Annotated in this window: 47 protein-coding genes and 1 pseudogene (1 of these 48 running past the window's edge); 21 read left to right on the top strand and 27 right to left on the bottom strand. The window is 65.3% G+C overall.

Features of this window, described 5'->3' with window-relative positions; all coding sequences use genetic code 11:
* From AB3X89_RS08305 to AB3X89_RS08275, 7 genes are all read left to right on the top strand, one after another.
* Positions 1-737, top strand: the 3' portion of a protein-coding gene (locus AB3X89_RS08305; protein WP_368582727.1) for a TetR/AcrR family transcriptional regulator. Its footprint begins 55 nt before the window's first position; the window shows 737 of its 792 coding nt (coding positions 56-792); its start codon lies off the left edge, out of view; it ends in the stop codon at positions 735-737.
* 126 nt (positions 738-863) lie between these two features.
* Positions 864-3,362, top strand: coding sequence for an acyl-CoA dehydrogenase (locus AB3X89_RS08300; protein WP_368582726.1), 2,499 nt, complete (start codon positions 864-866; stop codon positions 3,360-3,362).
* Between the two features lie 146 nt (positions 3,363-3,508).
* The gene (locus AB3X89_RS08295; protein WP_368582725.1) at positions 3,509-4,909 is read left to right on the top strand and encodes a 3-oxoacyl-ACP reductase; all 1,401 of its coding nucleotides are present in this window, start codon (positions 3,509-3,511) and stop codon (positions 4,907-4,909) included.
* Between the two features lie 14 nt (positions 4,910-4,923).
* The gene (locus AB3X89_RS08290; protein WP_368582724.1) at positions 4,924-5,859 is read left to right on the top strand and encodes a MaoC family dehydratase; all 936 of its coding nucleotides are present in this window, start codon (positions 4,924-4,926) and stop codon (positions 5,857-5,859) included.
* Positions 5,860-5,945: 86 nt separating this feature from the next.
* Positions 5,946-7,247 (top strand): acetyl-CoA C-acetyltransferase, encoded by a 1,302-nt coding sequence (locus tag AB3X89_RS08285; protein ID WP_368582723.1) that lies wholly within the window; start codon positions 5,946-5,948, stop codon positions 7,245-7,247.
* Between the two features lie 36 nt (positions 7,248-7,283).
* Positions 7,284-9,083, top strand: a complete 1,800-nt coding sequence (locus AB3X89_RS08280; RefSeq protein ID WP_368582722.1) for an AMP-binding protein — start codon at positions 7,284-7,286, stop codon at positions 9,081-9,083.
* Positions 9,084-9,201: 118 nt separating this feature from the next.
* The gene (locus AB3X89_RS08275) at positions 9,202-10,155 is read left to right on the top strand and encodes a DUF1571 domain-containing protein (protein WP_368582721.1); all 954 of its coding nucleotides are present in this window, start codon (positions 9,202-9,204) and stop codon (positions 10,153-10,155) included.
* An 18-nt stretch (positions 10,156-10,173) separates the two neighbouring features.
* Here AB3X89_RS08275 and AB3X89_RS08270 read toward each other — a convergent pair whose 3' ends face one another.
* The 5 genes from AB3X89_RS08270 to AB3X89_RS08250 form a co-directional block, all read right to left on the bottom strand.
* Positions 10,174-10,605, bottom strand: a complete 432-nt coding sequence (locus tag AB3X89_RS08270) for a hypothetical protein (RefSeq protein ID WP_368582720.1) — start codon at positions 10,603-10,605, stop codon at positions 10,174-10,176.
* 76 nt (positions 10,606-10,681) lie between these two features.
* Positions 10,682-12,259 carry an FAD-binding protein gene (locus AB3X89_RS08265; protein WP_368582719.1) on the bottom strand — a complete coding sequence of 526 codons (1,578 nt, stop codon included), beginning with the start codon at positions 12,257-12,259 and terminating at the stop codon, positions 10,682-10,684.
* Positions 12,260-12,359: 100 nt separating this feature from the next.
* Positions 12,360-13,265 (bottom strand): anti-sigma factor, encoded by a 906-nt coding sequence (locus AB3X89_RS08260; RefSeq protein ID WP_368582718.1) that lies wholly within the window; start codon positions 13,263-13,265, stop codon positions 12,360-12,362.
* Entirely contained in the window at positions 13,265-13,825 is a 561-nt protein-coding gene (locus tag AB3X89_RS08255) for a sigma-70 family RNA polymerase sigma factor (protein ID WP_368582717.1), read from the bottom strand. The genes AB3X89_RS08260 and AB3X89_RS08255 overlap by 1 nt, the downstream gene beginning before the upstream one ends.
* Before the next feature lie 26 nt (positions 13,826-13,851).
* A complete protein-coding gene (locus AB3X89_RS08250) occupies positions 13,852-13,989 on the bottom strand; it encodes a hypothetical protein (RefSeq protein ID WP_176108899.1) in 138 nt (45 codons plus the stop codon).
* 466 nt (positions 13,990-14,455) lie between these two features.
* Here AB3X89_RS08250 and hfq point away from each other — a divergent pair, with 466 nt between their 5' ends.
* Positions 14,456-14,929 (top strand): RNA chaperone Hfq, encoded by a 474-nt coding sequence (gene hfq, locus AB3X89_RS08245; RefSeq protein ID WP_368582716.1) that lies wholly within the window; start codon positions 14,456-14,458, stop codon positions 14,927-14,929.
* Between the two features lie 30 nt (positions 14,930-14,959).
* On the opposite strand, the pseudogene AB3X89_RS08240 reads toward hfq, so the two are convergent.
* A pseudogene (locus AB3X89_RS08240) lies at positions 14,960-15,186 on the bottom strand (hypothetical protein).
* A gap of 204 nt (positions 15,187-15,390) precedes the next feature.
* Between AB3X89_RS08240 and AB3X89_RS08235 the strand changes: the two are divergent.
* Positions 15,391-15,582, top strand: coding sequence for a hypothetical protein (locus AB3X89_RS08235; RefSeq protein ID WP_368582715.1), 192 nt, complete (start codon positions 15,391-15,393; stop codon positions 15,580-15,582).
* Between the two features lie 228 nt (positions 15,583-15,810).
* Here the strand turns inward: AB3X89_RS08235 and AB3X89_RS08230 are convergent, their stop codons facing one another.
* A complete protein-coding gene (locus AB3X89_RS08230) occupies positions 15,811-16,527 on the bottom strand; it encodes a DUF2968 domain-containing protein (protein ID WP_368582714.1) in 717 nt (238 codons plus the stop codon).
* A gap of 413 nt (positions 16,528-16,940) precedes the next feature.
* Between AB3X89_RS08230 and AB3X89_RS08225 the strand changes: the two genes are divergently transcribed.
* Positions 16,941-17,426, top strand: coding sequence for a DUF2147 domain-containing protein (locus AB3X89_RS08225; protein WP_368582713.1), 486 nt, complete (start codon positions 16,941-16,943; stop codon positions 17,424-17,426).
* 159 nt (positions 17,427-17,585) lie between these two features.
* On the opposite strand, the gene AB3X89_RS08220 is transcribed toward AB3X89_RS08225, so the two are convergent.
* The 6 genes from AB3X89_RS08220 to typA form a co-directional block, all read right to left on the bottom strand.
* Positions 17,586-18,044 (bottom strand): transposase, encoded by a 459-nt coding sequence (locus AB3X89_RS08220; protein WP_368582712.1) that lies wholly within the window; start codon positions 18,042-18,044, stop codon positions 17,586-17,588.
* Positions 18,045-18,141: 97 nt separating this feature from the next.
* Positions 18,142-19,239: a cell division protein ZapE gene (gene zapE, locus AB3X89_RS08215; RefSeq protein WP_368582711.1), complete on the bottom strand. Its 1,098-nt coding sequence runs from the start codon at positions 19,237-19,239 to the stop codon at positions 18,142-18,144.
* 89 nt (positions 19,240-19,328) lie between these two features.
* On the bottom strand, positions 19,329-20,759 hold the full coding sequence (gene lpdA / locus AB3X89_RS08210; protein WP_368582710.1) for a dihydrolipoyl dehydrogenase: 1,431 nt from the start codon (positions 20,757-20,759) through the stop codon (positions 19,329-19,331).
* A 139-nt stretch (positions 20,760-20,898) separates the two neighbouring features.
* Complete coding sequence (gene odhB / locus AB3X89_RS08205; RefSeq protein WP_368582709.1) at positions 20,899-22,167, bottom strand: 2-oxoglutarate dehydrogenase complex dihydrolipoyllysine-residue succinyltransferase; 1,269 nt, start codon at positions 22,165-22,167, stop codon at positions 20,899-20,901.
* A gap of 140 nt (positions 22,168-22,307) precedes the next feature.
* Positions 22,308-25,169, bottom strand: coding sequence for a 2-oxoglutarate dehydrogenase E1 component (locus AB3X89_RS08200; RefSeq protein ID WP_368582708.1), 2,862 nt, complete (start codon positions 25,167-25,169; stop codon positions 22,308-22,310).
* A 406-nt stretch (positions 25,170-25,575) separates the two neighbouring features.
* Positions 25,576-27,405 (bottom strand): translational GTPase TypA, encoded by a 1,830-nt coding sequence (gene typA, locus AB3X89_RS08195; RefSeq protein ID WP_176108910.1) that lies wholly within the window; start codon positions 27,403-27,405, stop codon positions 25,576-25,578.
* A gap of 326 nt (positions 27,406-27,731) precedes the next feature.
* Here typA and AB3X89_RS08190 point away from each other — a divergent pair, with 326 nt between their 5' ends.
* The 4 genes from AB3X89_RS08190 (at position 27,732) to AB3X89_RS08175 (ending at position 32,741) form a co-directional block, all read left to right on the top strand.
* Positions 27,732-28,247, top strand: a complete 516-nt coding sequence (locus AB3X89_RS08190) for a MarR family winged helix-turn-helix transcriptional regulator (protein WP_368582707.1) — start codon at positions 27,732-27,734, stop codon at positions 28,245-28,247.
* Between the two features lie 52 nt (positions 28,248-28,299).
* Entirely contained in the window at positions 28,300-29,820 is a 1,521-nt protein-coding gene (locus AB3X89_RS08185) for an efflux transporter outer membrane subunit (protein ID WP_368582706.1), read from the top strand.
* A gap of 82 nt (positions 29,821-29,902) precedes the next feature.
* Positions 29,903-31,144, top strand: a complete 1,242-nt coding sequence (locus AB3X89_RS08180) for an EmrA/EmrK family multidrug efflux transporter periplasmic adaptor subunit (RefSeq protein ID WP_176108913.1) — start codon at positions 29,903-29,905, stop codon at positions 31,142-31,144.
* A 34-nt stretch (positions 31,145-31,178) separates the two neighbouring features.
* Positions 31,179-32,741, top strand: a complete 1,563-nt coding sequence (locus tag AB3X89_RS08175) for a DHA2 family efflux MFS transporter permease subunit (protein ID WP_368582705.1) — start codon at positions 31,179-31,181, stop codon at positions 32,739-32,741.
* Positions 32,742-32,863: 122 nt separating this feature from the next.
* Here the strand turns inward: AB3X89_RS08175 and truB are convergent, their stop codons facing one another.
* From truB to AB3X89_RS08130, 9 genes are all read right to left on the bottom strand, one after another.
* Complete coding sequence (gene truB / locus AB3X89_RS08170) at positions 32,864-33,799, bottom strand: tRNA pseudouridine(55) synthase TruB (RefSeq protein WP_368582704.1); 936 nt, start codon at positions 33,797-33,799, stop codon at positions 32,864-32,866.
* A gap of 76 nt (positions 33,800-33,875) precedes the next feature.
* Entirely contained in the window at positions 33,876-34,241 is a 366-nt protein-coding gene (gene rbfA, locus AB3X89_RS08165; protein ID WP_008922231.1) for a 30S ribosome-binding factor RbfA, read from the bottom strand.
* Between the two features lie 220 nt (positions 34,242-34,461).
* Positions 34,462-37,389, bottom strand: a complete 2,928-nt coding sequence (gene infB, locus AB3X89_RS08160) for a translation initiation factor IF-2 (protein ID WP_368582703.1) — start codon at positions 37,387-37,389, stop codon at positions 34,462-34,464.
* Positions 37,390-37,483: 94 nt separating this feature from the next.
* Positions 37,484-38,959 carry a transcription termination factor NusA gene (gene nusA, locus AB3X89_RS08155; RefSeq protein WP_018432253.1) on the bottom strand — a complete coding sequence of 492 codons (1,476 nt, stop codon included), beginning with the start codon at positions 38,957-38,959 and terminating at the stop codon, positions 37,484-37,486.
* On the bottom strand, positions 38,956-39,414 hold the full coding sequence (rimP, locus tag AB3X89_RS08150; protein WP_006052964.1) for a ribosome maturation factor RimP: 459 nt from the start codon (positions 39,412-39,414) through the stop codon (positions 38,956-38,958). The genes nusA and rimP overlap by 4 nt, the downstream gene beginning before the upstream one ends.
* 623 nt (positions 39,415-40,037) lie before the next feature.
* The gene (gene rluB / locus AB3X89_RS08145) at positions 40,038-41,822 is read right to left on the bottom strand and encodes a 23S rRNA pseudouridine(2605) synthase RluB (RefSeq protein ID WP_368582702.1); all 1,785 of its coding nucleotides are present in this window, start codon (positions 41,820-41,822) and stop codon (positions 40,038-40,040) included.
* A gap of 64 nt (positions 41,823-41,886) precedes the next feature.
* A complete protein-coding gene (gene scpB, locus AB3X89_RS08140) occupies positions 41,887-42,930 on the bottom strand; it encodes an SMC-Scp complex subunit ScpB (protein WP_368582701.1) in 1,044 nt (347 codons plus the stop codon).
* Positions 42,931-43,306: 376 nt separating this feature from the next.
* Positions 43,307-44,527 (bottom strand): pyridoxal phosphate-dependent aminotransferase, encoded by a 1,221-nt coding sequence (locus AB3X89_RS08135; protein WP_368582700.1) that lies wholly within the window; start codon positions 44,525-44,527, stop codon positions 43,307-43,309.
* Between the two features lie 165 nt (positions 44,528-44,692).
* Positions 44,693-45,595, bottom strand: a complete 903-nt coding sequence (locus AB3X89_RS08130; protein ID WP_013089149.1) for a LysR family transcriptional regulator — start codon at positions 45,593-45,595, stop codon at positions 44,693-44,695.
* 406 nt (positions 45,596-46,001) lie between these two features.
* Here AB3X89_RS08130 and AB3X89_RS08125 point away from each other — a divergent pair, with 406 nt between their 5' ends.
* Entirely contained in the window at positions 46,002-46,403 is a 402-nt protein-coding gene (locus AB3X89_RS08125; RefSeq protein ID WP_368582699.1) for a transposase, read from the top strand.
* A gap of 328 nt (positions 46,404-46,731) precedes the next feature.
* The gene (locus tag AB3X89_RS08120) at positions 46,732-46,983 is read left to right on the top strand and encodes a hypothetical protein (protein ID WP_368582698.1); all 252 of its coding nucleotides are present in this window, start codon (positions 46,732-46,734) and stop codon (positions 46,981-46,983) included.
* Positions 46,984-47,350: 367 nt separating this feature from the next.
* Here AB3X89_RS08120 and AB3X89_RS08115 read toward each other — a convergent pair whose 3' ends face one another.
* Positions 47,351-47,674 (bottom strand): hypothetical protein, encoded by a 324-nt coding sequence (locus tag AB3X89_RS08115; protein ID WP_176378009.1) that lies wholly within the window; start codon positions 47,672-47,674, stop codon positions 47,351-47,353.
* Between the two features lie 346 nt (positions 47,675-48,020).
* Between AB3X89_RS08115 and AB3X89_RS08110 the strand changes: the two genes are divergently transcribed.
* From AB3X89_RS08110 to AB3X89_RS08100, 3 genes are all read left to right on the top strand, one after another.
* Positions 48,021-48,659 (top strand): YdcF family protein, encoded by a 639-nt coding sequence (locus AB3X89_RS08110; protein ID WP_368582906.1) that lies wholly within the window; start codon positions 48,021-48,023, stop codon positions 48,657-48,659.
* A 154-nt stretch (positions 48,660-48,813) separates the two neighbouring features.
* Complete coding sequence (locus tag AB3X89_RS08105) at positions 48,814-49,053, top strand: hypothetical protein (RefSeq protein WP_368582697.1); 240 nt, start codon at positions 48,814-48,816, stop codon at positions 49,051-49,053.
* Between the two features lie 235 nt (positions 49,054-49,288).
* Positions 49,289-49,546, top strand: coding sequence for a hypothetical protein (locus AB3X89_RS08100; protein WP_008923870.1), 258 nt, complete (start codon positions 49,289-49,291; stop codon positions 49,544-49,546).
* Between the two features lie 84 nt (positions 49,547-49,630).
* Here the strand turns inward: AB3X89_RS08100 and AB3X89_RS08095 are convergent, their stop codons facing one another.
* Complete coding sequence (locus AB3X89_RS08095) at positions 49,631-49,921, bottom strand: putative quinol monooxygenase (protein ID WP_368582696.1); 291 nt, start codon at positions 49,919-49,921, stop codon at positions 49,631-49,633.
* A gap of 624 nt (positions 49,922-50,545) precedes the next feature.
* Here AB3X89_RS08095 and AB3X89_RS08090 point away from each other — a divergent pair.
* Positions 50,546-51,841 (top strand): EAL domain-containing protein, encoded by a 1,296-nt coding sequence (locus tag AB3X89_RS08090; protein WP_368582905.1) that lies wholly within the window; start codon positions 50,546-50,548, stop codon positions 51,839-51,841.
* 12 nt (positions 51,842-51,853) lie between these two features.
* Here the strand turns inward: AB3X89_RS08090 and arfB are convergent, their stop codons facing one another.
* Positions 51,854-52,258 (bottom strand): alternative ribosome rescue aminoacyl-tRNA hydrolase ArfB, encoded by a 405-nt coding sequence (gene arfB / locus AB3X89_RS08085; RefSeq protein WP_013089140.1) that lies wholly within the window; start codon positions 52,256-52,258, stop codon positions 51,854-51,856.
* 190 nt (positions 52,259-52,448) lie between these two features.
* On the opposite strand from arfB, the gene AB3X89_RS08080 reads away from it, so the two are divergent.
* On the top strand, positions 52,449-53,090 hold the full coding sequence (locus AB3X89_RS08080; RefSeq protein ID WP_368582695.1) for a VC0807 family protein: 642 nt from the start codon (positions 52,449-52,451) through the stop codon (positions 53,088-53,090).
* Between the two features lie 55 nt (positions 53,091-53,145).
* On the opposite strand, the gene AB3X89_RS08075 is transcribed toward AB3X89_RS08080, so the two are convergent.
* Positions 53,146-55,236, bottom strand: coding sequence for an AAA family ATPase (locus AB3X89_RS08075; protein ID WP_368582694.1), 2,091 nt, complete (start codon positions 55,234-55,236; stop codon positions 53,146-53,148).
* A partial coding sequence (locus AB3X89_RS08070; protein WP_368582693.1) for a 3'-5' exonuclease occupies positions 55,233-57,671 on the bottom strand: 2,439 nt, incomplete at its 5' end. The genes AB3X89_RS08070 and AB3X89_RS08075, both read right to left, overlap by 4 nt.

Raw genomic sequence — 57,671 nt, 5'->3', positions numbered from 1 at the left:
ACGCCGCGGAGACGCTGTTCATCGAATGCGGTTATGAAGCGCTGTCGCTGCGCCAGATCACGTCGCGCGCCGATGTCAATCTCGCGGCGGTCAACTATCACTTCGGCCACAAGGAATCGCTGATTCATTCGATGCTGTCGCGCCGGCTCGATCCGCTGAACGAGGAGCGCGTGAAGCTCATCGACCGCTTCGACGCGATGCTCGGCGCGCGCCTGACCTGCGAGCACGTGCTCGGCGCGATGTTCATTCCGGCTCTGCGTCTGTCGCGCGATCCGCGTGTCGGCGGCAAAGCGTTTCTGCGCCTGCTCGGGCGTGCGTATACCGATCCGTCGTCGTTTGTCCGCGACTTTCTGAACGCGCATTACGAGTCGGTGGCGATGCGCTTCTTCGACGCGTTCCAGCGCGCGCTGCCGCATCTGCCGCGCGAGGAGCTCGGCTGGCGGCTGCACTTCGCGATCGGCGCGCTGTCGGGGGTGCTCGCCGGCACCGATACCGACAGCCTGATTGGCGAGTTCTCGCAAGGCAAGCCGATGAACGATCTGCAACTGATCGCGCGCCTCGCGTCGCTGATCGTCGCCGCGCTGAAGGCGCCGCTGCTCGACGGCACGCAACTGGCCGCATTCGCGGCGGTACTCGGCGATGCGACCGACGACGATGGCGCGGTCGGCACGTTCGCTAATGCGCATCGAGACACCAGCGGCGAAGCGGCTGCGTGCGCCGCGCCATGTGACGCGTAGCGCGGCGCACAGGTGGCCCGGCGATTGCATCACCAGAGAAAAGGCAACCCAAAAAATCAGCAGAGCGCGAGCGGTGCGCGCCCGTGGGCCGCATTCGCACGCAGCAACGACAGAGGAGGAAACATCATGCCGTGGTTCATCCTGGCGCTCGTCATCGCCGCCTTCGCTCTCGTCTACGTGCAGGCGCGCGCCTCGTGGCGGCTCGCGGCGCTGATGGTCTGGGTCGCGGCCGAGCACCTGAGCGGCGCGGCTGGCCCGCTGCTGACGGCCTTGCTCGCAATCGTGTTCGTGCTCCCCGCCCTCGTGCTGACGATCAAGCCGCTGCGCCGCGCATGGCTCGCGAAACCGCTGCTCGACACGTTCCGCAAGATCCTGCCGGAGATGTCGCCGACCGAGCGCGACGCGATCGAAGCCGGCACGGTGTGGTGGGACGCCGAGCTGTTCTCGGGCCGCCCGCACTGGGACACGCTGCTCGGCTACGGCCCGGCCGCGCTCAGCGCCGAAGAGCAGGCATTCCTCGACGTCGAATGCGAGCAGTTGTGCGACCTCGCGAACGACTGGGACACCACGATGGTCTGGCAGGACCTGTCGCCGCAAACGTGGCAGTTCATCAAGCAGCACGGCTTTCTCGGCATGATCATTCCGAAGCAGTACGGCGGCAAACAGTTCTCCGCGTACGCGCATTCGCAGGTGATCATGAAGCTCGCGACGCGCTGCACGGCCGCGGCCGTCTCGGTGATGGTGCCGAACTCGCTCGGCTCCGCCGAGCTGCTGATGCACTACGGCACCGACGCGCAGAAGAACTACTATCTGCCGCGTCTCGCGCGCGGCGAGGAAATCCCCTGCTTCGCGCTGACGAGCCCGTACGCCGGTTCCGACGCCGCCGCGATTCCCGATGTCGGCATCGTCTGCCAGGGCATGCACGAAGGCCGCGAGACGCTCGGCTTTCGCGTCACGTGGGACAAGCGCTACATCACGCTCGGGCCGATCGCGACGGTGCTCGGCCTCGCGTTCCGCGCGCTCGATCCCGACCATCTGCTCGGCGCGAACGACGAACCCGGCATCACCTGCGCGCTGATTCCGACCAACCACCCTGGCGTGAACATCGGCCGCCGTCACTGGCCGTTGAACGCGGTATTCCAGAACGGCCCGAACTCGGGCAAGGACGTGTTCATTCCGCTCGACTGGGTGATCGGCGGACGCGCGCAGGTCGGCAACGGCTGGCGCATGCTGATGGAGTGTCTGGCGGCGGGCCGCGCGATCTCGCTGCCGTCGTCGAACGTCGGGATGGCCAAGGTCGCGGTGCGCGGCACCGGCGCGTATGCCGCGATTCGCCGCCAGTTCCGCACCGCCGTCGGCAAGTTCGAGGGCGTGCAGGAAGCGCTCGGCCGCATGGGCGGCAACCTGTACGTGATGGACGCCGCGCGCCGCCTGTCCGCGCAGGCGGTCGATCTCGGCGAAAAGCCGTCGGTCATTTCGGCGATCGCCAAATATCACATCACCGAGCGCGCGCGCATGGTCATCAACGACGGCATGGACGTCGTCGCCGGCAAGGGCATTTGCATGGGGCCGTCGAATTTTCTGGCGCGCGCGTATCAGCAGATGCCGATCTCGATCACCGTCGAAGGCGCGAACATTCTGACGCGCTGCCTGATCATCTTCGGCCAGGGCGCGATCCGCTGCCACCCGTACGTGCTGAAGGAAATGACCGCGACGCGCGAGCCAGATCGCGCGAAGGCCTTGCGCGAATTCGACGCGGCCTTCTTCGGTCACGTGAATTTCACGCTGTCGACCGTGCTACGCAGCACCGTGTATGGGCTGACCGGCGGCGCGCTGATCGCGAAGCCGCGCCGCGCGTACGCGCCGCTCCATCCGTACTACCGCGCGGCGACGCGTCTGTCGACCGTGTTCGCGCTGCTCGCCGACGTGTCGATGCTGGTGCTCGGCGGCGATCTGAAGCGCCGTGAACGCATCTCGGCACGCCTCGGCGACGTGCTGTCGCAACTGTTCCTGATCTCGGCGACGCTGAAGCGTTTCGAGGACGAAGGCCGTCAGCAGGACGACCTGCCGCTCGTGCGCTGGGGCGTCGAGGATGCACTGTACAAGGCGCAGCACGCGCTCGACGGCGTGCTCGCGAACTATCCGAACCGGCTCGCCGCGACGCTCGTGCAGCTGCTCGCGTTCCCGTTCGGCCTGCCGCATCGCGAGCCGTCGGACCGGCTCGGCAGCGAGATCGCCGAACTGATGCAGACGCCCGGCGCCGCGCGCGAGCGGCTCGTCGCCGACTCGTACGTGCCGCGTCCCGACGTCGACGCGCTCGGCTATGGCGAGCTCGCGTTCGCGCTAAATCCACGGTTCACGCTAATCGAGCACAAGCTGCGCGACGCGGTCGAACAGGGCCTGCTCGAACCGCTGCCGCAAAGCCTGCCGCAGCTCGCCGCGTGGACCGATGCGGCGCAACGTCAGGGCCTCATCGACGCCGACGAGCGGCGGGTGCTCGACGACTACGCGCGCTACGGCGCGCAGGTCGTCAAGGTCGACGATTTCCCGGCCGACTTCGACCTGCTCGCGAGCTTGCAACAGCGCAAGCAGGCGCTCGAAAAGGCGCTGGATCTGGCGGCCTGACGCGCGCGCTCACGCAGAAAAAACTACCGATGCGGCGCGGCAACCCGTACCCGAGTCACGCAACTCAAGGCACACTGACACACGTCCGGCAGCCCTGAAAAATCGCTGGGGCTACCCGCGGCGCGTCCAGCGGAGCAACCGATAACATGAACGACTCCTACCTGAAGTTCGTCAACTCGCCGTTCGGCGGCCGCCTCGCGCGCTCCCTCGGCCTGCCGAAGCCCGAGGTGCTGCGGCGCTACCGGGCGGACCGGCCCGAATTCGACGGTCTGATCGCGATCGGCGCGGGCCGCGAGCCGCGCCTGTTCGACGCGCTCGCGAGTCTGATCGCCAGCATCGGCATGACGAGCGTCGCGCACGAAAGCGCCGGGCTGTGGGTGCCGCTCGCCAATCGACACGGCCTGATGACCGGCCGCTTCGAGCCGGCCGAAGCCGGTGCGCCCGGCAAGCTCGCCGCGCTGCTGTTCGACGCCAGTGGTATCGACGACAGCAGCCATCTCGAACCATTGCACGGCTTTTTCCACGACACGCTGCGCTCGCTCGGCAAGTGTGGGCGCATCGTCGTGCTGGGGCGGCCGCCCGAGGCCTGCGCGAGCCCGCGTCAGTGGACCGCGCAGCGCGCGCTCGAAGGGCTCGTGCGTTCGCTCGGCAAGGAAGCGCGGCGCGGCATCACCGCGAATCTCGTGTACGTCGCGGACGGCTCTGAAAGCGCCATCGACGCGACGCTGCGTTTCTTCCTGTCGCCGCGTTCGGCCTATGTGTCGGGTCAGGTGGTGCGGATCGCGGCCAGCCGCAACGAAGCGCTACCGCCCGGCGCGCCCGCGTTCGACTGGCGCCAGCCGCTCGCCGGGCGGCGTGCGCTCGTCACGGGCGCCGCGCGCGGCATCGGCGCCGCGATTGCGAGCGTGCTTGCGGCCGAGGGCGCGCATGTGATCGGCGTCGGTCATCCTCGAGATGGTCGTCAGCTGAACGGCAGCGCGCTCGCGTTCGACATCGCCGCGCCCGAAGCGCCCGCGCAGATCGCAGCGGCGCTCGATGAGCTCGGCGTCGACATCGTCGTGCACAACGCCGGCATCACGAAGGACAAGACCATCTCGAGGATGACCGACGCCGCGTGGCAAAGCGTGATCGACGTCAATCTGGGCGCGCAGGAGCGCATCGACGACGCGCTGCTCGCGGGCGGCATCCTGCGCGATGGCGGGCGCATCGTCGCGGTGTCGTCGATCAGCGGCATCGCGGGCAATGCCGGCCAGACCAACTATGCGACGTCGAAGGCCGGCGTGATCGGCCGGGTGCAAAGCATGGCGCCGCAACTGCGCGCGCGCGGCATCACGATCAACGCGGTCGCGCCCGGCTTCATCGAAACGCAGATGACCGCGAAAATGCCGCTCGCGCTCCGCGAGGCCGGCCGCCGCATGAACTCGATGAGCCAGGGCGGCCAGCCCGTCGACGTCGCGCAGACCATCGCGTGGCTCGCGCATCCGGGCTCGGCCGGCGTGACGGGCCAGGTCGTGCGCGTGTGCGGTCAAAGCCTGATCGGCGCCTGAACCGGAGCATGGCTATGGACGAACCACGCGATCCGTTCGGCAGCCGTCACCTCGCGCCCGCGCCGGGCGGCGACGGCGCGCGGCCGAAAACCGTCGTCATCGAAACGCTGCCCGCGCCGGCGAAACTTTACGGGCGCGCGCTGACGGGCATCGTCAAGCGAGGCCGCGAATCGCGGCTGCCGCCGTTGCGGCTCGTGCGCCCCGCCGTCGTGCTCGAGCCCGGCCCCGCGTGGCGCTATGCGCGCGTGTGCGGCTTCATTCCCGAGCACGGCGTGCCGCTCACTTACCCGCACCTGCTCGCGTTTCCGCTGCATCTGCTGATGCTGACCGACCCCGCGTTTCCGTGGCCCGCGCTCGGTCTCGTGCATCTGGCCAATCACGTGCGGCTGCGCCGGCCGCTCGCCTACAAGGATCTGTTGCGCATCGAGGTCGAATTTGGCGCGATGCTGCGCCACGACAAGGGCCAGGCATTCGTCGTGCATACGCGCATCTATCGACGCGGCGAGGCGGTGTGGGACGGCGACAGCATCTATCTGAAGCGCGCGGTGCCAGCGCTCGGTCATCCGCTCGAAGCGCTCGCGCTCGGCCCCGACGCGCTGCAACGGATCGCGCGCTGGCAGCTCGCGCCGCAACTGGGCCGCGACTATGCGAGCGTGTCCGGCGACTACAACCCGATCCACCTGAGCGCGCTGTCGGCGAAGGCGTTCGGCTTTCCGCGGGCGATCGCGCATGGCATGTGGACGCTCGCGCGCGCTGCTTCGTCGCTGCAGCCGCCGAAGCCGCTCGCCGAAGCGACGCTCGCCGCCGAGTTCAAGCTGCCGATGCTGCTGCCCGGCGAAGCGTCGCTGTGGAGCGCCTCGCCTTCGCTGATCGAGCGCGATCTCGAGGTGCGCGATATCGCCGGGGTCAAGCCGCATTTGCGCGCGCGCATGCAGTGGCGGCTGCTGTGAGCCGCGAGCGCGCCGTTCGTAGCGTTTGCATCGTTTGCATCGATTGCTTCGACCAATGATCCGGGCACGACCCAAAGGAGCCGAGCATGTCCCACCCGCAACCCGCCGTGCGCCGCGTCGCCGTCATCGGCGGCAACCGGATTCCGTTTGCGCGCTCGAACACCGCGTACGCGAGCGCATCGAATCAGGACATGCTGACCTTCACGCTGCAAGGGCTCGTCGATCGCTACGACCTGCACGGCGTGCGTCTCGGCGAAGTCGCGGCGGGCGCGGTGATCAAGCATTCGCGCGACTTCAACCTGACGCGCGAGTCGGTGCTGTCCACCACGCTCGCGAAGGAAACCCCCGCCTACGACGTGCAGCAGGCCTGCGGCACCGGCCTCGAAGCGGCGATCCTCGTCGCCAACAAGATCGCGCTCGGGCAGATCGACGCGGGCATCGCGGGCGGCGTCGACACCACCTCCGACGCGCCGATCGGCGTCAACGAGCGGATGCGCAAGATTCTGCTCGAAGCGAATCGCGGCAAGAGCACCGGGCAACGGGTTGCCGCGCTCAGCAGGCTGCGGCCCGGCATGTTCTTCAAGCCGCTGTTGCCGCGCAACGTCGAGCCGCGCACCGGGCTGTCGATGGGCGAGCATTGCGAACTGATGGCCAAGCGCTGGAACATTTCGCGCGAGGCGCAGGACGTGCTCGCCTACGAAAGCCATCGCAAGCTCGCCGATGCGTACGCGCGCGGCTTCGTCAACGATCTGATGACGCCGTACAAAGGCCTCGCGCGCGACAACAACCTGCGCGCCGACCTGTCGCTCGAAAAGCTGTCGAATCTGAAGCCGGTGTTCGACCGCGACGCCGGCACGCTGACCGCGGGCAACTCGACGCCGCTGACCGACGGCGCATCCGCGGTACTGCTCGCAAGCGAAGCATGGGCGGCCGAGCGCGGCTTGCCGGTGCTCGCGTATCTGAGCTGGTCGGAAACCGCGGCCGTCGACTTTTTCGACAGGCAGGAAGGCCTGCTGATGGCGCCCGCCTACGCCGTGCCGCGCATGCTCACGCGCGCCGGCCTCGCGTTGCAGGACTTCGATTTCTATGAGATTCACGAAGCGTTCGCGGCCCAGGTGTTGTGCACGCTCGCGGCATGGCAGGATGACGAATATTGCCGTACGCAGCTTGGCCTCGCCGGCGCGCTGGGGTCGATCGATCGCACGAAGCTCAACGTGAACGGCGGTTCGCTCGCGACCGGCCATCCGTTTGCGGCGACGGGCGGACGCATCGTCGCCGCGCTCGCGAAGATGCTCGCGCAACTCGACAAACCGGCTGGTGGCGCACGCGGGCTGATCTCGATCTGCGCGGCGGGCGGCCAGGGGGTCGTCGCGATTCTGGAGCGCTAGCGCGGCAGCGGATACCAACATATCAGGAGGCAACCGATGATCGAGCCCACCCAAGCGCCGCAGCAAGTGCCGGATGCAGGCAGCACTCAGGTGTCAAACCCGGCGCCAAACGCGGCGCCAAACCCCGCACCGAACACCGACGGCATCTGGTACGCGTCCTATCCGGACGACGTGCCGCGCGACATCGACGTCACGCAATACGAATCGATCGACCAGTTCTTCGACGAATGCACCGCGCAGTTCCGCGAGCGCGTCGCGTACGTCAGCGTCGGCGCGAGCCTGACGTACGGCGAGCTGGCCCGCAAGGCGAGCGCGTTCGCGGCCTACCTGCAAAGCATCGGCGTTGAGCCCGGCGAGCGCGTCGCGATCATGCTGCCGAACACGTTCCAGTATCCGGTCGCGCTGTTCGGCACGATCAAGGCGGGCGCCGTGGTCGTCAACGTGAATCCGCTCTATACGGTGCGCGAACTCGCGCACCAGCTAAAGGACAGCGGCGCGCAGACGATCGTCGTGTTCGAAAACTTCGCGAAGACGCTCGAAGACGCGTTGCCCGGCACCCAGGTGCGCAACGTGATCGTGACCGGCCTCGGCGATCTGCTCGCCGACGGCGTGAACCTGAAGGGCCACCTGCTCAATTTCATGCTGCGTCACGTGAAAAAGATGGTGCCCGCCTACCAGCTGCCGCAGGCGGTGCCGCTGCTGAAAGCGCTTTCGATCGGTTACGCGCGGCCGCACACGCCGGTGCGCGCGAGCCACGAAGACATCGCGTTCCTGCAGTACACGGGCGGCACGACAGGCGTCGCGAAAGGCGCGATGCTCACGCACCGGAACATCATCGCCAATCTGTTGCAGGCGAAGGCATGGGCCGCGGGGCAACTGTCCGGCGAAGGCGAAACGGTGCTCACACCGCTGCCGCTCTATCACATCTACTCGCTGACCGTGAACGCGCTGATTTTCATGGGGCTCGGCGGGCGCAACATCCTGATCGCGAATCCGCGCGACATGAAGCGGGTGATGATGATCCTGCGTCACGAAAAATTCACCGGCATGACCGCGGTCAACACGCTCTATAACGCGTTCCTCGACAACGAGGAATTCTGCCGGCGCGATTTCTCGGACCTGAAGCTCGCGATGGCGGGCGGCATGGCGACGCAGAAGAGCGTCGCGGAGCGCTTCAAGGCGGTGACGGGCAAGCCGATCGTCGAGGGCTACGGGCTGACCGAGTGCTCGCCGATCGTGTCGATGAATCCGGTCGATCTGACCAATCTGCGCGACTTCGAGGGCTCGGTCGGACTGCCCGCGCCGTCCACGCAGGTGCGCTTCAGGAAAGACGACGGCAGCTGGGCCAATATCGGCGAGGCGGGCGAGCTGTGCGTGAAGGGCCCGCAGGTGATGAAGGGCTACTGGAACCGCCCCGACGAAACCGCGAAGGTGATCGACGACGACGGCTGGCTCGCGACCGGCGACATCGGCGTGATGGACTCGCGCGGCTTTATCCGTCTGATCGATCGCAAGAAGGACATGATCCTCGTGTCGGGCTTCAACGTGTATCCGAACGAAATCGAGGATGTGATCGCCGCGCATCCGGACGTGCGCGAAGTGGCCGCGATCGGCGTGCCCGATCCCGCTCAGGGCGAGCGCGTGAAGGTGTTCATCGTGCGGCGCACGCCGACACTGACCGCCGAGCAGGTGATCGCGTACTGCCGCAAGAATCTGACCGGCTACAAGGTGCCGAAGCTCGTCGAGTTCCGCGACGAGTTGCCGCAAACCAATGTCGGCAAAATTCTGCGCCGTGCATTGCGCGACGAGGAACTCGCGAAACAGAAGTCTGCCTGACGGGAATAAGCATTGCTTCAATGCGTTATAGCTTTGTTGCCTTGCGTTATAGCTTTGTTGCCTTGCGTTATTGCCTTGCATGTTGCATGAGCGGCCGCGCCACTTTCTGGAGAAATTCATGAAGCACCGCATGTCCGCCCGCTCTCATCGCTTGCGACCCCGCTTGCGATTCCGCTCGCTGCCGGGTGCGCTGCTCGTCACGCTCGCCCTGCTATCGGGGCCGGCGGCGGTCGCGCAGAACGACGACCGGCCGCCCCCGCTCGACACCGCGAACGCCGTCAAGCCGCCCACCACGCCGCCCGCGCAGGTCGGCAAGCTGACGCTCGACCAGCAGGTCAAATGGCTGCGCGCCGCGCAGCAAAGCGGCACGCTCGAAAAACTCGACGACGCGCAACTGGTCGCGCTGTTCAAGTCGCTCGATCCGCTGACGCTGCCGCGCTATATCAAGGAAGGGCCGAACGGCTACCCGTCGTATGAGTTCACGATGTCGCGCTCCGAACGCATTCGCGGCATCTGGCCCGACAAGCCCGATCACATGCTCGTGCGCGTCGCGCACGACCCGCTGCGCATCTACGCGAAGTGGCTGCCCGACGGCGCGCACGCGGGCCAGGAAATCATCTACGACGAATCGAAGCGCAGCGACGAAACGCTCGGCCACCTCGGCGGCATCATGAATGTGATGCCGTTGTGGACGTCGCTGACCGGCGCGCTCGCACGCTCGCAATCGAATCACAGCGTGCGCGATCTCGGCACCGAGTACGTTGCCGATCAATACCTGAGTGAAGGGAAAAAATACAGCCAGACCGGCTTGCCGCGTTCGGTGCAGATCGAAGTGAAAACGATCGACGATGTGCGCGTCGTCGCGTTCACGTTCGAAACACCGGTCGGCCAGCCGCAGTTCTACGCGAAAAAGGAAACGCTCGGGCTCGATCTGCGGCATCCGTTCTTTCGCACCATCGAGTCTTACGACAACGACGGCAAGATCTTCGAGCAGATCGTGTTCGAGAGCATCACGCCGAAGACGTTCGACGATTCGACCTTCGATCCGAACAACAAAGACTATAAGTTCTAGCCGGGTTTTTGCCGGTTTTTAGCCGCGCCCGCTGCGCGGCGTCAGCGCGAAAGCCACGTGGACGGGTTGCGCATGCAGCCCCTCGCGCGCTTCGTGACGATGCTCGACGAAGCGTCCGGTGCGCAGCGCGAGGTGTTGCAGCACGAAGTAATCGGACGCGCGCGTGAAGCCGATCAGCGCGGGCATCGGGTGCGGGGTCCGGCCGTCGTCTAGCAGCGGCGCGAGGGTGGTGAACCACAGCGCGCCGGCATCGTCGCCGGTTTCGAAGGTCGGCAATCGCAGATGCGCGGCATAGCGCGCGAACGACGCGCCGCATTCGAGCGTCGAGTCGACGATCGCGAACGCGCGCGCATCGTCGGCACACGCGGCGGCTTGCGCGAGCCACGGCCATGCGCCGCCCGCGGCCGTCGCGAGCCATGCACCGGTCAGCATGAAAGTGCGTCGATCCATTGGCGTGTACGTTCCATTCACTCGTTGATCCCGCGCTTGCTCACGCGCTTGTTCACGCGCTTTTTCACGCGCTTTTTCATGTATAGCCTCGCCGGTCGCGCCACGCCGCGGGCCAGATGCCCTGCTTGCCCGGCGCGAGAATGCCGTTCGGGTCGAGCGCATCCTTCAGCGTTTCCGCGAAGCGCAGCGACGCACCGTCGTTGAAGCTGTATTGCGCGGCCGCGAAATCCATATACGCGAGATGCGCGCGATATTCGCCGTAGCCGGCCGCGCGCGCGTCGCTCATCAGCGAGCGCAGCAGCGCGCCGGCCTGCTCCACCTGGTTCGCGTCGTGCCGATCGAAGATCGCCGCGAAAATGTGATGCAGATGCCGCGCGCCCGCCGTGAAGCCGCCGTAGTAATCGAAGCCGTATTCGGCGGCGCGCGCTTTCACCATCGTGTACTGGCGCATCGCGTCGCGCCCGGTCGCCGGACAGATCGGCGCGAAGTCGACGTGCGCGCCCGCGCCGCCGCGCCAGTCGAGCATGCGAAACGCGGTCATCGCGGGGATGCCGGCCATGTTGCGGTCGCCGCCGCCGCTCGGCTGCGCATCGCCCGCATAACGCGCCGCCGCGAGCCGCGCATCGGGCACCCGCGCGAACGCGCGCTCGATCAGCGCGTAGCGCGCGTCGATCACCTCGGGCGTGCCGTATAGCGCGAAATGCAGGTTCCAGCGGCCGACGCCGAGTTTGTCGAGCATCGCCTGCACCGCGCTCTCGGGCATCGCGCCCGCGCCGTGGTACCACTGCCGGCGTGGCGACAGGCCCGCCGCGCGCCGCAAGCCGCCCTCGATCACCGCGTGATTGCGGATCGTGCCGTCGAGCCGCAACGGCCGCAGAATCTCGACGATCGCCTCCAGATCGGCCTCGCGGCGAAACTGGATTTCGCCCAGCAGATACGCGGGCGGTGCGGGCATCAGCCACACGCCGAGCTTGGTCACGATGCCGTAGTTCGACTGCATGAACAGCGCATCGAACGACGGCCCGTAGCCCGGCTGATACAGCTGCCACGCCGTGCCGATTTCGACGCCGCCCATGCCGGTGCGCAGCAGGTCGCCGTTGGCGAGCATCACCTCCATTCCGCATTGCGCGGCCGCGTGGTCGCCATAGTCGGTATAGCCGAAGCCGCGCTCGAGCGTATTGCCGACCACGCTGCCCCAGCCGGCGGCCGGTGGATCGACCCACAGCTTGTAGCCCTTGTCGCGCAGATGCGCGTACAGATCGAAATAGCTGACGCCGGGCTCGACGAGCGCATAGGCGAGCGTTTCATTGACTTCGAGGATGCGGTTCATGCGCTGCAAGTCGAGCACGACCGAGCCGGTCAGACGCGGCGCGGCGCCGCCGTACGCGAAGTTGCGCCCGGTCGACACGGTCCATAGCGGAATCCGGTACTGATTGGCGATGCGCAGCACCGCGCGGATTTCATCGACCGACGCGGGCAGCACCGCGGCGCTCGCGGCGAACGCACCCGGCTCGCCGGGCGCGAACGGATCGATATAGACGGCGAGGCCGGCGTCGGAACTCAGCACGTGCGCGTCACCGACGATCGCGCGCCAGCCGGCAAGCGCACGGTCGAACTGCGCGGCGGACAGGTTGGGCGGCAGCGTCGGGGGCAAGGCGTCTCCTTGTCGGTCGGGTAAGCCGAGGGTGCGGCCCGCTTGGAAGCAGCAATGCGTGCGTGGGCCGCCGACGGCCTTTACGACACGCTACCGCCCCCTACTGCTGCCACGCCTCAGGCTTACCACCGAGCTCGCTGCACACGTCGATCGCGATTTCGCGCAGCTTGCCTTCCGTGATCGCGCCGGACAGCGCGTAGCCCATGCGGTCGCTGACCCAGTAGAAGGTGCGGCGGTTGCCGTCGCGAAACAGGCGGAACACGGTTTCGTCGCGCGTGACACCGGTCACATACAGCGTCAGGCGCGCGCCGGCCTGGTTCTCGTACATGAACTGCGCGGCCGGCCCGGACTCGCCGGGCAGCAGCCGGCCGCCCACCAGCGAATAACCATACTCCTGCAGCGACGGCACCGACAGCGGCCGATTCAGCCGCTTCGACAGCCACGCGATCAGATGCTCCTCTTCGCTCGCCGCGACTTCGACCGGATGACGCCGCTCCGGCGAGTACACCGCGTACGCGACATCCGCGCGCTGCGCAAAACCGGCCGGCTGGCCGCCGAAGCCGCTCCACGCGCCGCCGCTCAGCCGCGGCGCGAGCGGACCGAGCACCAGCGCGAGCCCGGCGCCGGCCGCGAGCCAGCAGGCGGCGAGACCGGCGCGCTGCCACCACGGCCGCGCACGCCGCACGACGATGAAAGCCGGCTCCTGCTCCGCGGGCTGGCTGCCGGCGTAATGTCGCTCGCCCGGTTCAGCGGCTTGCTGCTCGTAGTCGGCTTCCTGCCCCGCTTGCGCGTGCCAAGCATCGCTGCCCGGCACGCCGCACAGCGCCCGCAGCGCCGCCTTCTGCGCGCGCCACGCCGCGACGCGCGCGGCGGCCTGCGGATGCTGGCGAAGCTGCGTTTCGACCGCGGCGCGCTGCTCATCCGTCAATTCGCCATCGACATAGGCCGACAGCGAGCGCAGATCGGGCTCGTCGGGCAATCCGGATTCGGGGTTATCGTTGTTCATTATCGGTTTCTCACCACTTTCAGCGGCGCTACTTTGTGCGCCGCCCGCGGCGCACGGGGCTGCGGTCCGTGCATTGGCCCCGGCGGCTCCTCGCACAGCAACGCGCGCATATGCTCGCGTGCCCGCGACAGCCGCGACATCACTGTACCGATCGGCACCCCCAATGCACTCGATGCCTCCTGGTACGACAACTCCTCCACGCACACCAGCAGCAGCACCTCACGCTGCTCGAGTGGCAGGCAGTACAGCGCGCGCTGCACGTCGCGCAGAACCAGACCGTCGACCTCGCCGTGCGGCGCCTCGAGATTGCGCCAGGGCGCGCTTTCCTCGTCGACGGCGATCTCGCGCCGCCCGCGCAGTTGGTCTATGTACAGATGCCGCAGGATCGTCAGCAACCACGCGCGCAGGTTGCTGTTCGGCCGGAATGCCGACCAGCGCGCAAGCGCGCGCTCCGCCGTATCCTGGACGAGATCGTCGGCCCAGGCGCGGTCGCCCGTCAGTGCGCGCGCATAGCGGCGCAACTGGGGCAGCCACGCGATCACTTCCGATTCGAAGCTCACCCGGTGTGCCAGGCGCGGTCGCGGCTCTAGTAGCCGCCGCTGCTGTTGCTGTTGCCGCTCGAACTCGACGCGGCGTTGTCGGTGTCGGCCGCGTGAGCAAGGGAGCCGCAGGCGAGCGCGAGCAGGACGAAGAGCGCTGACAGAATACGGGATGCTTTCATCATGTTGAATCTCCTCACGGATGCCCGGCGCGCGATCGACCGACAGGCGCGGCGGGCGGTGGGCGGCAGGCCGCCGAATGCGGTGCTGCCATACTGGGCTTAACGCTGCGACCGAGCGGTTTATTCCATCGCGGCCGTGGCGCCGTGTCGCTGCGCTGCTGTTGCGCTGCTTTCTCCGGGAGTTTTTGGTTTTTTCGGGGCATTTCGACGCCGCCGCGGGCGGTCGCGCAGCACACCCCTATGTTCTTCCTTTTCCGCCACGCTTGCCGGCAATGCCTGGAGAGACCGGAAGAAGACGCCATTGACCAGCAGATTCGTAACTCAACGTTACAGTCTCGCGGTATCGGATGCTTATGGGCTCACAAGCCGTTATAGTGGACGAAGTTCGCCCCGTCGACGCGTACTGCCCCGCCTGGAGTAGAAAGGGTAGAATCGCGGCGAACCACCGTCTATCTAACCTGAATTGTCCATGGCTTCCGCAGAATCGCATCCGCAAAACGACTTCATGAACGCCGCGCGCAAGGAACGAAAGCGCGTCGAGATCTATCTGGTCAACGGCATCCGCCTGACCGGATGCATCGAGTCGTTCGATCAGTACCTGGTGATGCTGCGCACGCCGGTTGGCCTGCAAGGCATCTACAAGCGCGCGATCTCCACGATCCAGCTCGACACCGGCACGCGGCCGGCGCCGCGCACGGGCCGAACGTCGCATGGCGAACATGGCGCGCGCGGCCCGCATGGGTCGCGCGAACATCGCGAGCCGCGCGAGGGGCGTGAATCGTATGGCGCGCCGGCCGCGGAACGCGCGCCGAGCGAGCGCAGCGGCAACCCCGAAGGCCCGGTGGTCGTCACGCGGCGGCGGCGTCTATTCGGCACCGGCGGCGAAGGCGGCAATCATGGCGGCAACCACGGCAGCGGCAACCCCAGCGGCAATCAGGAATAAATACGAAGGAGCGGTGACGGCCGCGCCTCGCTAATCCGCGCACGGACAGAGGCGCTGCAGAATTTTCTCCAGTTGGGTCAGCTGCCGCTCGGTCAGCTCGAATCTCCCCTTGACCGCCAGCACGCGGCGGCGCCAGTAGCCGAGTCGAACAGGTGCAGCGCCGGTTGCCGCGTCGCCCAATCCAGGTGTTCCAGTTCAGCTTCCACGACGTGGGCTGCGAGCACTCGTCGTGTACCCGCCGGCTTTTTCGCGTTCATGTGGTTCGCTGTGTGATGGATCGATGGAGGTGTCGCTTGCGGCTAAAGCGCGGCTCAGGTGCGGCTCAAGCGCGGCCGGGACACTCGGAGAACGAATCGATGCGGGCCGGTTTCAAACGACGCGCCTGCGCGATTCGGCCGACGTTCGTCGATAGCCGCAATGCGCTATGCTGAATCATTGATTCTCTACCGATGGAGCGCGCCATGACCAGCAAAAGCCAGCATGCCTCCCGGCCTGCGCGCACGCGCCGGACGCCGTCGACGTCCGCCGACACGCGGCTCGATGAAGCGCTGATGGAAAGCTTTCCCGCCAGCGATCCGATCGCCGTCGATGTGACGGAGCCGTTTCGCGAGCGGATGCGCAAGACTCAGGCGGATACGCGCAAGCGGCATTGAAATCGCGCCGTCTTGGGTCGCACCATGGCGCGGCAGCGAGCCATCGTGGCTCGCGAACAATGTCGAGTGGAAATGCCGAAAAGCCCGGCGGCGAGAGTGCGATGCGCGGGTTGGCGGGGTGCGGAAAGCACCAAGCGAACTTGACGACGGTAACGCCCGCGGACGGGCGGCACGGCGTATCGATTTGCGCGCCGTGCCGCCCGTCCACCGAGGCTCACATCGTCGTGCTCAACGCAGCGGCAAGCCGCTCTCGAGCTGACGCTGCAGGTTGCGGACCTGACGCTGCGCGACGCGCAACTGATCCTGCGCGGCGGCCTTCTGCTGCGCCAGTTCGGTCGCCTCGGCGCGCTTCTGCTCCTGCTGGCTCGCGACGATGCTCTGCTGCTGACGCGCGACGTCGAGGTCGGCCTGCAGCCGGCTCGCGCGTTCCTGCGACAACGCGACCAGGCGCTGCGTGAACGCCTTCTGCGCTTCGAGTTGCGTACGGCGGATCTCAACGTCCGACAACTGCATCGTCTGCCGCGCGAAATCCTTGTAGATCAGCTCGGCGCGCGAGGCGTCCTGCGTCTTGATCACGCGCCAGAAGTTTTTCTGTTGGAACAGCGCGACGTAGTAGGTCATCTCCTTCCCGTAGAACAGCAGGCTCGCGCCATAGCTGCCGTTATACGTGGTGCGCAGTTCGCTCAGATCCGAGCCATGGATCATCTGCTGCAATTCAGCCACATTCCCGGTGGCGGATTGCCGGCTTTCATCCGGCGTCAGTGCGGTGGTCTCTGCCTGGCCGCCCTGCGACGTGTCGGTCGGCGCGCTCGTGGAAACCGGCTGGGACACGATCGTACCGCTCGCATCACTGTTCTGCAGAGCCTGTGCATTCGCGCCCTGAAGGGCCCCCAATACGATGCATGCGGCCAGAGCAATCTTTCGTAGCTTTGACTTTCGGTCCATGTGACACCTGTTGAACAGATCTTGTTTTAGTAGAAAACGGGGAATTATTACTCAATTTTGCGAGTTCCGGGCTCTTCGTCGAAAATTTGGCACTTGCGCGTTTGCTCCGTTGGCGGCGCGCTATTACAGCCTCGATCTTTTCGTCTGGAAAGCGGTCGTTGATGCGCTGGTGGACAGCGCTTCAACGCGACGCTCTTCCCATAGCTGAATTGACACGCCTCCGAACGACGCGTGCTGATTAGAAGCTTCTCTATCAAACGGCGCATGCGCTTTCGCGTATTCTGCGCTGGCGATGCAAACGGCACGCCGCTAGCATGGGCCCGCATCGCGAAGACCGGTGCCGCGCATCCCACCACGATGCCCATAAAGCCGCGCGACCACGATCGCGCCGTCTCATATCAAGGAGGAAGGCAATGACTCAATTCACTTATCGTGCGCGCGCGCTCGCGCTGCGCACCGCCCGTCATGCCGCGCTCGCCGGCGCCCTGCTCGCCAGCGCCGTGACCGCGATGGCGCAGACCGAGACACCGATCGGCATGTGGCAAACCATCGACGATCATACGGGCCAACCGAAAGCGCTCGTGCAGATCACGCAAGACGGCAATGGCGAATTGAACGGCAAAGTCGTCAAGGGTCTCGGGGCGAACGACCAGCCGGATCGCCGCTGCAGCGCATGCACCGACGCGCGCAAGGACCAACCGATCCTCGGCATGACCATCATCAACAGCATGAAGAAGGATGGCGACGCGTGGGATCATGGCCAGATTCTCGATCCTGAAAACGGCAAGGTCTACAAGTGCAAGATGCATCTCGAAGACGGCGGCAACAAGCTCGTGGTGCGAGGCTATATTGGCGTTGCGCTGCTCGGCCGCTCGCAGACGTGGATCCGGCAGCAGTGAGGTTCGACGTGGAGCCTTTGTGTGGCCTCGCACGTTGCCTGAATGAGCGCATCATGCTGCAACGATGGCGCGCTCAGCACCAGCACGTACAGCATAAAAAAACGGCCGGCGATCCAGAATCGCGCGGCCGTTCTCATTGGGGCAAGTTGTTTGCGTGGGTCATGCTGCCTGCTTGAACGGTGCAGCGTAACCGGACGGCGTCGCCGACACTGCCGTGGCGGATACCTGGTCGTACACGGCGGGCGGAACACGGAACGCCGCGGCTGTGCGGCGGGCCCCGGCGCGCTTGTGCGGCGCGCTCGCGTGCATGCGCATACGCGCTTCCATCAATCTGCAGAGATCTTCGCTTGCGGTGCCGAGCAGTTGCTCCGTGACGTGTTTGAGCACGCCCGATTGGTACCCGGACTTGAAGCGGCGATGACAGGTTTGATACGACGGGTAGCGGCGCGGCATGGTCGACCAGGTGGCGCCGCTATACATGACCCAAAGCACGCCGTTGAGCACTGAGCGGGTATTGGCCAGGGGACGGCCACGCATTTCGGCACGCGGCCGGAGTTCAGGCAGCAGTGGCGCAACGCGCTGCCATTCTTCATCGGTGATTTCGCGGTACGAGTTCATGCTTCCTCCTTTGTCAGAACAACGACAAAAGATAGCTAGTCACCCGCGCGCGGAATATAAGACCACTCCGATTCCTAAGGACTGTCCTAGCCGAGGCTCAGGTTAGAGACGTATCGACGATCCGGCGAGGTGCATCGAGATACTCCTTCGACTGCATCTCGACGATGCGCGATACCGTCCGCGTGAATTCGTTGGCCATCGGACCGTCGACGTACAACTCCTCCGGCGGCACCGCGGCCGACATCAGCAGCTTGACCTTGTGGTCATAGAACACGTCGATGAGCCAGGTGAAGCGGCGCGCTTCCGACGCCATGCGCGCCGACATCTGCGGCACGTCCGACAGGATCACCGCGTGAAAGCGGGTCGCGAGTTCAAGGTAGTCGTTCTGCGAGCGCGGGCCGCCGCACAGCGTCGCGAAGTCGAACCAGACGACGCCATCCGCGCGGCGCAGCGCCTTCAGCTCGCGCTTCTCGATATGGAGCAGCGGACTTTCGTCAGGCACTGCGGCGAGGCGCGCGAAGGCGTCGCGCAGCGCCTTGCCGGCAGCGGCGTCCAGCGGCGTGTGATAGACCTCCACCTGGGCGAGCGTGCGCTGCCGGTAGTCGATCCCCGCGTCGACGTTGATCACGTCGAGCTTCTGCTTGATCAGCTCGATCGCGGGCAGCATGCGGTCGCGATGCAGGCCGTCCGGGTACAGCGTGTCGGGCGCGTAGTTGGACGTCATCACGAACTGCACGCCGTTCTCGAACAGCTTGTCGAGCAGACGATACAGAATCATCGCGTCGGCGATATCCGACACGTGGAATTCGTCGAAGCAGATCAGCCGATAGCGCTTCGCGATGCGGCGCGCGAGTTCGTCGAGCGGATCTGCCCGGCCCTTGAGTTCTTCGAGCTCGCGATGCACCTCGCGCATGAACTCATGGAAGTGCAGGCGGGTTTTGCGATGCAACGGCACGATCATGTAGAAGCTGTCCATCAGGAAGCTCTTGCCGCGGCCCACGCCGCCCCACATGTACACGCCGCGCGGCAGATCCGGGTGAATGATCAGCTTCTTGAACGCGTTCGAGCGGCGCGACTTGTATGCGGTCCACTCTTCATAGCACCGCTGCAGGCGGTCGACCGCCGCGCGCTGCGCCGGATCGGATTGATAACCCCGCGTCTGCAGTTCTTTTTCGTAGTATTCGGTGACGTTCATCGTGTTGCTGCAAAAAGAAAGGCGGGAGGGAGTGAACCCCGCCCGCCTTTGGTGATGCCAAGGTTGCGTTTCAGCTCAGGCGTGCGCGCTTACATGTTCAGCGCGCGCTTGTCGACGGCGAGTGCCGCTTCGCGCATGACTTCCGACAGCGACGGGTGCGGATGGCAAATCCGGCCGATGTCTTCCGACGCCGCCTTGAACTCCATCGCCACCACGGCTTCCGCGATCAGGTCCGATGCGTTCGCCGAGATGATGTGCACGCCGAGCAGTTCGTCGGTCTTCGCGTCGGCGATCATCTTGACGAAACCGTCCGCCTTGTTGATGCCGAGCGCGCGGCCGTTCGCCATGAACGGGAACTGGCCCGTCTTGATCTCGCGGCCTTCGGCCTTCAGCTGCTGCTCGGTCTTGCCGACCCATGCGATTTCCGGCTCGGTGTAGATCACCCACGGAACGCAGTTGTAGTCGATGTGCGGCTTCTGGCCGTCGATCACTTCCGCGACCATCACGCCTTCGTCTTCGGCCTTGTGCGCGAGCATCGGGCCACGCACCACGTCGCCGATCGCGTACACGTTCGGCACAGCCGTCGCGCAGTGGTCGTCGACGTCGATGAAGCCGCGCTCGTTGGCCTTCAGGCCGATCGATTCGAGGCCGAGGTTGTCGGTGTTCGGCACGCGGCCGACCGACACGATCAGGCGGTCGGCTTCGAGCGTCTGCGCGTTGCCGTCCTTGTCCGTGTAGGCGATCGTCACGCCGTTCGCGCCCGTCTTCACTTCGCCGACCTTCACGCCGACGTGAATGTCGAGACCCTGCTTCTTGAACTGCTTGGCTGCTTCCTTCGACAGCGCCTGGTCAGCCGCGCCGAGGAACTCCGGCAGCGCTTCGAGCACCGTCACGTCCGCGCCGAGACGGCGCCACACCGAGCCAAGCTCCAGACCGATCACGCCCGCGCCGATCACGGCGAGCTTCTTCGGTGCCGTGTCGAAGCTCAATGCGCCTTCGTTGTCGGCGATCAGCTTGTTGTCGACCGGGATGCCCGGCAGATGACGCGCCTTCGAACCCGTCGCGATGATCACGTTCTTCGCCGTGACGACTTCGGTTTCACCTTCGCCGCTCACTTCGATCTGCACGCCGGCGTCGGTCTTGCCGGTGAACTTGCCGTGGCCCTTGAGCCACGTGATCTTGTTCTTGCGGAACAGGAATTCGATGCCCTTGGTCATCTTCTCGACGATGCCGTCCTTGCGGGCCATCATCTTCGAGATATCGACCGACACGTCGCCCACCGAGATGCCGTGGTCGGCGAGGTGATGCGACGCGTTTTCAAACTCTTCCGACGACGCGAGCAGCGCCTTCGACGGAATGCAGCCGACGTTCAGGCAGGTGCCGCCAAGCTTCAGCGCGCCGGCCGGGTTCTTCCATTTTTCGATACATGCGACGGTCTTGCCGAGCTGCGCTGCGCGGATGGCGGCGATATAACCGCCAGGGCCTGCGCCGATCACGACGACGTCAAATTCTTTGGACATGACAATCCCTTTGATAGCGGAACGGCGCCGGACCACCCAAGGTGGCGCGCGCCGTTCCTGTACTGCGAAATGCTAGATACGTACTGACTAGATGACGCCGGCTTGCGGTTTCACAAGCCGGCGCGCTCCGGGCGGGCGCTTACAGGTCGAGCAGCAGGCGTGCCGGATCTTCCAGCGCGTCCTTCATCGCGACCAGCGACAGCACGGCTTCGCGGCCGTCGATGATGCGGTGATCGTACGACAGCGCGAGGTAGTTCATCGGGCGGATCACGATCTGGCCGTTTTCGACCACAGCGCGTTCCTTGGTGGCGTGCACGCCGAGAATCGCGGACTGCGGCGGGTTGATGATCGGGGTCGACAGCATCGAGCCGAACACGCCGCCGTTCGAGATCGAGAAGGTACCGCCGGTCATTTCTTCGATCGACAGCTTGCCGTCCTTCGCCTTCTGGCCGAATTCGGCGATCTTCTTCTCGATGTCGGCGAGGCTCAGCTGATCTGCGTTGCGCAGGATCGGCACCACCAGACCGCGCGGCGAACCGACCGCGATACCGATGTCGAAGTAGCCGTGATAGACGATGTCGTTACCGTCGATCGACGCGTTCACGAGCGGGAACTTCTTCAGCGCATGAACAGCCGCCTTCACGAAGAACGACATGAAGCCGAGCTTCACGCCGTGTTCCTTCTCGAACTTGTCCTTGTACTTGTTGCGCAGATCCATGACCGGCGCCATGTTCACTTCGTTGAACGTCGTGAGGATGGCGTTGGTTTGCTGCGACTCGAGCAGACGCTCGGCGATACGCGCACGCAGACGCGACATCGGCACGCGCTGTTCCGGACGGTCCTTCAGCCACTGGTCGGCCGATGCCGGAGCCTTGACGTCCGGCAGCGACGGCTTGGCAGCCTTCGGTGCGGCAGCCGGAGCCGGTGCAGCCTTGGCAGCCGGAGCGCCTGCGGTCAGCACGTCGCCCTTGGTGATGCGGCCGTCGCGGCCCGTGCCGGCGACGTCGCCAGCAGCCAGACCCTTCTCGGCCATCAGCTTGCCGGCAGCCGGCGAAGCAGCGGTGTTCGAGCCCGTTGCGGCAGCAGCCTGAGCCGCGGGCGCGGGAGCCGCTGCGGCGACCGGAGCCGGCTTCACTTCCGCTTCGACAGCGGCGGCGCCTGCGGTGCCTTCCGTGTCGATGTTCGCGATCACCTGGTCCGCCGTGACCGTGTCGCCGTCGTTCGAGATGACTTGCGCGAGCACGCCTGCTGCCGGAGCCGGCACTTCGAGCACGACCTTGTCGGTCTCGATTTCGATGAGGATTTCGTCCTGAGCGACAGCCTCGCCGGGCTTCTTCTTCCACTGCAGCATGGTCGCTTCCGAGACCGACTCGGAGAGCTGGGGAACCTTGACTTCAACAATAGCCATTATGAGTATCCTGAATACGTATCGGGTGACGGCGCATTTTCACGACCGCCTGCGAACCGCGCGCACTGCGCCTGAACCACATGGGAACGTTCGGCGCGGCGCGGGAAAGCGCACTGCGCTCTCCCGGCTCGTCTGTTTCTTTACTTGGCGATCGACGCGCTCTTGAGGCGGCCGAAAGCGCCTTCGACCAGCGCCTTCTGCTGCTCGTAGTGCTTCGCGTAGTAGCCGACTGCAGGCGAAGCCGAAGCCGGACGGCCGCTGTACGCCAGCTTCTGCCCTTCCTTCATGCCTTCCTTCAGATGGTGCTCGATGTAGAACCACGGGCCCTGATTCTGCGGCTCGTCCTGCACCCACACCACTTCGGTTGCGTTGTCGTACTTCTTCAATTCCGCTTCGAACTGCTTGTGAGCGAACGGATACAGCTGCTCGATACGGACGATCGCGACGTCGTTCACCTTCGCTTCGCGGCGATGCGCGACCAGGTCGTAGTACACGCGGCCCGAGCAGACCAGCACGCGCTTGACCTTCTTCGCGTCGATGGTTTCGTCCACTTCGCCGATCACCGGCTGGAACGAACCCTTCGCGAGTTCCGACAGATCCGACACGGCTTCCTTGTGACGCAGCAACGACTTCGGCGTTGCGACGATCAGCGGCTTGCGGAACAGACGGATCATCTGGCGACGCAGCAGGTGGAAGATCTGCGCCGGCGTGGTCGGCTGAACGACCTGCATGTTGTGGTCTGCGCACAGTTGCAGGAAACGCTCGATACGCGCCGACGAGTGCTCCGGACCCTGGCCTTCGTAGCCATGCGGCAGCAGCATCGTCAGGCCCGACACGCGGCCCCACTTCACTTCGCCCGACGAGATGAACTGGTCGATCACGACCTGTGCGCCGTTCACGAAGTCGCCGAACTGCGCTTCCCACGCGACGAACGTGTTCGGTTCAGCGGTCGAGTAGCCGTATTCGAAGCCGAGCACCGCTTCTTCGGACAGCACCGAGTCGATCACCGTGAACTTCGCCTGACCTTCGGCGATGTTCTGCAGCGGCACGTAGGTGCCGTCGTTCCAGCGCTCGCGGTTCTGGTCGTGCAGCACCGCGTGACGGTGCGTGAACGTGCCGCGGCCCGAATCCTGGCCGGTCAGACGAACGGCGTAGCCCGATGCGACCAGCGATGCGAACGCGAGGTGCTCGCCCATGCCCCAGTCGAGCTTCGCTTCGCCGCGGCCCATCGCGCGACGGTCGTTGATCACGCGCTCGACGAGCGGGTGAACCTTGAAGTTTTCCGGAATGGTGGTGATGCGCTCGGCGAGGCGCTTCAGTTCCGCGAGCGGCACGGCCGTGTCGGCCGCGTCGGTCCACTTGCGGTTCAGGAACGGCACCCAGTCCACCGCGTACTTGCTCTTGTAGTTCGAGAGCACCGGGTCGACCGTGTGGTGGCCTTCGTCCATCGCCTTGCGGTAGGCCTTGACGAATTCTTCGCCTTCGTCGGCCTTGATGACGCCCTGCTGCACGAGCTTTTCAGCGTACAGTGCGCGCGTGCCCGGGTGCTTCGAGATCGTCTTGTACATCAGCGGCTGCGTGACCGCCGGCGTGTCCTGCTCGTTGTGACCCAGCTTGCGGAAGCAGACGATGTCGACGACGACGTCCTTGTGGAACTGCATGCGGAAGTCGATCGCCATCTGGATGGCCAGCACGACAGCTTCGGGATCGTCACCGTTCACGTGCAGCACCGGCGCTTCGATCATCTTGACGACGTCCGAGCAGTACAACGTGGAGCGCGAATCGCGCGGGTCGGACGTCGTGAAGCCGATCTGGTTGTTGATGACGATGTGCAGCGTGCCGTGCGTGCCGTAACCGCGCGTTTGCGCGAGGTTCAGCGTTTCCATCACGACGCCCTGGCCTGCGAAGGCCGCGTCGCCGTGGATTTGCACCGGCAGCACCTGGATGCCGTTTTCGTCGCCGCGGCGGTCCATACGCGCCTTCGCCGAGCCCTCGACCACCGGGTTGACGATTTCGAGGTGCGACGGGTTGAACGCGAGCGACAGGTGAACCGGACCGCCTTCGGTCGCGACGTCCGACGAGAAGCCCTTGTGGTACTTCACGTCGCCAGCCGGCAGATCGTCGACGTGCTTGCCTTCGAATTCAGCGAACAGGTCGGCCGGCATCTTGCCGAGCGTGTTGACCAGCACATTCAGACGGCCACGGTGAGCCATCGCGATGACGATTTCCTGAACGCCGCGCAGACCGCCGTGACGCACGACTTCGTCCATCGCCGCGATGAAACTCTCGCCGCCTTCGAGCGAGAAGCGCTTCTGACCGACGTACTTGGTGTGCAGGAAACGCTCGAGGCCTTCGGCGGCCGTCAGGCGGTTCAGGATGTGCTTCTTCTTGTCGTTGCTGAAGTTCGGCGTCGAACGGATCGATTCGAGGCGTTCCTTCCACCAGCGCTTCTGTTCCGGATCGCTGATGTACATGTACTCGGCGCCGATCGTGCCGCAGTACGTGTCGCGCAGGGCTTTGACGATCTCGCGCAGCGTCGCGCGCTCGAACCCGAAGTACAGATTCGTTGCGCTGAACTCCTGGTCCATGTCGGCTTCGGTGAAGTCGTAGAACGCGGGTTCAAGTTCGGGGATCGCGGGACGTTCGCGGCGCTTCAGAGGATCGAGATTGGCCCATTGCGAGCCGAGGAAGCGATATGCGCCGATGAGGGACTGGACGTAAACCTGTTTGCGGGCAGTTGCTAGATCTTCGCCGCCGGTAGTTGCGCGCGGCAGGAAGGCATTGGCCTTGGCGCGCTGTGCAAACGATTCGACGATCGGGCCGTGGGCCACGTCGTTGGCGTTGCTGCCGTCCGATGCGGGCACGTTCTGCAACGCATCGAAATAGCTGCGCCAGGTCTCGGGCACTGACGCCGGATTATCGAGATACGCTTCGTACATTTCTTCAACGTACGGAGCATTGCCGCCGAACAGATAAGAGTTCGACTGGAATTGCTTCATCATTTTTACGCTCACCTTTCTTCGAGCTTCTCGAGAAATAGCGGGTTACAGAACCTTCCGCGACACGGCCTGACCGTTTAGCGGATTGCGCGAATCAAGTCTTGCTTGGAAGGACCTAAAACTTTGCACCCGGGAGCATAGCACAGAACGAATAGCCCAGATAGCGGACAGCACACGCGGGAAAGCCTGTGATGGCGGGCGTTTCGCGGGTGACGGGGTGCTTCTTCAAAGCGCGCAATAGTCTTCTGTAGAAAATGAGAAGGCGAATTGCGCAATAGGTGTCTACACCTGTGCCGTCCGGAAAGTGCCTAGGCATGATGCAACGCCACAAGTGCCGACGCGCCGAAAACAAAAAAGCCACCCGAAGGTGGCTTCCGTTGCCTGCTGTCCAGACGGATTCGAGTCCCGCTTATTCGCCGGCAACCTTGTTGCGGCTGGCGCTGCGGCGCTCGTGTTCCTTCAGGTAGCGCTTGCGCAGACGGATCGACTTCGGCGTGACTTCGACCAGCTCGTCGTCGTCGATGAACTCGACAGCGTATTCGAGCGACAGCTGAACCGGCGGCACGAGACGCACCGCTTCATCGGTGCCCGACGCGCGCACATTGGTGAGCTGCTTGCCCTTGATCGGGTTCACGACGAGATCGTTGTCGCGGCTGTGAATGCCAATGATCATGCCTTCATACAGCGCTTCACCCGGCGACACGAACATGCGGCCGCGGTCCTGCAGCTTCCACAATGCGTACGCGACTGCCGCGCCGTCGTCCTGCGAGATCAGCACGCCGTTGCGACGCTCGCCGACCGCGCCTTCCTTGACCGGCTGGTACGAATCGAAGGTGTGGCTCATCAGACCCGTGCCGCGCGTCAGCGTGAGGAATTCCGACTGGAAGCCGATCAGACCACGTGCCGAAATACGGTACTCGAGACGCGTGCGGCCACGGCCGTCCGACGCCATGTCGAGCATTTCGCCCTTGCGGCGGCCGAGTTCTTCCATTACGCCGCCCTGGTGGGTGTCTTCCATGTCGACGGTCAGGTTTTCGTACGGCTCGTGCTTCTCGCCGTTGATTTCCTGCATCACGACACGCGGACGCGACACGGCCAGCTCGTAGCCTTCGCGGCGCATGTTTTCGACCAGAATGGTCAGGTGCAGCTCACCGCGGCCCGCCACTTCGAACGTGGTTTCGTCCCCGGTATCGCGCACGCGCAGCGCGACGTTGTGATTCAGTTCCTTCATCAGGCGGTCGCGGATCTGACGGCTCGTGACGAACTTGCCTTCGCGGCCCGCGAGCGGCGACGAGTTGACGAGGAAGTTCATCGTCAGCGTGGGTTCGTCGACGGTGATCATCGGCAGCGCTTCCGGCTGTTCCGGCGAGCAGATCGTCACGCCGATGCCGACTTCCTCGATGCCGTTGATCAGCACGATGTCGCCCGCCTCAGCAGAGTCGACCTGCACCCGATCGAGGCCCTTGAACGACAGCACCTGGTTGATCTTGCGATTGAGGATTTCGCCTTCCGGGCCCGAGCGCACCGCGACGGCCATGCCCGGCTTGATACGCCCGCGGGTGATACGGCCAATGCCGATACGGCCGACGTACGACGAGTAGTCGAGCGACGTGATCTGCAGTTGCAGCGGACCTTCCGGATCGGCCGGGCGCACCGGCACGTGCTGAAGGATTGCCTCGAACAGCGGACGCATATCGCCGTCGCGCACGTCAGGCGTGAGACCCGCATAGCCGTTCAGCCCCGATGCGTAGACGATCGGGAAGTCGAGCTGCTCTTCGCTTGCGCCGAGCTTGTCGAACAGGTCGAAGGTCTGGTTGATCACCCAGTCGACCCGCGCGCCCGGACGGTCGACCTTATTGATCACGACGATCGGCTTCAGGCCGAGCGCGAGCGCCTTCTTCGTGACGAAGCGGGTTTGCGGCATCGGGCCTTCCACCGCGTCGACGAGCAGCAGCACCGAGTCGACCATCGACAGCACGCGCTCAACTTCGCCGCCGAAGTCGGCGTGCCCCGGCGTGTCGACGATATTGATGTGCGTGCCTTCGTACTCCACCGCGCAATTCTTCGACAGGATCGTGATGCCGCGCTCTTTTTCGATGTCGTTCGAGTCCATCACGCGCTCGGCGATCTGCTGGTTCTCGCGGAACGTGGCGGTCTGACGGAGGAGCTGGTCGACGAGCGTAGTCTTGCCGTGGTCGACGTGAGCAATGATGGCAATGTTGCGTAGGGCGCGGGTCATAGGAAACCTGAAGACGGTTGAGTGCGCCGCTTGCTTATGCTGCTGGTTGAGGAGCCAAACCACGACAACAAGCCCAAAGCGCACTTTTGGGAACCCAAAAGTATAGCACGCGCTGATGATCCTTTCTGGTATTCCCCGATAGACCGTAGCTCTGCGGGTCCCCGTTGAGCTTTGCGAATACCGCGTCATCCGCGCCCTACGCCAATCCGTACGGCATCTCGCTAGAGCAGGAAATAATCCTTGCCTAAGCTGTATTTACGCTTGTCGTGTCAATCAACAGCCAGCTATACTAATGCCTAGTCAACCATTGCAATCGCACGAGAATCATGACGGAGCCGTCCAACGACCCCACGCCGGACCTCAGCGAGTATCAACTCGGCGAAAGCGTCGGTTATCTCATCTCGCGGGTGAAATCGACTCTGCACAATCTGGTTACGCAGCGCAGCATGGCCGAGCTCGGCATCACTAGCCAGCAAGGCAGCATCCTGTTCATGGTGGCGAGCGGCAAATGCCTGCTCGCGGCCGAGTTGGCCCGTGAATATGGTATCGACGCAAGCGCCGTCACGCGCCTGATCGACCGACTCGAAAAGCGTGGCCTGCTCACGCGGGTGCGCAGTAACGAAGACCGGCGCGTCGTGCGCCTCGCGTTGACGCCGGAAGGCAATGCGATCGCGGCCCGCATGCCGGCAATTTTCAACGGCGTGCTCGACACCCTGCTGAACGGGTTCACCCCGGAGGAAGTGGGCTTCCTGAAGAGCATGCTGCGCCGCGTGCTCGCCAATTCCGGCGAATACACGGGACTTTCCCGCGATGCCTCGAGCCATCCCGATAGCAAATCGTAATAGCTTGCTTGCTGCGTCCATCACTACATTCCACTCAAAGAAGAGTCGAGCGATGAAATCCCTTTCCCTGTCCGCGCCCGCGCTGTCGAGCCGGGCCGCTGTCGCCGCCGCGGTGACGGCGCTCGCCCTCACGGGGTGCGCGAACTACTTCGGCGTCAAGAGCGACAAGCAGATCGCCTCGCCGACGCAGTACGAGTCGACGCAGAGTCTGCCCAACGAGGGCGGCCAGTGGCCATCGCTCGACTGGGCCAACCAGTTCGGAGACCCGCAACTGCCGAAGCTGATCGCGGAAGCGCTCGAGGGCAGCCCGTCGATCGCCCAGGCGCAGGCGCGGCTCGCGAAGGCTTCGTCGTATATCGAAAGCTCGCGCTCGGCGCTATTCCCGAAGGCCGAACTGAACTATTCGTGGACCCGCGAACTGTACTCGGCGAACGCCCTCTTCCCGCCTCCGTTCGGCGGCACCTGGTTTAGCGAGAACAACGTGCTCGCGAGCGCATCGTGGGATCTCGACCTGTGGGGCAAGAATCGTCAGCGCCTCGGCCAGGCCGTATCGCAGCAGAAAGCCGCCGAAGCCGACATGCAGCAGGCGCGCGTGACGCTCGCCGCGTCGGTTGCGAGCACCTACAACCAGCTCGCGCAGCTGTACGCGTTCCGCGACATCGCCGCGCGTGAAATCGCGAACCGCCAGGACGTCGGCCGTATCACGGATAACCGCGTGAAGGCCGGTCTCGACACCAACGTCGAGAAGCAGACCGCCGCCGGCAACATCGCGACGAGCCAGTCGAACCTGACCGATCTCGACGGCCAGATCACCGTCGTGCGCTACCAGTTGGGCGCGCTGCTCGGCAAAGGCCCGGACCGCGGCCTGCAGATCGACAAGCCGGTGCTCACCGGCGGCAACGTGGTCGCGCTGCCGGACAACATCCCGGCCGACCTCGTGGCGCGTCGCGCTGACATCGTCGCCGCGCGCTGGCAGGTCGAGGCCGCGATGCACGACGTGAAGGAAGCGAAAGCCGAGTTCTACCCGGACGTGAATCTCGCGGCCGGCTTCGGCTTCGACGCGTTCGGCTGGGGCCGTTTCCTGACCTCGTCGAGCCGTCAGATCCAGTTCGGCCCGGCGATCCATCTGCCGCTCTTCGACGCCGGCGCGTTGCGCGCGCAGCTGAAGGGCCGCTACGCCGACTTCGAGGGCGACGTTGCGAACTACAACCAGACGTTGATCAACGCTCTGCAGGACGTATCCACGCAGGTGTCGTCGATCCGCTCGATCGACCGCCAGGAAGGCGACGCCCAGCGCGCGCTCGAGGCGTCGAGCAAGGCATACCAGCTGGCCGTGATCCGCTACAAGGCCGGCCTGTCGCCGCAGTTGCAGGTGCTAACCGCCGACGACAACCGCCTTGCCGCCGAGCAGACGGTCACGGGTCTGCAGATGCGCCGCCGCAGTCTGCAGATCGGCCTGATCAAGGCACTGGGTGGCGGCTTCGACGCGACCCAGACCGGTCTCATCGTGCCGACCGATGCTCCCGCATCGGCCAACTCCGCGAACCACGCCACGAGCACCGCCGCGAACTGAGCGAGACCGCCCGCGCCAACACACACGCATACACACGAACACCGAACAAACGACGACGTTCAAAAGAACCCGGAGCACATCAATGAGCACCCCCCAGCAGCCCGCCACTCCACCGCAAGCGGCGAACAACGGCAAACGCAAGCGCATGATGACGCTGCTCGTCATCGTGATCCTGATTGCCGCGGTCGCGTACGGCCTGTACTACTTCCTCGACGCACGCTTCCATGAAGACACCGACGACGCCTACGTGAGCGGCAACGTCGTGCAGATCACGCCGCAGGTCACGGGCACCGTGATCGCAGTCAATGCGGACGACACCCAGGTCGTCAAGGCCGGCGACCCGCTCGTCGTGCTCGACCCCGCCGACGCGCGCGTCGCGCTCGAACAGGCCGAGGCCAATCTTGCGCAGGTGGTGCGTCAGGTGCGGGGTCTGTTCGCCGACGACAGCCAGTACGAAGCGCGGGTCGCGGCGAGCCAGGCGGACCTGTCGCGAGCCCAGGACGACCTGAAGCGCCGTATGACGGTCGCGCAGACCGGCGCGGTATCGCAGGAAGAAATCTCGCACGCACGCGACGCCGTGAAGAGCGCGCAAGCCGCGCTCGACGCCGCCAAACAGCAACTCGCGGCAAATCGCGCGCTGACCGCGAACACCACGATCGCGAATCACCCGAACGTGCAGGCCGCCGCCGCGAAGCTGCGCGACGCGTACCTGAACCACGCTCGCAATACGCTGCCCGCGCCGGTCACCGGCTATGTCGCGAAACGTTCGGTGCAGGTCGGCCAACGCGTGTCGCCGGGCACGCCGCTGATGGCGATCGTGCCGCTGCATGACGTGTGGGTCGATGCGAACTTCAAGGAAGTGCAACTGAAGCACATGCGCATCGGCCAGCCGGTCGAACTGACGGCCGACGTCTACGGCTCTTCGGTGCCGTATCACGGCAAGGTGATCGGCTTCTCCGCCGGCACTGGCTCGGCGTTTTCGCTGCTACCCGCGCAGAACGCGACCGGCAACTGGATCAAGGTCGTGCAGCGTCTGCCGGTGCGTATTTCGCTCGATCCGCAGGAACTCGAGAAGCATCCGCTGCGTATCGGTCTGTCGATGCAGGCTGACGTGAACATCAAGGACGACACCGGCGGCCAGCTCGGTCAGGCGCCGTCCACGGCCTACCAGACCAACGTCTTCGACAAGTACGGCGCCGAAGCCGACGCGGAAATCGCGCGCATCATCGCGGAAAACGCTGGCCAGAACGCGAACGGCGGCGCGCAGAAGTCAACCGCGGCGAGCGCCGCGGCCGCCACGAAACCGGCTGCCCACAAGAGCTAAGGCTCCGCCCGACGATTCCTAGAAGGCTCTTTTAATGGCTCAGGCTCAGGCGCAAGTCCCTCACCCGCCGCTCGAGGGCGCGCAACTGGTGATCGGCACCATCGCGGTGTCGCTCGCCGTGTTCATGAACGTCCTGGACACGTCGATCGCCAACGTGTCGATCCCGTCGATTTCCGGCGACCTCGGCGTGTCGTCCGACCAGGGCACGTGGGTGATCACATCGTTCGCGGTGGCCAACGCGATCTCGGTGCCGCTGACCGGCTGGCTCACCGACCGCATCGGTCAGGTGCGGCTGTTCATGGCGTCGATCGTGCTATTCGTGCTGTCGTCATGGATGTGCGGGCTGTCGCCGAACCTGCCGTTCCTGCTCGCGTCGCGCGTGCTGCAAGGCGCGGTGGCCGGCCCGATGATCCCACTGTCGCAGACGCTGCTGCTCGCGAGCTATCCGCGCGCGAAGGCGCCAATGGCGCTATCGATGTGGGCGATGACCACGCTGATCGCGCCGGTTGCCGGTCCGATTCTCGGCGGCTGGATTTCCGACAACATCTCGTGGCCGTGGATCTTCTACGTCAACATTCCGGTCGGCGCGGTCGCGGCCGCCGCCACGTGGATGATCTTCCGCAACCGCGACTCGGTGATCAAGAAGGCGCCAATCGACGGCGTCGGTCTCGGTCTTCTGATCGTCTGGGTCGGCTCGCTGCAGGTCATGCTCGACAAGGGCAAGGACCTCGACTGGTTCTCGTCGACGACGATCGTCGTGCTCGCGCTCGTCGCGGTGATCGCGCTCGCGTTTTTCATCGTGTGGGAGCTGACGGCCGAGCATCCGGTGGTCGACCTGTCGCTGTTCAGCCGACGTAATTTCACTGGCGGCACGATCGCGTTGTCGATCGGCTATGGGCTTTACTTCGGCAATCTCGTGCTGTTGCCGCTGTGGCTGCAGACCGATATCGGCTACACCGCGACCGAAGCGGGACTCGTGATGGCGCCCGTCGGCGTGTTCGCGATCCTGTTGTCGCCGATCACCGGCAAGGTGCTGCCGCGCACCGATCCGCGCTATATCGCGACGCTGTCGTTCCTGATTTTCGCGCTGTGTTTCTGGATGCGCTCGCGCTATACGACGGGCGTCGATACGTACTCGCTGATGCTGCCCACGCTGATTCAGGGAATCGGCATGGCTGGCTTCTTCATACCGCTCGTGTCGATCACGCTGTCGGGCTTGCCGGGCCATCGGATTCCGGCGGCCTCGGGGCTGTCGAACTTCGTGCGGATCATGTGCGGCGGTATCGGCACGTCGATTTTCCAGACCGCGTGGGATCACCGCACGATCATGCACCACGCGCAACTGACGGAGCAGGCGAACGCCTACAACCCGGTTTTTGGTCAGTCGATTCATCAGATGGGCGCGGCGGGCCTGGACCAGCAGCAGACCTATGGTCTCTTCAACACCATGGTCACGCAGCAGGCCGCGCAGCTCGGCGTGAACGATCTGTTCTTCATTTCGGCCGGTATTTTTGTCGCGCTGATTGCGCTGATCTGGATCACGCGGCCGGAACGGGCGGGCGGCGACTCGGGAGCGGCGGCGGCTGCGGCGCATTGAGTCGTATTCGGGGCGTTGCTTGAGTTCGACACCGCTCCACTGTAGGGCGTGAAAAAAGCGGGATCGCACGATGGCGATCCCGCTTTTTTATTGTCGGCGCGGTGCTGGCAAAACGGCGGCCTCTAGCTCTCCGTCGTCACGACCAGACGTTCGGGCGCGAGCACCCCTTCGCCCGGTTTTGCGACCCCCAGAAGCCGCCCCTGCGCCGAGTACACCCTCACACGCGGGGCATTCGCGGCATCAGCGGCGATCGTCAACGACGACAGCTTCAGGCGCTGGCCGTGCAAGAAGCGACGCGTGTCGTCGTCGTTCAGCGTGACCTGCGGGAACGTCGACAGCAATGCGTCGACCGGCTGCAGCCATGCGTCGCGTTCGAGCTCGGTCGCGGCGGACAACGCGTCGAGCGTGACCGAATGATCCAGCGTCAGCGCGCCGACGCCGGTGCGGCGCAGCGCAACCAGATGCGCGCCGCAGCCGAGCGCCTCGCCGATATCCTCGGCAAGCGTGCGCACGTACGTGCCCTTGCTGCACGTCACGCGAAACGTGACATCCGGCAGCGCGCACGCAATCAGCTCTAGCGCGTGAATCGTCACCGGCCGCCCTTCCCGCTCGACCGTTTGACCGGCGCGCGCGTACTCATACAGCGGCTTGCCGTCGCGCTTGAGCGCCGAGTACATCGGCGGAACCTGAACGATCTCGCCGATGAATCCCCGCAAAGCCGCCCGCACCGCCGCTTCGTCGCAGTCGACGGCGCGGATGTCGAGCGCCTCGCCCTCGGCGTCGCCGGTGGTCGTGCGGATGCCGAGGCGCATCGTGGCCTCGTAGGTCTTGTCGGCTTCGAGCAGGTCTTGCGAAAACTTGGTGGCCTCGCCGAAACAAAGCGGCAGCAAGCCGGTGGCGAGCGGATCGAGCGTGCCGGTGTGGCCCGCCTTTTTCGCCAGATAGAGACGTTTCGCACGAATCAGCGCGTCGTTGCTCGACAGGCCGAGCGGCTTGTCGAGCAGCAGCACGCCGTCGAGCGCGCGACGCGGCACGCGGGGGCGTTGAGGTGCGGTCATGTCGAGGAAGGCAGAACGTTCGGGAAACACGAAAAACGGCGCCGCGCGCTACTGGAACGCGACGCATCGCAGACGCTCAGTCGTCTTTCGCGCGCGTGGAATTTGCCTCGTCAATCAACCGCGACATCTCCACGGCCCGCTCAATCGTCTTGTCGTAGTGAAAATGCAGAGTCGGCACCGTATGGATATGCAGGCGCTTGAACAGCAGGTTGCGCAGATGGCCGGCCGCGTGCGTCAGCGCTTCCAGCGTCTGCTGCGGGTCGCCCGTCAGCGTCGTGAAGTACACCTTCGCGTGCGCGTAGTCGGGTGTCAGCTCGACGCTCTGAAACGTGACGATACCGATGCGCGGATCCTTGACCTCGCGCAGCAGCTCGGCCAGGTCGCGCTGGATCTGATCGGCGATCTGCACGTTGCGATTGGGAGTAGTACGTTTCTTAGGCATGGTGTTGTGTGCTCCGCTATAACGGATGCAAAAATTGGTTCGCGCGAGCCGTGTTCGTTATCCATTCGATACGACGGCGTCGCGATCGCCGCGACCGGTGAGAGTCCGTTTGCGACGAACGCGGCAACGAAGCCAGCGACAAACCCGACGCAGCGGGCTCAAAAACAACGGGCGGAGCGGGCGTCAAGCCCGTTCCGCCCGCTGTGCCGTGCCGCGTGGATTACAGCGTACGCGCGACTTCGGTGACCTCGAAGACTTCGAACTGATCGCCTTCGACGATATCGTTGAAGTTCCTGATCGACATACCGCACTCGAAGCCCTGACGGACTTCCTTCACATCGTCCTTGAAGCGCTTGAGCGAATCGAGCTCGCCCGTGAAGATGACGACGTTGTTGCGCAGCACGCGCACCGACGACGAGCGCTTGACGAAACCGTCCGTGACCATACAGCCCGCCACCGTGCCGACCTTCGGTACCTTGAAGACCTGGCGCACTTCGACCGTGCCCGTCACGACTTCGCGCTTCTCCGGCGCCAGCATGCCCGACATCGCCGCCTTCACGTCATCCACCGCGTCGTAGATGATGTTGTAGTAGCGGATATCGACGCCATTGGCTTCCGCGAGCTTGCGAGCCTGCGCATCCGCGCGGGTGTTGAAGCCGATGATGACCGCCTTCGACGCCGTCGCGAGGTTGACGTCCGACTCGCTGATGCCGCCGACCGCGCCATGCACGATCTGCACGCGCACTTCGTCGGTGGAGAGCTTCTGCAGCGACTGCACCAGTGCTTCCTGCGAACCCTGCACATCGGCCTTGACGATGAGCGGCATGTACTGCACTTCGCCTTCGCCCATCTGCTCGAGCATGGTCTCGAGCTTCGCGGCCTGCTGCTTCGCGAGCTTGACGTCGCGGAACTTGCCCTGACGAAACAGCGCAACTTCACGCGCCTTGCGCTCGTCCGGCATCACGATCACTTCTTCGCCAGCCTGCGGCACTTCCGACAGACCCTGAATTTCGACCGGGATCGACGGACCAGCCGACTTGGTCGGTTTGCCGGTTTCGTCGAGCATGGCGCGCACGCGACCGTAGGCGCTGCCTGCCAGCACGACGTCGCCGCGGTTCAGCGTACCCGACTGGACGAGGATCGTTGCGACCGGACCCTTACCCTTATCGAGCTTCGCTTCGATCACGAGCCCCTTGGCCGGCGATTCGACCGGTGCCTTCAACTCCAGCACTTCGGCCTGCAGCAGCACGTTTTCGAGCAGATCGTCGATGCCCGCGCCAGTCTTCGCCGACACCGGCACGAACGGCGAGTCGCCGCCGTACTCTTCCGGCACGACGCCTTCCGTGACGAGTTCCTGCTTCACGCGCTCCGGATTCGCTTCCGGCTTGTCGATCTTGTTGATCGCGACGACGAGCGGCACGCCGCCAGCCTTCGCGTGGGAGATCGCTTCCTTCGTCTGCGGCATCACGCCGTCGTCGGCCGCCACCACCAGGATCACGATGTCCGTTGCTTTCGCACCGCGGGCACGCATTGCCGTAAAGGCTTCGTGACCCGGCGTGTCGAGGAACGTGATCACGCCACGCGGCGTTTCGACGTGGTAAGCGCCGATGTGCTGCGTAATGCCGCCCGCTTCGCCTGCCGCAACCTTCGCGCGGCGGATGTAGTCGAGCAGCGAGGTCTTGCCGTGGTCGACGTGACCCATGACGGTAACGACCGGCGGACGCGGCAGCGCTTCAGCATCGCTCGCTTCGCCTTCGACCAGCATGGCTTCCGGATCGTCCAGCTTCGCCGCGAGCGCACGATGGCCCAGTTCCTCGACGATGATCATCGCCGTTTCCTGGTCCAGCATCTGGTTAATCGTGACCATCTGGCCGAGCTTCATCATCACCTTGATGACTTCCGAAGCCTTCACCGCCATCTTGTGTGCGAGATCCGCCACCGTGATGGTCTCCGGCACGTGCACTTCACGCACAATCGGTTCGGTCGGCGCCTGGAACGTGGTGGTCTGCTCCTGATGCTTGCCACGACCCTTCGGACCGCCGCGCCAGCCGCGATCGACGCCGCCGCTTGAATCGCCGCGCGTCTTGATGCCGCGGCGCTTCGCTGCGTCGTCCTGCCAGTTGCCGCCGCCCTTGCCGCCGGCGCCGGGCTTCTTCTTGTCGCCCGCGGACGGTGCGCTTGCGGGTGCCGGAGCCGCGGCCGCCGGCTTCCTGGCTGCGGGGCGAGCCGGTGCTTCGCCAGCCGGACGCGCCGGCTTGTGCAGCGTACCCTTGGCTTCGGCAGCCTTGGCCGGCTCGACGGGCTTCGGTGCCGGTTCCGGCGCCTTCACCTGCGCCTTGCGCGGTGTGTTCATCATTTCGCGAATCGCGCGCGCTTCGGCTTCGGCCGCCGCACGGCGCTTGGCGATTTCTTCCTGTTCGGCGCGCGCCTTTTCGGCAGCCACGCGCGCAGCGTCTTCCGCTTTCTTCGCAGCTTCACGTTGCGCGGCGCGTTCCGCTGCCGCGCGTTCGTCGTCCTGCTCGCTTGCCTTCGCGGCAACCGGCGCAGCGGCTTGCGCCGCCGCCTGCTGAGCCTTCTCGCGAGCCGCCGCATCGGCCGCAGCCGCTGCCCGCTTCTTCGCTTCTTCTTCCGCGCGCTGACGTTCGGCTTCGGCAGCCTGCTCGCGCGCCTGACGCTCGGCCTCTTCGCGCTCGAGCTGTTCCTGACGCGCCTTCAGCTCCTGTGCCTGCTTTTCGAGCAGCTCCGCTTCGTGACGTGCTTCTTCCTCACGACGCTGCAGTTCGAGATCCTCGACGTCCGCGTTTTCGGCCACATGATTCGATGCATCCCCGCCTTCCGCGACGGTCTCGTCGCGGCGGACGAACGTGCGCTTCTTGCGCACCTCGACCTGAATGGTGCGAGCTTTGCCCGTCGCATCGGACTGCTTGATCTCCGACGTATGCCGGCGCGTCAGCGTGATCTTGCGCTTGTCGGCATCGTTCGAGCCATGCGACTTGCGCAAGTGATCGAGCAGACGCGCCTTGTCCGCCTCGGACAGGTTGTCGTCTTCGCTCGCTTTCTGGACGCCCGCTGCCTGCAGCTGCTCGAGCAGCACGCCAGCAGGCATTTTCAGTTCCGCGGCAAATTGGGCTACGTTGTTACTCGCCATTCATTCCTCTTAATGCAAGGACCGATTCCTTGCGGTTAGCATCGGGTCATGCGGCCTCACGGCCGCGTTCAATTCAGTGCGCCATGGTCATTTCTCACTGGAACCAGTGTTCACGTGCTTTCATGATCAACGCCTTAGCGGCATCCTCTCCCATCCCAGTCATCTCGACCAGTTCATCCACGGCCAGCTCGGCGAGTTCGTCGCGAGTCTGGATCTGATGTTCGGCCAGTTTCGCGAGCAGGTCGGCGTCCATGCCGTCCAGGCTCTTCAGGTCGAGCGCTACATTCTCGACCTTTTCTTCGTTCGCGATCGCCATCGTCAACAGCGCGTCGCGCGAGCGGTTGCGCAGTTCGTGAACGGTGTCTTCGTCGAATGCCTCGATTTCGAGCATTTCGTTGAGCGGCACGTAGGCGATCTCTTCGAGGCTCGTGAAGCCTTCGTCGATCAGGATGTCGGCGACTTCCTCGTCGACATCGAGACGCGCCATGAACAGGTCACGCAGGACGCCGCGCTCCTGATTCTGCTTCTGCGCAGATTCGTCCGGCGTCATGATGTTGATCTGCCAGCCGGTGAGCTCGCTGGCAAGTCGCACGTTCTGGCCGCTGCGGCCGATCGCGACCGCGAGTTCGTTCTCGTCGACGACGACGTCCATCGAATGCTTTTCTTCATCGACGACGATCGACTGCACGGCTGCCGGCGCGAGCGCGCCGATCACGAACTGGGCGGGGTCTTCCGACCATAGCACGATGTCGACGTTTTCGCCACCGAGCTCGTTGCGTACGGCCTGCACGCGCGAGCCGCGAATACCGACACAGGTGCCGATCGGATCGATGCGCTTGTCATAAGCGACTACACCGATCTTCGCGCGCACGCCCGGATCGCGTGCGGCCGCCTTGATCTCGAGCAAGCCCTGCTCGATTTCCGGCACTTCCATCTCGAACAGCTTCATCAGGAATTCCGGCGCCGTACGCGACAGCTCGATCTGCGGACCACGCGCGGTGCGGTCGACCTTTGCGATATACGCGCGCACGCGGTCGCCCACGCGAAGGTTTTCCTTCGGGATCAGCTGGTCACGCCGCAGCAGCGCTTCGACGCGGCCCGACTCTACGATGAAGTTGCCCTTGTCGAGGCGCTTCACCGAGCCGGTCATGATGTGTTCGCCGCGCTCGAGGAAGTCGTTCAGGATCTGCTCGCGCTCGGCATCGCGCACCTTCTGCAGGATCACCTGCTTGGCCGCCTGCGCGCCGATACGGCCGAATTCGATCGACGGCACCGGCTCCTCGATGAACTCGTCGAGCTGGATGTTGGGCTGCTGCTCGCGCGCCTCGAACAGCAGGATTTCCTGATCCGGCTCCTGCAGACCGGCTTCGTCCGGCACCACTTTCCAGCGGCGAAACGTTTCGTGCTCGCCGCTTTCACGGTCGATGTGGACGCGGATATCCGCATCTTCTTCGAAGAGTTTCTTGGAGGCCGAAGCGAGAGCCGCTTCGAGCGCGGCAAATACCACGTCCTTATCGACATTCTTCTCGCGTGCCAGCGCATCCACCAGCATCAACACTTCGCGACTCATTGTTTGCGGCTCCTAAAGTCAACTTTCGGAACAAGGCGCGCCTTGTCCATGTCCGCGAGCGTGAAATCGAGCATCGCGGCGCCTTCTTTTCCTTCAAATTCCAGACCGATCGTCTCGCCCTGCGGGGCATGCAAAATACCCCGGTACGATTTCCGACCGTCTAATGGCTTTTTCAGTGTGATAACCGCTTCGCTGCCCGCGAAACGTTCAAAATCCGCCAGTTTTTTCAGCGGGCGGTCGAGACCGGGCGACGAAACTTCGAGCCGCTCGTAATCGATATTTTCGACCGTCAGAACGTGCTGGAGCTGACGCGTGACTTTCTCGCAGTCTTCGATTGCGATGCCGGCCGGCTGGTCGATATAGATACACAACATGCCGCGCCCGGTGCGCTCGAGATCGACGAGCTCGTAGCCGAGTCCCACGACCGTGGTTTCAATCAGTTCCGTCAGTTGCACAGTGCCCTCTTAGATGTTCGCGCAGCGAGCCTCGCCTCTTCTGCAAACAACCAATGCGGGCCGCGCGCCAAGCCGGCGCACGTTGGTGCGAACCCGAGATGCCGAACCACGATGAACTGAGCGGCAAAAAAAAATGGGCTGAACGCCCATCATCTTATTGCCGGTGGTCGCACCTGAGCCGCACATGAAACCGTACGCCCAGCGACTTCGCGATTGTAGCCATTTTTCGGCCCAAAGGCAATCCGCAGAACGACGGGCGATCCGCATTTCCGCTTGATTTGATAGGAATCTTTCGACCATGTGGCGGCAAATCCGGGCTTTTGCAAGGTCGCGCGAGCCGTGCGGAAAGGGAGCCAGGACGGGCCACGCCAACACGTTGCGGTGAATCGTCCTTTGGGTATTCGATGCCGTCTCGCGCGGGGTTTGACGCATCGGGAAGCCGCTCGAACGAGGCAGACGAGAGGCGGCATAGAATCGGCAAAAACAAAAAACGGCGCGTCCGGTAAGCGTTCAGCATTGATGTGCGTCGCGTTTGCTGAGCGAGCCGTCTGAAGCGGTCCTAGCCCTGCAGGTCGTACGAACCGCACCGAAGGCTATGGCCGCTCAACGGTACAGCGCCCCGCCTAACGACCCCGCGAGCGACCGCGCGACGTGCCACCACCACGATTTGCGCCGCCCGGACCCGCGTTACCACCGGCGCGGTTGGTGTTGCCGCCACGATTGCCACCCGGCCCGCGATTGCCGGCGCTGTTGCCGGCCGGGCCGGCACGCTTGCCGCCCGTGCGTGCACGATTGCCGTTCGGCGACGGCGCGCGATTGCCGTCGACATCGCGGCCGCGCTGCCCGCCGGGGCCACGATTGCCTACGCCGGCACCAAAGCCAGCGCCGCTCCCCGTGCCTGCGCCGAAGCCGCCGCCCGCCGCGCCGCGGCGGCCCTGGCCGCGCGGCTGCTGCTCGAAGCGGCTATGCGACATCAGCACCGGCTCGCGGTTGATGAAGCCCATCGACGTCTGCATCGGATCCGGCTGACGACGCTCCGGCGCCGCATTGCGGCTACCGCGTTCCTCGGCCGGCGCCTTCAGGCCGACCGAGGCCATCAGCGCGCGCACCTGATTATCCTCGAGCTCCTCCCAGCGGCCGCGCTTCAGACCACGCGGCAGCGAGATCGGGCCATGGCGAGTGCGGATCAGCCGGCTGACCATCAGGCCGGCCGCTTCGAACATGCGGCGCACTTCGCGATTCCGCCCTTCGGCGAGCGCGACGTGGTACCAGTGATTAGTGCCTTCGCCGCCGCCATCGCGGATGCGCAGGAAGTTCGCCGGGCCGTCCTCGAGTTCTACGCCGTGCAGCAGTTTCTGGCGCATACCCTCGGCCAGTTCGCCGACGACACGCACCGCATATTCGCGCTCGACGCTGTAACGCGGATGCATGAAGCGGTTCGCGAGATCGCCCGAGGTGGTCAGCATCAGCAGACCTTCGGTGTTGAAGTCGAGACGGCCGACCGCGACCCACTTGGCGGTTTTCATCGGCGGCAGCTTGTCGAACACCGACGGGCGGCCTTCTGGGTCCGCGTGGCTGACGATTTCGCCGGTCGGTTTGTGGTACAGCAGCACGCGCGGCGGCTTGCTGGCGAGCTTGCGCTTGACCGGCTTGCCGTTGATGCGAACCTGGTCGGTCGGCATGATGCGCTGGCCGATGTGCGCCGGCTCGCCGTTCACCGACACCCGGCCTGCGATGATCAGCTCTTCCATGTCGCGGCGCGAGCCCATGCCCGCCTCGGCTAGCACCTTATGCAGCTTCGGCGCGTCGTCATCGGGCGACAGCACGCGCTTCGGGCCCGCTGCCTTGCCACGGCGCAGCATCGGCGCGCGTACGCCGCCAGTGGTGGTGTTGTCGGCGTCGAATGCGGGCGATGTCACATACGAGAACAGATCGTCCTGAGCCGATTCGGAGGCCACGGCCGCATCGTTGCCGCGTCGATTCTGGCGCTGGCCCTCACGTTGACCTTCGCGCGGCTGACGTTCGCGCTGGCCTTCGCGTGGCGCGCCCTCGCGCTTCGCCGCGCCGCCGGCATTGCGACGGCCGCCCTGTTTCGCGCCCGCGTCCTTGCGCGGTGCGCGCGCCTGGGCGACGACCTCGCCGTCCGGCGGCGTTTCGGCGACGACCGGCGCGCCTTGCGCGGGCGCGCCCTCGGCCGCCTTAGTCTTTGCGCCGGCGCGGCGTCGCGCGATCAAGCTGCGCGGCCCGCGACGCAGACCGCGGCGGGGGCGTTCTTCGCCCTCTGCTTCCGCGCCGTGAGCCGGGCGCTCGCCCTCGCCTGCCGACGCTTGCGTAGTGCGTTCGTCGCTCCGCGCCGACGGCACGGGGCGCTCGGATTCGGACGAATCGGTGTCGTGGGTATGTGTCAAAACAACCTCAAAATGTCAGGTCGCGCGCGCCCGTTGCGGGCGCGGCAAAAAAAGTTCGGTCACGTCAGGCGCTGCGCGACTCGGTTTCGTCGTCGGTCAGAAAACCTGCGTCCTGCGCGGCATCGCGGCGATCCTCTGGATCGTCGCGCGCCGCCTCGATCGGGTTCGGCTCGGCGGCGTGCTCCGTATTGCGAGCTACGCCCGAGTCGTGCGCGGGTGTTGCCGGATCGGTCGGGGCGACCGGATCGTGATTCTGTGCCGAACCGGCGACGCTGGTCTGCGTTGCCGTAGGTGCCGGTTCCGGCTGTTGTTGCGTGTCGTGCGGCGCGCTCGACGCGTCTGATGCACTTGACGCATTCGTCGTGCCGGACTGCCCGGTCGCTTCCGCATGGGGCTCCGGATTGGACGTCGACTCGGCTATGGTCTCGGGCGGTGCTGCTGCAAATCCGGACGCCGACTGCTCCGCCGCTTCCGGTTCGTCCGCGTCACTCTCCGTGTCGCGCTCCGCATCCTGATCTGGCTGCCGCACGCTTTGCGCATCGCCCTCGGCAAATTCGATTGCGTGCTGACCTAGCAGATCCGCGTTCAGTTGCGCGGACGGATCGGCCAGCGGCGGCAATTCGTCGAGCGCCGTTAGGCCAAGGTCGTCGAGGAACTGACGCGTGGTCGCATACAGCGCCGGACGCCCCGGCACGTCGCGATGACCGATCACCTCGATCCAGCCGCGATCCTCGAGTTGCTTGACGACCTGCGTATTCACCGTCACACCGCGAATTTCTTCGATGTCGCCCCGCGTCACCGGTTGCCGGTAGGCAATGATCGCGAGCGTTTCGAGCACCGCGCGCGAATATTTCGGCGGTTTTTCCGGATGCAGTCGATCCAGATACGAACGCATCGCGGGCTTGCTTTGAAACCGCCAGCCCGACGCCAGCCCGACCAACTCCACACCGCGCCCAGACCAGTCCCGCTTCAGGTCTTCGAGCAAAGTCCGAACAGTGTCTGCCGACACGCCGTCGGCAAAGAGCTTGCGCAATTCGCCGAGCTTTAACGGCTCCTGCGCGCAGATCAAGGCAGTCTCGAGGACGATCTTCGCCTCTTGGGTATTCATGCAGCTAGGTCAGACCCTGTGGTCAAAGAACCGGATCAAACAGACGATGTGGAACTGAAGACGCGCTCGCCCGATTCTGATCGGTCATATTGATGGGAGCACGCACCGGGGGGTGGCGAACAGACTTATCGAGCCAGACCCAGCCGGACGGAGCGGCGATATTCCTGAAAGGATTCGCGTGAACTGAGCGCCATATTACGCAAAAACGACCGGGGCGTAAAGCCGCGATCTGCCGTGCATCTTCTGCTTCGGCGCCGACCGGTGTACCCGTGCTCGCGGGGACCGAGTCGCCACTGAGAAGATATCCACGATTCGCGGCCTTTCGCCGCTTGCGGCGCGCCAGGACGCTGCGCGGCGGACACGCGACGCCATGCGCTCACGCGCCGGCGTGGCGCGCCAGAAACCGCGTCAAGCGTTCTACGCCCGCATCTAGCCGCGCCGTATCGCACGCATAGCACCAGCGCACGAACCCCTCGCCTTGCGGCCCGAACGCGCTGCCAGGCGCTACGCCGAGCCCGACCTCACGCACCATCGCCTTGCACAAATCGAGACTGCGCGTCGAGCCCGGCATCGCGAAGAACAGATACATCGCGCCCAGCGGAGCCTTCACATCGACGCCGGGGACTGCCGACAGCGCGCGCACCAGATGATCACGCGACTTCCTCAGGTCGCGCACCAGTTCCTGCGTAAAGCGCTCGCCCTGCTCGAGCGCCGCGATGCCCGCCTGTTGCACGAACGACGGCGCGCACGACGTGTTGTACTCGACCAGCTTCGCGAGATCGTCCATCAACGCGGTCGGCGCGACGATCCAGCCGAGCCGCCACCCGGTCATCAGCCAGGCTTTCGAGAACGAATTCACGCAGGTCACGCGTTCGTCGCGCGTCGTGAGATCGAGAAACGAAGGCGCGGTGCGCGCGCCGGCCGCCTGCGCGGCGTCGTCGCCGGGATAGTAGAGCCGCTCGTAGACCTCGTCCGCGACGATCCAGATACCGTGCCGCCGGCAGTGTTCGAGCACGGTACGCTGCTCGTCGCGATTCATCACCCAGCCGGTCGGATTGTTCGGCGAGTTGATCATCAGCATCTTCGTGGCAGGCGTCAGCGCGGCAAGCAATTGCCCGACGTCGAGCTCCCAGCCGTGTCCGCCGTAGCCAAGCGCGACGGTTTCGACATGCGCGCCGAGAATCTTCGGAATCTCGACGAGATTCGGCCATAGCGGTGTCACCGCGACGACCCGGTCACCAGCGCCGACCACCAGTTGCGCGGCGAGCATCAGCGCGTTGACGCCCGCGCTCGTGATCGCGATGTGCTCGGGCGACGTTGCGCCGTGCAGCTCGCTGACGTAGCCCGCGAGCGCCGCGCGCAACGGCGCGATGCCGAGGTTGTGCGTGTAAAACGTCGCGCCGGCGGCGAGCGCTGCACTCGCGGCGTCGCGGATGAATGCGGGAGTGACGCGGTCGGACTCGCCGAACCAGAACGGCAGCACGTCGTCCACGCCGAAACCGGCGTTCGCGACCTCTCGGATTTGCGATGGACGCAGCGCGCGCACGGCGTCGCGCGCATTCGGGATGGAGGGCACGGGCAGGTCCAATTCGCTCATCGAGGGTTCCGGGAGGGTGAAAGATAAGAGGCTCTGGGCGCAACGCGAAGGCGTGCGCGATGACGGCGGTAGTTTAGCGCGCCGGGTAATCGGACAGCGGCGAAGCAGGTGCCGGGTGGGCGGCGGGCCACGCCTGGTGGGACAGACCGCACACCATCCCGCCCGTTAATTCAACTCCTCGGCCCGCCCCGGCAACTGCCTGATCAGATTCCACACCGCCTCGGCCGCGGGCGACAGCGAACGGTCGCGCCGCCGCACCAGCTCGACGCGGCGCTCCGCGCGCGGCACCAGCGGACGCGCGACCAGAGACGCCCCCGCCGGCAGCGGCAGCGCGAGCCACGGCAGCACGCTGATGCCGACGCCCGCCTCGACGAGCCCGAACACCGTCGCCGAATGGCCGAGTTCCTGCACCACGGTGGCGTTCACACCCTGCGCCTGCATCACGGCGTCGATGAGTGGGCGGCTACCGGACGCATAGTCGAGCATCACGAGTTGCTCACCGTCGAGGTCCTTCCACGTAACCTGTTTGCGCGCGGCGAGCCGGTGATCGTCACGCGACACGATGCAGAACGAGTCGGTCATCAGCGTCTCGCTGAGCAGATCGTCGTCGGAGAACGGACCGATGATCACGCCGAAGTCCACTTCACCCGACTTCACCTTGCGCACCACGTCGCTTTGCACGTCGTCGCGCAGACCAAGCGTCACATAGGGAAACTGCTGCCCGCACGATGCGACCACGCGCGGCATCAGCCGGCACGCGACGGTCGGGCTCGCCGCGACCACCACGCGTCCGCGGCGCTGCTCGCCGATTTCGCGGATCTCGCGCAACGCGTCGTCGAGATCCGACAGCAGCCGCGACACGCTCGACACAAGGTTGCCGCCAACGTCGGTTAGTTGCACTTCGCGCGTCGTGCGATCGATGAGCTTCAAGCCGATTTCGCCTTCGAGCTCGCGCACGCACCGACTGACCGCCGACTGTGTGAGGCCGATTTCATCGCCGGCCCGGCTGAAGCTTTGCAAGCGCGCCACCTCGATGAAAACCCTGAGCTGTCGCAGCGTCACATTCATTTGTTGACCTCATCAATAACGCAATTTAATGCGCATTGTAGGTTAAATCCATGCGGCACAGCGCCCGTCACACCGGCCGCCGCAATGCAGCAAAAAGGCGCGAACGCCCGCTGGCCGGGCTCATCTGCACAAGATTGGTGATTGTCCCGATTTGCGAGGTGGGTTTTTTGGATTCATATACGGCCCTGGTTGGCGCCCGCGTTGGCCCGCCGCCACGGGGTTTTCAGGCAATCGATATCAAATTGGCACACTTCGTGCGTTGTGAGACGCGCAGGGTCGGCGCCATGATTTCCGACTGAAACGGCAATCCGTGGCAAGCCCGTCCCCTTTGGCACTCGCCTATCGAGTGTATGAAGAGTGCGCGGCGCGGGGCAGCGCACCGGAGTTAGCTTCGCTGAGGTGATACATGATGCTGTTCGACGATTTGAGAGATAACGAGTGGGCGCTGGTCGAGGCTTTGTTCTGTGCCGAGCCGACGCGCAGCGAACGGCGCGGTCGACCGCGCGTGGAAGCTCGGGCGGTGGTCAACGCCGTACTTTGGGTGTTGTCGACGGGCGAAGGCTGGTCCAAGCTGCCGGGCCGCTATCCGTCCCCGCCGACTTGCCGCCGGCGTTTCGACGAGTGGCAGGCCGATGGCACGCTCGCTGAAATTGTGAAGCGGCTTGGCACCAGCGGCCGCGAAATCTCGTTGCGCGGCAGGATCGGCGCAACGGCCGCGAAACCGCCGGCACCGCCGAGCCGCGACCGTATGCGCGGCGCGTTCTGGACCAATCCGGAATCGTGGCGCGCGCCGGTCAAGATGGCCTGACGCGAAACCACGTTGTCACCGGGCGCCTGCGGGCGCCCGGTTTTTTATCCAGCCGCCTTATTCACGATTGCGTGCACGCCGCGACCCGCGAGCATTTGACGGTCGCCGCGGGACGCTGCCCTCGGTTTCGTGCCCGCTTTCGGCGCGCCATCCGCACGAGCGCCACAGCGTATCTTGTGCGCGGCCTAAGACTCGCAAACTGTCCGATAGCTCCGGGTGAAACATCCATTTACTATTAATTACAGCACCCTTTCTTCCCCCGGCATAACTTAATACCTATGCAAACAGGCCTTGAGACGATGGGCTCGAGGTTGAGGGGGATTTCGGAATGAAACCAATGTCACTGCTGTTGTGCGGCATTGTCATTTCATCGATGGCCGCGCCAGCATTTGCGCAACAACGCCCGCAAGGGTGGAACTGGCGCCCGGACCGTCAGGCTACGCTGGAAGCGTGGCAGCAAAGCGAGGCCCACAATCGCGACTTCACGCCGCCGACGCCGCGAGGCGATCTGCGTGGCGATATCGCCAGCAATGTCCGGGCACGGCCTGATGCGCCGCGCGAGGAGCAGCGACGGCGTTGATGTCGTGTGTCGCCGCGTGGGTGGCGCGTCGTGCGACGCGGTACGAGTCTTTCGCATTGCGTATGCACGATCGGGGAACCACCGGACGCGGCACCGGTCTGACTCAACGCCATTAGCACAGCGTGGCAGTAGTAATTCCGGTATGCCCGTATCTTCGTGATACGGGCTTTTTTTCGCCACCGTGGCGTTGATGGCATGCAAGGCGCGCAACGGCAACGGCCGGCGCTGAACGCGTCGCCGCATGGTCGATGGGGAAGCCGAGAGTCGCCCGCGGACGCGCATAGCGACCGGCCGACAGTAGAGACCGCCCGCCGTGGGGGTGACAGGCCCGGGCGGACAGTGATTCAGATAAGCGATGAACCTTGAACTAAGGCCTGACTTCGGCTGTCGCTGCGGACTGCGTTTCAGCCGCGCCGAGAACGTAATCGTTCATGCGTTGCGCTGTCCATGTGAGCAGACGCTCGTCGTGCTCGAGCCGCGCAAACTCCGCTTTGCCGCGTTCGGTGAGCACGGCGATGTCGACGGGGGCATGAAAGCCCGGCGCCGGGGCTACGGTTCGCTGACGAACGGTGTCCATCAGTCCCAGCGCGCGAAGATATTGGAAGACACCCGGCCTTCTGGCCCAGGGGACCTGGCGATATTGCGCTCGCCGCAGCGCTTCAAGTACCGCTTCGTTGGAATACGTGGTCATCTCACTTCTTTCTTAAAGTGCAGCTATGACACATTCATGCCCACGCGTCGCTGCGCCACCGGCGACGCGCGTAGCACCCGCTCCCGGTCGGAAGCTCGCCGCCTGTTTGACGGCGGATTTCCGCCAGGTGCTGCCTGGTCTCGTTTTCGGAACCCCCGTCAGAACGGCATGTTAGCGTTCCCTCCCCGAACCGACGATGCAACCGCCGCGGCGCGATGGCCGGCCCGTGGATTTATCCCGAAAGACATACGTTACCCCATTTAAATTGATTCTATTCACTTTATTAGCGCTTTTTTTTGCAGCAATCGTGCTATGGAAACGTGCGCGACGGCCGCTCATCGTCTGCTTGATCGCGCTGTTCTGGCTGCTGGCGGCCGGCTGGCTGACCGCGCCACTGCTCGATCTGGCGCAGCCGCAACGACAGAGCGCCGAGGCCGCCACCTTCGCGCCACGCACCGGGATCATCCTGCTCGGCGGCGGCACGATCTACGACCACGACCACGTGCTGGTGCCACCGCGCGACGTGCTTTCGCGCATCAAAGTCAGCGCGCAGAACTATGCGGCCTGCAAGCGCACGGCGATCGTCTGCCGGGTGATCGTGAGTGGTGGCAATCCTCAGCGGCACAGCGCGACGGAAGCCGACACCTACCTGCCCTATCTGCTGCGTCAGCAGGTGCCGCGCTCGGACATCGTGCTCGAGAAAAGCAGCCGCACGACCTACGAGAACGCGCGCAACGTCTCGGCCATTGTCGGTCAATCACATTACGACACGTTGATACTCGTCACTTCCGCGTATCACATGCCGCGTGCGCTGCTCGACTTTCACCGCTTCGGCGTCGAGCCGCAGCCGCAGATTTCGAGCGCGCGGCGCGTGCGGCTCGGCGTGCTGCCGCGCTTCGGTAATCTCGTGGCCGCGGAGATAGCGTTGCATGAGCTCATCGGCCTCGCGCAGTTTCACCTGTATCGCGCGATCGGCTGGTTCTGACGAACGATATGGGCCGACGGAGTCATTACAAAACGTAACAAATGTCGAGCGCAGTTACAAAGCCATCCGTTGGAGCAGAGTTTGCTCGATAGAATGAATTGTCTTTCCCCTGGACAGCAATACTCGGGTCCACCACCACTCTATGGAGGTAACGATGAAGAAAGTGTCCATGGCGATACTAGTTTCCCTGTGTGCCGCGGCCGGCGCAGCTTACGCGCAGGACCAGGGCATCACGACGAGCACCGATCCGGCCAAGGCCGCCGACGTCGAGCAGCGTGCGCAAGATTTGCAAAACCGCGAGCAGTCGATGGGAACCGCACCCGCCGCCCCGGCCAAACATCACAAGATGGCTCCGCATCATCCGAAGAAGGGTGCGGACGCGTCGGGTACCTGAGCGACTTCGCGGATCTCGCCTCGCGGCCTCGTCGTGAAGGTCAAAAAGCCGAAGCCGGCAGCGCCGGTTTCGGCTTTTTTGTTTGCGCGATCCGCTCCCCGCCGACGACACGCTTCGAACGCGCACCGGTCTGGCAGAGCCTCCGGCGCACAGCATTCTGTATGCTAAAGTCGCGCACCGACCGGCGAGCCGCCGGCATCCCCTAACCCGTGCGCACCCTGGTGCGGAGGACAGCATGAGCAATATCCAGCTTGATATCGAATGGACCGAAGCAGCATCTCGCAAGATCGAAAAACTGATGCCGCGTGGCGGTCAGGAAGCGTACCTCGCGCTGCCGCCCGTCGAATGCCTGCCGATGGAAGGCGACGTGCTGTTTCTCGGCCCGGCTGGCAAGCAGCAGCCGTTCATCGTCGCGGAGCGTCAGTATCACCATGACGGCGACGCCGACTGGACCATCATCCTGATTCTCGACGTCCCGCAAGCGACCCACTGATCGCTGACGGCGCGCCGGCGGCCTCGGTCCCGCCGCACCTGGCCGGCGCGTCGTCCGCGCGCCGCTGACGCCCGCCCGCCGAGCTCAGGCGATCTTCGACACCACGCGAATCTCCGCGTGCTCGATCCAATCCGCGGCCGCTTTCTTATAAGCCTGGATATGCGCGGATTTCGCATGCGCCGCGAGCGCATCCTGGCTTTCCCATCGCTCGATGAACACGAACCGGCGCGGCTCCTGCACGTCGCGGTGCAAGTCGTACTGCAGCACACCAGCTTCCTTGCGCGTCGGCCCGACGATGCCTTCGAGCGCCTCGCGCAACAGCTCCTCTTGCCCCGGTTTCGCCACCGAAATTGCGACCACCGCGATTTCCGCCATGCCTGATCTCCTCTTTACGAAAATCAGCAGCATACCCGCCAGTCGCTGAACCTGCCGACGACGGCGCTCACCAGCCTGGCGACGCATGAATCTCGCCTCCGCCCGCCATGCCAGGCCACCGTCGCGTCAACACGGAATCCGCCCGGCAAGGCAGTGCCAAGCCCGCCGCCCGAACCGCAACATCAGCCTCCGCACCGGCACTAAGATGTGTGCACCGTCGGCGCCTGGAGTTTGGCGGGCGACCACTGGGCGCCCTGCTACCCTCGGCGTGGTACGGCAACTCATTGCGATTGAGAATCGGTTTCACGCGTGGCAAGCGCGCGAAACGCTCCGGCGCATGACCGCAACGGGTTGCCGCATGGCCGTTGGCAGCCGTTTTGCGGACAATTCTCGCGCTTATGCCTTTGTGATAACCCGCACATTGATGCACGCTGCAAACTGCTAGACTCATTTTGACCAATTCGCCGGAGTCCAGCGTAGCTGGTACTGCCCTCCGTGTTCGCGGGACGCGTTCGTGTCGTCCCGGCGACGCTTCGGGTGTGCGGGCGCTGCGCGCCGAATGGGTTTGCGAGCCCCTTTACCCCTTGCCGCAACAATCCCATGTCAGCTCTGATGCCCGCTTCTATGCCATCTGTCAGCGAATTGACCGTGAGCGGCGTGCTCCCGCACCTGGTCCGCGGCGAGTCGGGCTGGACCGCGACCTGGCGCGCGTTGACACTGCACAGCGTGTTCCAGCCGGTGCTGTCGGTCACGCATCAGTGCGTGGTCGGCTACGAGGGGCTGTTGCGCGCGTTCGATCCGGTCGGCCTGCCCGTTTCGCCCGAAGTGCTGTTCTCCGGCACGCGCTCGGCCGCCGAAGCGCGCGAACTCGACCGCATCGCGCGCTGCCTGCACGTGGCGAACTTCATGGAGCAAGGCATCAGCACCGGATGGCTGTTTCTGAACACACGCCCGCAGGTGTTCGAAACCGGCTGGCCGCAGCGCGCGTTCATCGACGAGTTGTCCGCGCATTTCGGGCTGCCGCAGGAGCGCATCGTGATCGAAGTGCTCGAGCAGCCCGCCGACGATGAATCCGCCGTCGCCAGCATGCTCGCCGCCTCCCAGCCGCGCGATTTCCTGATCGCGATCGACGACTTCGGCACCGGCTTCTCGAACTTCGACCGCGTATGGCGCTTCCGCCCCGACATCGTCAAGCTCGACCGTTCGCTCGTCGCGCGCGCGGGCAAGCGCGAGGGCGACGAATCGATGATCAGCCATCTGATCGCAATGTTGCATCAGTCGGGCACGCTGGTGCTCGCCGAAGGCGTCGAAACCGATGAAGAGCTGATGATCCTGATGCAGGCCGACGTCGATTTCGTGCAAGGCTTCTGGTTCGGCCAGCCGAAGAGCAGCGTGCGGGCCGCCTGCACGAAGGTGCCCGCGCTCGTCGAATCGATCTGGAGCAAGTTCGCCGACTACGAGCGCGCGCACGCCGGCCACCAGCGGCTCGGCTTCGAGGGCTTCGCGGAAGCGGTGCTGGCCGCCGCCGACACCTACAAGGCGACCGGCGACCTCGAACAGGCTGCGCAAAGGGTCTGGCATCTGCCCGAAGCACGCCGCGTATTCCTCACCGACGACCAGGGCGAGCAGACCCAGCCTTCGGTGACGGCGGCATCGGTCCCGCCGCCTCCGAAGCGGCTCGCGCCACTCTATACGGAGACGCGCAGCAACTGGTCGCGTCGCGCGTATTTCCGGCACGCGCTCGCGGCGCCGGGCCGCGTCGCGATGATGGGGCCGCACTATTCGCTCGCCGATGGTCAAGACTGCTACACCGCGGCGATCGCGTTCGAGCGCGACGGCACGAACGTGCTGTGCGTCGACTTCGTGCCGGAGGCATCGCCGCCGGATGTGCGCACCGGACGACGCGGCACGAAGCGTTAGCGACCCGCGCCGCTACTCGTGCACGCGGCCGCGCCCCGACTTCACCTCGCTGCGCTTTGCCTTGCTGTCGAGCCGTCGCAGGTTCGACGCGCGAGTCGGCCGCGTCGCGACCCGATGCTTGCGGGTGACGCTGACACTTTCGATCAGTTCATCGAGCCGCGCGAGCGCCGCCGCGCGGTTCATCTCCTGGGTCCGATGTTCCTGCGCCTTGATGACCACGACTCCGTCGCGCGTGAGCCGGTGGTCGGACAGCGCGAGCAGACGCATTTTCAGCACTTCCGGCAGCGACGAGGCGCGCACGTCGAAACGCAGATGGATCGCGCTCGATACCTTGTTGACGTTCTGCCCACCCGCCCCTTGCGCGCGCACGGCGGTCAGTTCGATTTCGTTGGGCGGGATCGGGTAGCGGGATGTCATGGGCGGTCGGGAAGAAAGATGCATCAGTGTACAAGCGCTCGGCGCGAGATGCCCGAGGTCGCCGCAGCGCGCCGCAGCGCCGGGTGCAGTGCTGGGCGGCACCGGCACGCGATCGCTTACGAAAAAAACCATTTGCGTCGGCACGACCGGTTCATCGATACTGGCTCTTTCGCTTACGGCGTAAATTCAAATGAAAATCCGTCCCGGTTTCGTGCTCGAACTGGCGGTCAACTTTCTGCTGCCGTGGCTTGCCTACCGGCTCGCGATACCGCGAGTCGGCGAGACCGGCGCGCTGATCGCGTCCGCCGTGCCGCCGCTCATCTGGAGCGCGATCGAGCTCGCACGCTTCAGACGCGTCGATGCGCTCAGCGTGATGGTGGTCGCGGGCATCGTGTTGTCGGTCGCGGCCATGGCGCTCGGCGGCAGTCCGCGCATGCTGCTGTTGCGCGAGTCGCTGGTGTCCGGCGCGGTCGGCGTGGTGTTCCTGCTGTCGCTGCCGATGCGTCGTCCGCTGATCTTCTACCTCGCGCGCGCGACTCTCGCGCGCGAAATGGAAGGCGGCGCCGCGCATTTCGAGGCGCTGTGGCGCGAACGCCCCGGTCTCGCTCCCGCGTTGCGAACCATGACGCTCGTGTGGGGCGTCGGCCTGACCGCCGAGACCGCGCTACGCGCGTGGATGGCGCTGACGTGGCCGATCGAACGCTTCCTCGTCGTGTCGCCCTTTATTGGCTACGGCATCTACGCGGGACTGGCGCTGTGGACCCTGTGGTATCGCAAGACGATGCGCAGCCGCGTCGAGTCTATCGAGCGGGCGAGCGGCATGGCCGGTTGAGCGCCGCTCGCACTCTACGCCCTCCACTCCGCGTGTTCCGCCTGCGCTTGCGCAATCAACGCGACGCCTCCGCAATCCGCGCGGCCAGCCCCGAATCACGCTGCGTCGGCGTCGCGATCGCCTGCGCGAGCACGGCCCGCGCGCCGATCACCTCGACGCGTTCGCGTGCGCGAGTAATCGCCGTGTACACGAGCTCGCGCGACAACACCCGGCTGAACGCCGACGGCAGCACCAGCACCGCGTGCTCGAACTCCGAACCTTGCGACTTGTGGACCGTCAGCGCGAACGCGGTGTCGTGCGGCGGCAGCGCGGCCGGCGACACCGCGCGCACGCCGCCGTCGCCGGTGCGGAAGTACACGCGCAGCGCGCCGCCCGCGCCCGGCAGCGCAATGCCGATGTCGCCATTGAACAGCCCCAGCGCGTAGTCGTTGCGCGTCACCATCACCGGACGTCCCGCAAACCACTGCGCGCCGACCGCGAGTGTGACGCCCGCGGCGCGGCGCACCTGGGCCGCCATCGCCGCATTGACCTGATCGACGCCACGAGGTCCGAGCCGCGTCGCACAGAGGATGCGGAAGCGGTTGAGCGCGTCGAACAGCGGCAATGGATCGGGCGTATCGCTGGCGAGCGCCGCGGCAAGGGCGTCGGCGTAAGGCCCGAAGCCGGCGGCAAGTCGCGTGACGGTGCGCTCGGCGAGCGTCGTGTGCGCGTCCTCGTGCAGCGCCGCGGCGCAGTCCTCGGTCGGGTCGGTCCGTAATACGTCGAGCGCCGCGCTCGCCGAGCCGTTGCGAATCGCAACCGACAAACGGCCGATCGGCGACTCGAGGCCGAACCGGTAGTTGCGCTCGAGCCAGACGACGCAGTCCGCGAGCGGATTGCGTTCGTTCGCCAATTGCATATCGCGACCGGACTGCTCGTCAGTCGCCGCTGTCGCGACATCGGCGAACAGATCGCCCGATGCGTCCGGCGCGAACGTGCGCAGCGCCTCGGGCGGCACAAAAAAATCATCCAACGGCGCTGCATCGTCCTGACGCGACGCACGCGGCAAAGCCCGCGCAAGCCGCGCCTCGTCGATATCGAGCGCCTGCGCGACCCGTCGCAATCCGCTTGCGCTCAACGCCGGCCGCGCGCTGAGTTCGGCGAACACCGCGCCGGCTTCGACCGCAGCGAGCTGGTCCTTGTCACCGAGCATCACGAGCCGCGTTTGCGGTCCGATCGCGTCGAGCAGATGCGTGGCCATCGCGACGTCGATCATCGACGCCTCGTCGATCACGACCACGTCATACGGCAACGGATTATCGCGATGATGCCGGAAGCGTCCGCCCGGTCCCGAGCCCAGCAATCGATGCAGCGTGTACGACGTCTGCGGCAAACGCTCGGCGAGCTCCGGCGGCAGGTCGCCCGCGCGTGCGAGCAACGCTTCCTGCATCCGTTGCGCCGCCTTGCCGGTCGGCGCCGCGAGCGCAATACGCAAATCGGCGCGCGCATCGAGCAGACACGCGAGCACCCCGACCACGGTCGTGGTCTTGCCGGTGCCCGGACCGCCGCTGACGATCGTCAGCCGCCCCGACAGCGCCATCACGGCCGCGACGCGCTGCCAGTCGATTTCGTCGTCTTTCGGGGGGCCGAAGTAGCGCAGCAGGCGTTCGCGCAAAGCGGCGGGCGCGGAGCCGGCGTCGACATTCGCAGTGCTCGCGTCGCCCGTCGCCTGTGCGACCAGCGCGTGGGCCAGGCGCCGCTCGTAGTCGTAGTAGCGCGCGAGATAAAGACGCCCCTGCGCGTCGATCACGAGCGGCCGCAACGCCGCCGCACTCGCTGCGTCCGCGGCGCCATCGCTTGCCATGCCGCTCGCGAGCAGCGCCGCGCGCACTTCGGCGCTCGATGCGTCGAAGCGGCGCGCGAGCGCCGCGAGCGGCACGCACACGTGCCCTTCGGCGGTCGCGCGGCTCGCCGCGAACGCGCCGCGCGCGGCCCATTTCACCACCTCGGTCGATGCACCACCGCGCCGCGCCAGCATGCCGATCCGACGCGCGAACCCTTCGGCCAGCGCGATGCTGAAATCGGCGGGCGCGGGCAGGTTGACGCCGATGTCTTCCAGACCGAGCGGCGCGGCCGCGTGCTCGTCAAGCGTGCCGAACGTGCTCATGCGCCACCTCCGATCATCGCCGCGTCGAGCAGCGCCACCAGTTCGAACGGCGCGCGCCGCCTGTGCACGCCGGCGGCGCCGTCGACATCGCGCCAGTCCGGCCGCACGCCGCGCACGAACAGATACAGATAGCCGCCGATATGCGTGTCGTACGCGTAATCGCGCACGCGCGTCTTCAGATAGCGATGCAACCCGACCGTATAAAGCAGCGCCTGCAGGTGATACGCATGACTCGCCATCGCCGCTTCGAGCGGCGCGGCCGCGTAATCGGCCGCGCTGTCGCCGAGATGGTTCGATTTCCAGTCGACGATCCAGAAGCGGCCGTCGTGCTCGACGATCATGTCGATAAATCCTTTGATGTACCCACGCAGCACGCCGGGCTCCAGCGCGACGTCGGGATAGCCGTATTCGATCAGCAGCTCGCGCAGCGCCGGAAAATCGAGCGACGGCGCCGCGAACAGAAACTCGAGTTCGTTCAGGCGCCAACGCGGGTCGAGCTGCGCGAGCGTCATGCCGGGCACGAGTTCGGTCGAGACGACGTCGGCGATCAGCCGATGCATCATCGCGGGCAAACGCGCGGCGAGCTCGGGCGCGGCCGGCGCCGGTCGCTCGCGCAGCGCGCCGCGGATCGCGTCGGGCCAGCTGCGCGCGTCGCTGAAATCGGCGAGCTCGAACATCCGATGCAGGCAATCGCCAGCCGCCGCACCGCGCGGGAACGCGAGGATGTCGTCGTCGGCATGCGCCGGGGCGTTGGGCGCGGCAACCGGCGCGAGCAACGGCGCGGACTGTAGCGCATCGGCGATCTCATCGTGGTCGGGCCGCACGTCTTCCTGCGGCGCGTGCGCGTTGGCATCCCCGTTCCTCGCGCCGGCCGCGATCAGGCCGCTGAAACTCGCCATGCGCCACTGATCCCGCAACGGCCGCCGATTCGCGCGCGCGTGCAGATGCGCGCCCTGATCCTGCAGACTTTCGAGCGGCACGCGGCGCGTCACTTCGGGCAGCGCCCGCAAGGTGACCGGTCCGCCCGCCAGCGCATGCCAGCTCGCCGCGAGCGCGGCTTCGTTGGGCGGCTCGGCGAGCCATGCGTCGAAAGTGTGGCCGCTGCCGCCGACGAGCCAGTTCAGCACGCTGCGGCGCGACTCTTTGGTCGAGCGCGACGACAGATAGGTGCCCGCGACCAGGTAGCAGCGATACACCGCGCGCGTGAGCGCCACATAGACGAGCCGCGCGCGTTCCGCCGCCTGCTCGCGCACCGCATAACGCGACGCGCGCTCGGCTTCCTGTTCGTCGCAACCATAGTGCAGCACCGCGTCGCCGCTGTCGTCGTGATACTCGCGCGCATCGGGCAAGCCCGACGACGGCGGCTCGCGCAAGCCGCCATCGTTCAGGAACGGACAGAACACGACCGCGTATTCGAGTCCCTTCGATTTATGGACCGTAACGATCTGCACGAGATTGCGATCCGACTCGAGCCGCAGTTGCGCCTCTTCCCCGCCGCCCTGCTGGCGCTGCGCGGCGAACCAGCGCAAGGTCGGCGCGATGCCGGGCTGGGCGGCCGCGCGCGCCTGTACGAGCTCGGCGAGATGGTTCACGTTGGTCAGCCGGCGCTCGCCGTCGACACCCGCGACGAGCCGCTGAGCAACCCGCAGCTCGCGCATCAGCGTGCGCCACATCACGGCGAAGCCGCGTTCGTGCCACAGCATCCGGTAGCGCGAAAAACGCTCGACCCAGCCCATTGCGTCGGCGGGATCGAGTGCTGGCGTGGGTTCGTCAAAGGCCTCGGCCGCGGGTGCATCGGCGACCTGCGTAAGACGCCACAGCGCGGCGGCGTCGAGCCCAAGCCAGTCGGTCGCGAGCGCGGCGCGCAGACGCCGCAAATCGCCAGGCGTGTCGATGGCGGCCAGCACGCGCTCGATCTGCTCGGCATCCAGCGTCGCGAACACCGACGCCTGCGCAAGCTCCACGCTGCCGACGCCCCACGACGCGAGCACGCGTTTGACGAGGCTACCCTGCTTGTGCGTCTGCACGAGCACGGCGATATCGCCGGGCGCGAGCGGCTGGTCGCCGATCGTCACGACGCCTTCACGCGCCCCTCGCAATAGCCGCACGATCTCGGCCGCGCACGCTTCGCTCGCCGCGCGCTGCGCGTCGCGTTTGCTCAGCGCGCTCTCGCCTCGCGGCAACGTCCAGATGCGGAAATCGCCGCCGCCCGCGTCGGGATCGGCGAACGGTGCACGCCGCCGCTCGCCCGCACGCACCGGCTGATAGTCGAGCCCGTCGAGCACGAAAGCTCGAGGGTTCGCTTCGAAGATCCGATTGCACGCGTCGACGATCGGTGCGGTCGAGCGCTGGTTGACCGCGAGCGTGTAGCACGCGGACGCCGACTCGCGCGCCGCGAGATACGTCTGCAGATCCGCCGCACGGAAACTGTAGAT

The sequence above is a fragment of the Paraburkholderia sp. BR14320 genome, assembly GCF_040948665.1.
Classification (GTDB): Bacteria; Pseudomonadota; Gammaproteobacteria; order Burkholderiales; family Burkholderiaceae; genus Paraburkholderia; species Paraburkholderia youngii.
The sequence above is the reverse complement of the archived record's forward strand: the minus strand, read 5'-3'. Positions and strand labels throughout refer to the sequence as shown.

Bases quoted from the DNA above. Each gene is read 5' to 3' on its own strand.
- AB3X89_RS08095 (WP_368582696.1), bottom strand. From the start codon at position 49,921: ATGGCGGAAATCGCGGTGGTCGCAATTTCGGTGGCGAAACCGGGGCAA.
- AB3X89_RS08180 (WP_176108913.1), top strand. From the start codon at position 29,903: ATGAGCACCCCCCAGCAGCCCGCCACTCCACCGCAAGCGGCGAACAAC.
- arfB (WP_013089140.1), bottom strand. From the start codon at position 52,258: ATGACATCCCGCTACCCGATCCCGCCCAACGAAATCGAACTGACCGCC.
- AB3X89_RS08080 (WP_368582695.1), top strand. From the start codon at position 52,449: ATGAAAATCCGTCCCGGTTTCGTGCTCGAACTGGCGGTCAACTTTCTG.
- AB3X89_RS08275 (WP_368582721.1), top strand. From the start codon at position 9,202: ATGAAGCACCGCATGTCCGCCCGCTCTCATCGCTTGCGACCCCGCTTG.
- AB3X89_RS08250 (WP_176108899.1), bottom strand. From the start codon at position 13,989: ATGATGAAAGCATCCCGTATTCTGTCAGCGCTCTTCGTCCTGCTCGCG.
- odhB (WP_368582709.1), bottom strand. From the start codon at position 22,167: ATGGCTATTGTTGAAGTCAAGGTTCCCCAGCTCTCCGAGTCGGTCTCG.
- scpB (WP_368582701.1), bottom strand. From the start codon at position 42,930: ATGAATACCCAAGAGGCGAAGATCGTCCTCGAGACTGCCTTGATCTGC.
- AB3X89_RS08295 (WP_368582725.1), top strand. From the start codon at position 3,509: ATGAACGACTCCTACCTGAAGTTCGTCAACTCGCCGTTCGGCGGCCGC.
- AB3X89_RS08075 (WP_368582694.1), bottom strand. From the start codon at position 55,236: ATGAGCACGTTCGGCACGCTTGACGAGCACGCGGCCGCGCCGCTCGGT.
- AB3X89_RS08270 (WP_368582720.1), bottom strand. From the start codon at position 10,605: ATGGATCGACGCACTTTCATGCTGACCGGTGCATGGCTCGCGACGGCC.
- infB (WP_368582703.1), bottom strand. From the start codon at position 37,389: ATGGCGAGTAACAACGTAGCCCAATTTGCCGCGGAACTGAAAATGCCT.
- AB3X89_RS08115 (WP_176378009.1), bottom strand. From the start codon at position 47,674: ATGACCACGTATTCCAACGAAGCGGTACTTGAAGCGCTGCGGCGAGCG.
- AB3X89_RS08105 (WP_368582697.1), top strand. From the start codon at position 48,814: ATGAAGAAAGTGTCCATGGCGATACTAGTTTCCCTGTGTGCCGCGGCC.
- AB3X89_RS08090 (WP_368582905.1), top strand. From the start codon at position 50,546: ATGCCATCTGTCAGCGAATTGACCGTGAGCGGCGTGCTCCCGCACCTG.
- AB3X89_RS08190 (WP_368582707.1), top strand. From the start codon at position 27,732: ATGACGGAGCCGTCCAACGACCCCACGCCGGACCTCAGCGAGTATCAA.
- AB3X89_RS08175 (WP_368582705.1), top strand. From the start codon at position 31,179: ATGGCTCAGGCTCAGGCGCAAGTCCCTCACCCGCCGCTCGAGGGCGCG.
- AB3X89_RS08130 (WP_013089149.1), bottom strand. From the start codon at position 45,595: ATGAATGTGACGCTGCGACAGCTCAGGGTTTTCATCGAGGTGGCGCGC.
- AB3X89_RS08220 (WP_368582712.1), bottom strand. From the start codon at position 18,044: ATGAACTCGTACCGCGAAATCACCGATGAAGAATGGCAGCGCGTTGCG.
- AB3X89_RS08285 (WP_368582723.1), top strand. From the start codon at position 5,946: ATGTCCCACCCGCAACCCGCCGTGCGCCGCGTCGCCGTCATCGGCGGC.
- hfq (WP_368582716.1), top strand. From the start codon at position 14,456: ATGGCTTCCGCAGAATCGCATCCGCAAAACGACTTCATGAACGCCGCG.
- AB3X89_RS08280 (WP_368582722.1), top strand. From the start codon at position 7,284: ATGATCGAGCCCACCCAAGCGCCGCAGCAAGTGCCGGATGCAGGCAGC.
- typA (WP_176108910.1), bottom strand. From the start codon at position 27,405: ATGACCCGCGCCCTACGCAACATTGCCATCATTGCTCACGTCGACCAC.
- AB3X89_RS08290 (WP_368582724.1), top strand. From the start codon at position 4,924: ATGGACGAACCACGCGATCCGTTCGGCAGCCGTCACCTCGCGCCCGCG.
- lpdA (WP_368582710.1), bottom strand. From the start codon at position 20,759: ATGTCCAAAGAATTTGACGTCGTCGTGATCGGCGCAGGCCCTGGCGGT.
- rbfA (WP_008922231.1), bottom strand. From the start codon at position 34,241: ATGCCTAAGAAACGTACTACTCCCAATCGCAACGTGCAGATCGCCGAT.
- AB3X89_RS08225 (WP_368582713.1), top strand. From the start codon at position 16,941: ATGACTCAATTCACTTATCGTGCGCGCGCGCTCGCGCTGCGCACCGCC.
- AB3X89_RS08135 (WP_368582700.1), bottom strand. From the start codon at position 44,527: ATGAGCGAATTGGACCTGCCCGTGCCCTCCATCCCGAATGCGCGCGAC.
- AB3X89_RS08230 (WP_368582714.1), bottom strand. From the start codon at position 16,527: ATGGACCGAAAGTCAAAGCTACGAAAGATTGCTCTGGCCGCATGCATC.
- AB3X89_RS08235 (WP_368582715.1), top strand. From the start codon at position 15,391: ATGACCAGCAAAAGCCAGCATGCCTCCCGGCCTGCGCGCACGCGCCGG.
- AB3X89_RS08185 (WP_368582706.1), top strand. From the start codon at position 28,300: ATGAAATCCCTTTCCCTGTCCGCGCCCGCGCTGTCGAGCCGGGCCGCT.
- AB3X89_RS08100 (WP_008923870.1), top strand. From the start codon at position 49,289: ATGAGCAATATCCAGCTTGATATCGAATGGACCGAAGCAGCATCTCGC.
- AB3X89_RS08120 (WP_368582698.1), top strand. From the start codon at position 46,732: ATGAAACCAATGTCACTGCTGTTGTGCGGCATTGTCATTTCATCGATG.
- AB3X89_RS08125 (WP_368582699.1), top strand. From the start codon at position 46,002: ATGATGCTGTTCGACGATTTGAGAGATAACGAGTGGGCGCTGGTCGAG.
- zapE (WP_368582711.1), bottom strand. From the start codon at position 19,239: ATGAACGTCACCGAATACTACGAAAAAGAACTGCAGACGCGGGGTTAT.
- truB (WP_368582704.1), bottom strand. From the start codon at position 33,799: ATGACCGCACCTCAACGCCCCCGCGTGCCGCGTCGCGCGCTCGACGGC.
- nusA (WP_018432253.1), bottom strand. From the start codon at position 38,959: ATGAGTCGCGAAGTGTTGATGCTGGTGGATGCGCTGGCACGCGAGAAG.
- AB3X89_RS08300 (WP_368582726.1), top strand. From the start codon at position 864: ATGCCGTGGTTCATCCTGGCGCTCGTCATCGCCGCCTTCGCTCTCGTC.
- AB3X89_RS08200 (WP_368582708.1), bottom strand. From the start codon at position 25,169: ATGATGAAGCAATTCCAGTCGAACTCTTATCTGTTCGGCGGCAATGCT.
- AB3X89_RS08260 (WP_368582718.1), bottom strand. From the start codon at position 13,265: ATGAACAACGATAACCCCGAATCCGGATTGCCCGACGAGCCCGATCTG.